The 56494-nt window shown below is 55.7% G+C and carries 56 protein-coding genes and 1 pseudogene; 27 read left to right on the top strand and 30 right to left on the bottom strand.

Annotated elements, in window-relative coordinates; all coding sequences use genetic code 11:
• Positions 1-55: 55 nt before the first annotated feature.
• The gene (slyA, locus tag TH5_RS19865) at positions 56-556 is read left to right on the top strand and encodes a transcriptional regulator SlyA (RefSeq protein ID WP_114123318.1); all 501 of its coding nucleotides are present in this window, start codon (positions 56-58) and stop codon (positions 554-556) included.
• 21 nt (positions 557-577) lie between these two features.
• Here slyA and TH5_RS19860 read toward each other — a convergent pair whose 3' ends face one another.
• The 4 genes from TH5_RS19860 to TH5_RS19845 form a co-directional block, all read right to left on the bottom strand.
• Complete coding sequence (locus TH5_RS19860) at positions 578-832, bottom strand: hypothetical protein (protein WP_114123317.1); 255 nt, start codon at positions 830-832, stop codon at positions 578-580.
• Positions 829-1245: a hypothetical protein gene (locus TH5_RS19855; protein WP_114123316.1), complete on the bottom strand. Its 417-nt coding sequence runs from the start codon at positions 1243-1245 to the stop codon at positions 829-831. The genes TH5_RS19860 and TH5_RS19855 overlap by 4 nt, the downstream gene beginning before the upstream one ends.
• A gap of 106 nt (positions 1246-1351) precedes the next feature.
• The gene (locus TH5_RS19850) at positions 1352-2260 is read right to left on the bottom strand and encodes a DnaJ C-terminal domain-containing protein (RefSeq protein WP_114123315.1); all 909 of its coding nucleotides are present in this window, start codon (positions 2258-2260) and stop codon (positions 1352-1354) included.
• A 170-nt stretch (positions 2261-2430) separates the two neighbouring features.
• The gene (locus TH5_RS19845; protein ID WP_114123314.1) at positions 2431-2907 is read right to left on the bottom strand and encodes an RT0821/Lpp0805 family surface protein; all 477 of its coding nucleotides are present in this window, start codon (positions 2905-2907) and stop codon (positions 2431-2433) included.
• 148 nt (positions 2908-3055) lie between these two features.
• Here TH5_RS19845 and pdxH point away from each other — a divergent pair, with 148 nt between their 5' ends.
• Positions 3056-3676, top strand: a complete 621-nt coding sequence (gene pdxH, locus TH5_RS19840; protein ID WP_114123313.1) for a pyridoxamine 5'-phosphate oxidase — start codon at positions 3056-3058, stop codon at positions 3674-3676.
• 74 nt (positions 3677-3750) lie between these two features.
• On the opposite strand, the gene TH5_RS19835 is transcribed toward pdxH, so the two are convergent.
• Positions 3751-4056 (bottom strand): ArsR/SmtB family transcription factor, encoded by a 306-nt coding sequence (locus tag TH5_RS19835; protein WP_062952459.1) that lies wholly within the window; start codon positions 4054-4056, stop codon positions 3751-3753.
• Between the two features lie 321 nt (positions 4057-4377).
• Between TH5_RS19835 and TH5_RS19830 the strand changes: the two genes are divergently transcribed.
• Positions 4378-5235, top strand: a complete 858-nt coding sequence (locus TH5_RS19830; RefSeq protein ID WP_114123312.1) for a universal stress protein — start codon at positions 4378-4380, stop codon at positions 5233-5235.
• Positions 5236-5450: 215 nt separating this feature from the next.
• Positions 5451-5639, top strand: coding sequence for a hypothetical protein (locus TH5_RS19825; protein WP_114123311.1), 189 nt, complete (start codon positions 5451-5453; stop codon positions 5637-5639).
• A 24-nt stretch (positions 5640-5663) separates the two neighbouring features.
• On the opposite strand, the gene TH5_RS19820 is transcribed toward TH5_RS19825, so the two are convergent.
• The gene (locus tag TH5_RS19820; RefSeq protein WP_114123328.1) at positions 5664-6338 is read right to left on the bottom strand and encodes an SOS response-associated peptidase; all 675 of its coding nucleotides are present in this window, start codon (positions 6336-6338) and stop codon (positions 5664-5666) included.
• A gap of 180 nt (positions 6339-6518) precedes the next feature.
• On the opposite strand from TH5_RS19820, the gene TH5_RS19815 reads away from it, so the two are divergent.
• Positions 6519-7262 carry an SDR family NAD(P)-dependent oxidoreductase gene (locus TH5_RS19815; protein ID WP_062959002.1) on the top strand — a complete coding sequence of 248 codons (744 nt, stop codon included), beginning with the start codon at positions 6519-6521 and terminating at the stop codon, positions 7260-7262.
• A gap of 91 nt (positions 7263-7353) precedes the next feature.
• Here the strand turns inward: TH5_RS19815 and TH5_RS19810 are convergent, their stop codons facing one another.
• The 7 genes from TH5_RS19810 to TH5_RS19775 all read right to left on the bottom strand — a co-directional run bounded on the left by TH5_RS19810 (position 7354) and on the right by TH5_RS19775 (position 14478).
• Positions 7354-7860: a GNAT family N-acetyltransferase gene (locus TH5_RS19810; protein WP_114123310.1), complete on the bottom strand. Its 507-nt coding sequence runs from the start codon at positions 7858-7860 to the stop codon at positions 7354-7356.
• Positions 7861-7936: 76 nt separating this feature from the next.
• Positions 7937-8476: a hypothetical protein gene (locus tag TH5_RS19805; protein WP_114123309.1), complete on the bottom strand. Its 540-nt coding sequence runs from the start codon at positions 8474-8476 to the stop codon at positions 7937-7939.
• A 266-nt stretch (positions 8477-8742) separates the two neighbouring features.
• Positions 8743-9960 carry a 5-aminolevulinate synthase gene (hemA, locus tag TH5_RS19800; RefSeq protein WP_114123308.1) on the bottom strand — a complete coding sequence of 406 codons (1218 nt, stop codon included), beginning with the start codon at positions 9958-9960 and terminating at the stop codon, positions 8743-8745.
• Positions 9961-10487: 527 nt separating this feature from the next.
• Entirely contained in the window at positions 10488-11894 is a 1407-nt protein-coding gene (locus TH5_RS19790; protein WP_114123306.1) for an aspartate aminotransferase family protein, read from the bottom strand.
• A gap of 195 nt (positions 11895-12089) precedes the next feature.
• A complete protein-coding gene (locus tag TH5_RS19785; protein ID WP_114123305.1) occupies positions 12090-12932 on the bottom strand; it encodes a universal stress protein in 843 nt (280 codons plus the stop codon).
• A 177-nt stretch (positions 12933-13109) separates the two neighbouring features.
• Positions 13110-13694 carry a hypothetical protein gene (locus tag TH5_RS19780; RefSeq protein WP_114123304.1) on the bottom strand — a complete coding sequence of 195 codons (585 nt, stop codon included), beginning with the start codon at positions 13692-13694 and terminating at the stop codon, positions 13110-13112.
• Between the two features lie 154 nt (positions 13695-13848).
• A complete protein-coding gene (locus tag TH5_RS19775) occupies positions 13849-14478 on the bottom strand; it encodes a TetR/AcrR family transcriptional regulator (protein WP_114123303.1) in 630 nt (209 codons plus the stop codon).
• Between the two features lie 93 nt (positions 14479-14571).
• Between TH5_RS19775 and TH5_RS19770 the strand changes: the two genes are divergently transcribed.
• Complete coding sequence (locus TH5_RS19770; RefSeq protein WP_114123302.1) at positions 14572-15192, top strand: NAD(P)H-dependent oxidoreductase; 621 nt, start codon at positions 14572-14574, stop codon at positions 15190-15192.
• A gap of 81 nt (positions 15193-15273) precedes the next feature.
• Here the strand turns inward: TH5_RS19770 and TH5_RS19765 are convergent, their stop codons facing one another.
• Complete coding sequence (locus tag TH5_RS19765; protein WP_114123327.1) at positions 15274-15963, bottom strand: orotate phosphoribosyltransferase; 690 nt, start codon at positions 15961-15963, stop codon at positions 15274-15276.
• 259 nt (positions 15964-16222) lie between these two features.
• On the opposite strand from TH5_RS19765, the gene TH5_RS19760 reads away from it, so the two are divergent.
• The 3 genes from TH5_RS19760 to TH5_RS19750 all read left to right on the top strand — a co-directional run bounded on the left by TH5_RS19760 (position 16223) and on the right by TH5_RS19750 (position 19222).
• Positions 16223-16510 (top strand): helix-turn-helix domain-containing protein, encoded by a 288-nt coding sequence (locus tag TH5_RS19760; protein ID WP_062959012.1) that lies wholly within the window; start codon positions 16223-16225, stop codon positions 16508-16510.
• 77 nt (positions 16511-16587) lie between these two features.
• Positions 16588-18321, top strand: coding sequence for a SulP family inorganic anion transporter (locus tag TH5_RS19755; protein ID WP_114123301.1), 1734 nt, complete (start codon positions 16588-16590; stop codon positions 18319-18321).
• A gap of 112 nt (positions 18322-18433) precedes the next feature.
• Positions 18434-19222, top strand: a complete 789-nt coding sequence (locus tag TH5_RS19750) for an enoyl-CoA hydratase/isomerase family protein (protein WP_114123300.1) — start codon at positions 18434-18436, stop codon at positions 19220-19222.
• An 8-nt stretch (positions 19223-19230) separates the two neighbouring features.
• Here the strand turns inward: TH5_RS19750 and TH5_RS19745 are convergent, their stop codons facing one another.
• The 7 genes from TH5_RS19745 to TH5_RS19710 all read right to left on the bottom strand — a co-directional run bounded on the left by TH5_RS19745 (position 19231) and on the right by TH5_RS19710 (position 28298).
• Positions 19231-19740, bottom strand: a complete 510-nt coding sequence (locus tag TH5_RS19745) for a DinB family protein (RefSeq protein ID WP_114123326.1) — start codon at positions 19738-19740, stop codon at positions 19231-19233.
• Positions 19741-19777: 37 nt separating this feature from the next.
• Positions 19778-21034 (bottom strand): multidrug effflux MFS transporter, encoded by a 1257-nt coding sequence (locus tag TH5_RS19740; RefSeq protein ID WP_114123299.1) that lies wholly within the window; start codon positions 21032-21034, stop codon positions 19778-19780.
• Between the two features lie 401 nt (positions 21035-21435).
• The gene (locus tag TH5_RS19730; RefSeq protein WP_114123297.1) at positions 21436-22842 is read right to left on the bottom strand and encodes a TRAP transporter large permease; all 1407 of its coding nucleotides are present in this window, start codon (positions 22840-22842) and stop codon (positions 21436-21438) included.
• Positions 22843-22861: 19 nt separating this feature from the next.
• Complete coding sequence (locus TH5_RS19725) at positions 22862-23437, bottom strand: TRAP transporter small permease (RefSeq protein ID WP_062959017.1); 576 nt, start codon at positions 23435-23437, stop codon at positions 22862-22864.
• Between the two features lie 29 nt (positions 23438-23466).
• The gene (locus TH5_RS19720; RefSeq protein ID WP_114123296.1) at positions 23467-24462 is read right to left on the bottom strand and encodes a TRAP transporter substrate-binding protein; all 996 of its coding nucleotides are present in this window, start codon (positions 24460-24462) and stop codon (positions 23467-23469) included.
• 412 nt (positions 24463-24874) lie between these two features.
• Positions 24875-26230 (bottom strand): sigma-54-dependent transcriptional regulator, encoded by a 1356-nt coding sequence (locus TH5_RS19715; protein WP_114123295.1) that lies wholly within the window; start codon positions 26228-26230, stop codon positions 24875-24877.
• 28 nt (positions 26231-26258) lie between these two features.
• Positions 26259-28298: a sensor histidine kinase gene (locus TH5_RS19710; RefSeq protein ID WP_114123294.1), complete on the bottom strand. Its 2040-nt coding sequence runs from the start codon at positions 28296-28298 to the stop codon at positions 26259-26261.
• A gap of 204 nt (positions 28299-28502) precedes the next feature.
• Here TH5_RS19710 and TH5_RS19705 point away from each other — a divergent pair, with 204 nt between their 5' ends.
• Positions 28503-29498 (top strand): mitochondrial fission ELM1 family protein, encoded by a 996-nt coding sequence (locus TH5_RS19705; protein ID WP_114123293.1) that lies wholly within the window; start codon positions 28503-28505, stop codon positions 29496-29498.
• A gap of 13 nt (positions 29499-29511) precedes the next feature.
• Here TH5_RS19705 and TH5_RS19700 read toward each other — a convergent pair whose 3' ends face one another.
• Positions 29512-30435, bottom strand: a complete 924-nt coding sequence (locus TH5_RS19700) for a LysR family transcriptional regulator (RefSeq protein ID WP_167443605.1) — start codon at positions 30433-30435, stop codon at positions 29512-29514.
• Positions 30436-30595: 160 nt separating this feature from the next.
• On the opposite strand from TH5_RS19700, the gene TH5_RS19695 reads away from it, so the two are divergent.
• The 5 genes from TH5_RS19695 to TH5_RS25365 all read left to right on the top strand — a co-directional run bounded on the left by TH5_RS19695 (position 30596) and on the right by TH5_RS25365 (position 34686).
• On the top strand, positions 30596-31777 hold the full coding sequence (locus tag TH5_RS19695) for an MFS transporter (protein WP_114123324.1): 1182 nt from the start codon (positions 30596-30598) through the stop codon (positions 31775-31777).
• Positions 31778-31894: 117 nt separating this feature from the next.
• A complete protein-coding gene (locus TH5_RS19690) occupies positions 31895-32830 on the top strand; it encodes an EamA family transporter (protein ID WP_114123323.1) in 936 nt (311 codons plus the stop codon).
• A 76-nt stretch (positions 32831-32906) separates the two neighbouring features.
• Positions 32907-33731 (top strand): aldo/keto reductase, encoded by an 825-nt coding sequence (locus tag TH5_RS19685; RefSeq protein ID WP_114123292.1) that lies wholly within the window; start codon positions 32907-32909, stop codon positions 33729-33731.
• A 399-nt stretch (positions 33732-34130) separates the two neighbouring features.
• A complete protein-coding gene (locus TH5_RS25675) occupies positions 34131-34268 on the top strand; it encodes a hypothetical protein (protein ID WP_167443604.1) in 138 nt (45 codons plus the stop codon).
• Positions 34252-34686, top strand: coding sequence for a hypothetical protein (locus TH5_RS25365; RefSeq protein ID WP_147250135.1), 435 nt, complete (start codon positions 34252-34254; stop codon positions 34684-34686). The genes TH5_RS25675 and TH5_RS25365 overlap by 17 nt, the downstream gene beginning before the upstream one ends.
• An 80-nt stretch (positions 34687-34766) precedes the next feature.
• Here TH5_RS25365 and hemN read toward each other — a convergent pair whose 3' ends face one another.
• On the bottom strand, positions 34767-36122 hold the full coding sequence (gene hemN / locus TH5_RS19680; RefSeq protein ID WP_114123322.1) for an oxygen-independent coproporphyrinogen III oxidase: 1356 nt from the start codon (positions 36120-36122) through the stop codon (positions 34767-34769).
• A 92-nt stretch (positions 36123-36214) separates the two neighbouring features.
• Entirely contained in the window at positions 36215-36643 is a 429-nt protein-coding gene (locus TH5_RS19675; protein WP_114123291.1) for an HIT domain-containing protein, read from the bottom strand.
• Positions 36644-36830: 187 nt separating this feature from the next.
• Here TH5_RS19675 and TH5_RS19670 point away from each other — a divergent pair, with 187 nt between their 5' ends.
• Positions 36831-38189, top strand: coding sequence for an NAD(P)/FAD-dependent oxidoreductase (locus TH5_RS19670; protein WP_244204984.1), 1359 nt, complete (start codon positions 36831-36833; stop codon positions 38187-38189).
• Positions 38190-38206: 17 nt separating this feature from the next.
• Here the strand turns inward: TH5_RS19670 and TH5_RS19665 are convergent, their stop codons facing one another.
• The gene (locus tag TH5_RS19665) at positions 38207-38908 is read right to left on the bottom strand and encodes an FMN-dependent NADH-azoreductase (RefSeq protein ID WP_114123321.1); all 702 of its coding nucleotides are present in this window, start codon (positions 38906-38908) and stop codon (positions 38207-38209) included.
• Between the two features lie 141 nt (positions 38909-39049).
• Between TH5_RS19665 and gcvA the strand changes: the two genes are divergently transcribed.
• Positions 39050-39940, top strand: coding sequence for a transcriptional regulator GcvA (gene gcvA, locus TH5_RS19660; protein WP_114123290.1), 891 nt, complete (start codon positions 39050-39052; stop codon positions 39938-39940).
• Positions 39941-40036: 96 nt separating this feature from the next.
• Entirely contained in the window at positions 40037-40822 is a 786-nt protein-coding gene (gene otnI, locus TH5_RS19655) for a 2-oxo-tetronate isomerase (protein ID WP_114123289.1), read from the top strand.
• A 6-nt stretch (positions 40823-40828) separates the two neighbouring features.
• Here otnI and TH5_RS19650 read toward each other — a convergent pair whose 3' ends face one another.
• Positions 40829-42091: a glycerate kinase type-2 family protein gene (locus tag TH5_RS19650; protein ID WP_114123288.1), complete on the bottom strand. Its 1263-nt coding sequence runs from the start codon at positions 42089-42091 to the stop codon at positions 40829-40831.
• Between the two features lie 55 nt (positions 42092-42146).
• A complete protein-coding gene (locus TH5_RS19645) occupies positions 42147-42896 on the bottom strand; it encodes a FadR/GntR family transcriptional regulator (RefSeq protein ID WP_114123287.1) in 750 nt (249 codons plus the stop codon).
• A 242-nt stretch (positions 42897-43138) separates the two neighbouring features.
• On the opposite strand from TH5_RS19645, the gene TH5_RS19640 reads away from it, so the two are divergent.
• The 8 genes from TH5_RS19640 to TH5_RS19605 all read left to right on the top strand — a co-directional run bounded on the left by TH5_RS19640 (position 43139) and on the right by TH5_RS19605 (position 50470).
• Positions 43139-43939: an N-formylglutamate amidohydrolase gene (locus TH5_RS19640; RefSeq protein ID WP_114123286.1), complete on the top strand. Its 801-nt coding sequence runs from the start codon at positions 43139-43141 to the stop codon at positions 43937-43939.
• A gap of 1 nt (position 43940) precedes the next feature.
• Complete coding sequence (locus tag TH5_RS19635) at positions 43941-45110, top strand: carboxylate-amine ligase (protein ID WP_114123285.1); 1170 nt, start codon at positions 43941-43943, stop codon at positions 45108-45110.
• Between the two features lie 125 nt (positions 45111-45235).
• Positions 45236-45481 carry a DUF2312 domain-containing protein gene (locus tag TH5_RS19630; protein ID WP_007090950.1) on the top strand — a complete coding sequence of 82 codons (246 nt, stop codon included), beginning with the start codon at positions 45236-45238 and terminating at the stop codon, positions 45479-45481.
• A gap of 28 nt (positions 45482-45509) precedes the next feature.
• Positions 45510-46010: an MmcB family DNA repair protein gene (locus tag TH5_RS19625; protein WP_244204983.1), complete on the top strand. Its 501-nt coding sequence runs from the start codon at positions 45510-45512 to the stop codon at positions 46008-46010.
• A gap of 256 nt (positions 46011-46266) precedes the next feature.
• Positions 46267-46647: a hypothetical protein gene (locus TH5_RS19620; RefSeq protein ID WP_114123284.1), complete on the top strand. Its 381-nt coding sequence runs from the start codon at positions 46267-46269 to the stop codon at positions 46645-46647.
• Between the two features lie 36 nt (positions 46648-46683).
• Positions 46684-48384 carry a methyl-accepting chemotaxis protein gene (locus TH5_RS19615; RefSeq protein WP_114123283.1) on the top strand — a complete coding sequence of 567 codons (1701 nt, stop codon included), beginning with the start codon at positions 46684-46686 and terminating at the stop codon, positions 48382-48384.
• Positions 48385-48432: 48 nt separating this feature from the next.
• A complete protein-coding gene (locus TH5_RS19610) occupies positions 48433-48897 on the top strand; it encodes a cache domain-containing protein (RefSeq protein ID WP_062952502.1) in 465 nt (154 codons plus the stop codon).
• Between the two features lie 382 nt (positions 48898-49279).
• Positions 49280-50470 carry a patatin-like phospholipase family protein gene (locus tag TH5_RS19605; protein WP_114123282.1) on the top strand — a complete coding sequence of 397 codons (1191 nt, stop codon included), beginning with the start codon at positions 49280-49282 and terminating at the stop codon, positions 50468-50470.
• A gap of 69 nt (positions 50471-50539) precedes the next feature.
• Here the strand turns inward: TH5_RS19605 and TH5_RS19600 are convergent, their stop codons facing one another.
• Positions 50540-54022: an indolepyruvate ferredoxin oxidoreductase family protein gene (locus TH5_RS19600; RefSeq protein ID WP_114123281.1), complete on the bottom strand. Its 3483-nt coding sequence runs from the start codon at positions 54020-54022 to the stop codon at positions 50540-50542.
• Positions 54023-54455: 433 nt separating this feature from the next.
• Between TH5_RS19600 and TH5_RS19595 the strand changes: the two genes are divergently transcribed.
• Positions 54456-54896: a VOC family protein gene (locus tag TH5_RS19595; RefSeq protein ID WP_114123280.1), complete on the top strand. Its 441-nt coding sequence runs from the start codon at positions 54456-54458 to the stop codon at positions 54894-54896.
• Positions 54897-54951: 55 nt separating this feature from the next.
• On the opposite strand, the gene TH5_RS19590 is transcribed toward TH5_RS19595, so the two are convergent.
• On the bottom strand, positions 54952-56241 hold the full coding sequence (locus TH5_RS19590; RefSeq protein WP_385968060.1) for a benzoate/H(+) symporter BenE family transporter: 1290 nt from the start codon (positions 56239-56241) through the stop codon (positions 54952-54954).
• Positions 56242-56290: 49 nt separating this feature from the next.
• Positions 56291-56494 (bottom strand): annotated as a pseudogene (locus TH5_RS25670) (hypothetical protein); the annotation flags it as partial.

Here is a 56494-nt window from a genome sequence, read left to right as displayed (position 1 = left end):
TAGATAGCTATCTATTTAAGTCTGTAATATCAAAAATCCTCCTGCAGGTGTTCCCATGACAAATCCCTCTGATAGCAATGCGTCGCGTGAACAGTTCGGTATATGGCTGGGCATGCTCGCCCGGCAATGGCGCGCCGAAGTTGATCGGCGTTTATCGCCCTTTATCCTGACGGAGGCACGCTGGATAATCCTTTTTCGCCTAAGCACGGCCGATCATGACCTGACCCAAAAGGAACTGGCGCGCGTTGCCGGAGTGCAGGGGCCCACATTGGTGCGGACCTTGGACTGGCTGGAGGAAAAGGGGCTGATCGAACGGCGCGAAGTCCCTGATGACCGGCGGGCAAAAACCGTTCATCTGACGGAACGGGCGGAACCGGCACTGCGTCAGATTCAGGCGGTGATACAGGGTGTGCGCGCCCAGATTTTTGCCGATGTTTCCGACGAAGAACTTGAACAATGCCTCGCCGTGTTCAAAAAGATCGGACGCCAGTTCGATGCCTTTGCCGGAAGCGCAGAGGACAGGGATATGGTCATCGTTGGGCAGGGCAAGAAATAGGCACCTGCTGCCAGTTGCTGTCTAGGACCGGTTTGACGACCTGTTCCGCAGGCTTTCATTTTCCCAGCGTTCTGTCAAAACCGCTGCCCCAAAGCCAAGCCCGCCAAAGATCGCAAGGCTGATCGCGATTGCGGGTAAAAGACTGCCGGCAGGCAGGAGAGTTGGCGATCCGTTCGGCAATGACAGCCAAACCATGGTGGCACTGCCCCACAATACACCAACCGTCACCACTCCGATCCCGGTGAAGGCAAGCCGTAAACGTGAAATGCTCTTCATTGCCGCGCTCTGCTGCGTTCGACGGAACCGTCATAATGGATCGCGACCGTTTCGTCGGTTTGATTGTCACGGGCAAGTGCGATGACATCGGCCGGTTTGCGCCGTAAAAGCGTTACGATATCGCCAGAAGCGACTTCGCCAATCACGCTGTAACCGGCAACCCGCCCGATCTTGCAATCGCGCATCGATGCCGGGGTGGTCATCATCGCTTGCTGTTCCGAAAGCGACAGGTTGCTGACCTGTGCGGGGCGAACATCGAAACCTTCGGCCACAAGACGGCTTTGCCAATCGGCGCTATTTTGGCAATCGGCGGTATAGGAAAGTTCCAGCGTCGGACGTGATGTGCCGACAAATGCTGTGAGTCCAATCAGGGCTATACCGGCCAGAACCGTCGTAAGTGCAATGGGTCGCATGGTTTATGCCTTTGTCAGATGAAACTGCAAAGGCAGAATGCCCGCGAAGTACAGTTCAGGTCTTGAGTCCGGTCAAGCCGCCAGCAGGTCTGACCGGATCGCTGTGTCAGCGCGCCTTGTAGGGATGCTTTTCCGACCATTCGCGAACGAAATCGATCAGTTCATCATCGCGATTTTCCGGCAGCTTGACAGTCAGATGTACATATTGATCGCCGCGTTTGTCACCACGGGCATAGGCCGCACCCTTGCCGCGCAGGCGCAGTTTCGTGCCGCTATTGGCATTGGCAGGCAGTTTCATGCTGACTTTGCCATTGATCGTCGGGACTTCGATGGAGCCACCCAGAACCGCCTCGGCAAGACTGATCGCCAGATCGCAATGCAGGTCATTGCCTTCGCGGCGGAACGTTTTATCAGGGTGGACATGCAGCTTGATCAGCGCATCACCTGCTTCCCCGCCATTCATGCCTGCCATCCCCTGGCCTTTCAGCCGGAGGGTTTGGCCATCCTCGCTTCCAGCGGGAATGCGGACTTCAAGACTTTTGCCACTCGCTAGGTTGATGCGCTTGGTCGTGCCGATGATCGCCTCAGCCAGATCAAGGCTCAGTTCGTAGGAAATATTCGGTCCCTTGACCTTTTCGGCCTGCCTGCGGCCACCAAACCCGCCGCCACGTCCACCTTTGCCGAAAATCTCGTCAAAGATATCCTCGGCATTGGCACCCGAAAACCCGAATGGATCGCCGCCGGCCTGACCGCTGTAACGTGCGCCGCCCCCACGGCCGAACGGTCCGGTTTCGCGGCCATCGGCATCAATCTCGCCCGCGTCATATTTCTTGCGACGTTCGGCATCCCCCAGAAGATGATAGGCGGCCGAAACTTTTTTGAACCGCTCTTCGATCTTGGTGTCGCCGGGATTGACGTCCGGATGAAGCTCGCGCGCAAGTTTGCGATAGGCTTTCTTGATTTCGTCCTGGGTGGCGTTTTTGGCAACGCCCAAAGTCTTGTAGGGATCCTGCATCGCCTGACCGGTTGGATAAAGGGAAACTCTATAGATGTATTATAAGCCTGTATCGGCTATGGCAAGGAAGCCATTTGTTTTAATTGCTGTCCTTGACATGGCTCAGATATGAAAAAGCGGCGCTGTCCGCAAGGAACGCGCCGCTTTTTTTAAATGTCATTCCGTGAAGATCAGTTCACAACTTCCCAGCTGCCATCCGGCTTGCGGCATGCCGTGCCATAAGCCTCTTCCTGCTTGCCGCCGATGGTTACTGTTTGCTGATATTCGCGGCAATATTCCTGGGTCTTCGGTTCCTGATAGGTGCGAACCGGGGTTACCGTCCCCCGCGCACCGGTATCGGGATTGTTCCAGGTTGAAGTCTGGCCCGTGGGGGCACTTTCAAGTGTCCGCTGGGTGTTCTGCGCCATGATGGCACGGTCCGCATTGTCAAGCGACCGGCCTACTTCACTGCCGATAAAGGCTCCGGCAAGCGTACCAAGTGCAACGCCTACGAGCTGCCCCGATCCTTTACCGAACTGGGCACCGGCAACAGCACCACCAACCGCGCCCAGAAGGGTGCCGGCGGTCTGTTTCTGACCCTGATCCTGTGCACAACCGGCAATGAATGCGGTCATCACGACGGGGATAACGATATGACGGAATTTCATATTTATTTGCCTACCTTGTCTTTCCTGTCCCAACCGATATGTTCTGTATCTACGGAACGATCTTGAGTATGTCGTTTCACGTATATCCAAAACCCGTATCTTTCGAATTTGGTGCGGATTTTGAACTATCAAAGGAATCCTGACCCCAATGGACGAAAAAAATACGCCAAAAATTGGGCATGAAGCCCACGCGGTTCCGTTCGATCTTTTTGACGTGTGGTTTAACGAGGCGAAAAACAAGGAGAAACCGTATCCCGATGCGATGACGCTGGCGACAGCTGATGCCAACGGGCGGCCATCGGCACGTATCGTTCTGCTAAAGGGGTTCGACGAGCGCGGCTTTGTTTTTTATACCAATTATGAAAGCCGCAAGGGTGATCAGCTTGCCGAAAACAGCTTTGCTGCATTGTGCTTTCACTGGAAATCGCTTGAAAAATGCGTGCGTATCGAAGGTGCGGTAACGCGCGTTGATGGTGCAGAATCGGATGAATATTTTGCATCGCGTCCGCGCGGCAGCCAGCTTGGTGCCTGGGCTTCGATCCAGTCCCGTCCAATGAGCGGCCGGTTCGATCTGGAAAAACGGGTTGCTGAATTTACCGCCAAATTCGGACTGGGCAAAGTGCCGCGCCCCGAACATTGGGGCGGTTTCCGTCTGATCCCTGATCGTATCGAGTTCTGGTCCGAGGGCAAATTTCGCCTGCATGATCGCCAGCTTTATACCCGGGATGCCGAAGACAAGGGGTGGAACCTGCAGAAGCTGTTCCCCTGAGAGGCTTCGGAAACGTTGCCAGATTCCGGAAAAGCAAACCGCAGGGATCAGTGCGTTTGGGGTAGTTGGAAGTCTTAAGCCTCTTCGGGAGGGCAGAATACTTCCTGCAATACGCCGATGATCTTCATGATATCGGGATTGGCCAGCGAGTAATAAATCGTTTGCGATTCCCTGCGCGTCTTCACCAGCCCGTCACGGCGTAATCTGGCAAGGTGCTGTGATAGAGCCGATTGCTTGATGCCAAGTTCACCTTCCAGAGTGCTGACCGATTTTTCGGTTGTTCCCAGTGAACAAAGAACCATAAGGCGCCATTCATTTCCCAATGTTTTCAGGAACTCCGCAGCATCACGAGCGTTTTTGTGTAAATTGCTATAAGGCATCAGGCGTAGCATCCATTCTCGCAGTCGGTTCGGCTATTTTCTGGCGCATTGAATTCGACAAACCGGTTAATCTATTTAATCTTCGTAGTTCGGCAACGCATTGGTTTGATGTTACACTGGATTTCGTCACCAGCTAAGCAATTCGTAGCGGAAAGGCCGGTTTCGTTGATTAAACGGGTTCTTTTATGAAAGTTTTGATCTTGAACAAGGAAAGATGCGTTTTGCAGTTGCAGAATAGGCCTGCATGACGTTTTGACGCGTTGAACTGACCGCAACAAGGCATATGTGTCGAAAGACACACCAATCTCGGGAGTGAGTGCGATGGCAGTAAGAACGATTCTGGCTCCGGTGGCAGGTTCGAATATAGACCAGCGAGTACTTGATCTGGCGTTTCGGACGGCCAAAAGATTTAATGCACATCTCGAAGCACTGTTTGTCGCGGCCGAACCTCAGGATGCGATTCCGATTGTCGGTGAAGGCATGTCGGGTCTGATCATCGAAGAAATGATGCGGGCTGCAGAAAGCGAAACCCAGCGACGTGAAACCCGCGGGCGTGCAGCATATGACGCGGCACGCGATGCCGCTGCCGTTGCCGAGGCTGCGGTTCCGATGCCTGACCTTCAGGCGACCTGCGCATGGCGGCGGGATAACGGTCGGGAGGACGAAACGGTCGCACGACGTGGTCGTTTGTTTGATCTTGTCGTGATTGGACGCGATCCGCGCGAAGCAGCAGCGTCGCTAACCTTTGATGCCGCCCTGATGGAAACCGGTCGCCCGTTACTGGTTGCGCCGGAAAAAACACCCGAAACCGTTGGTGAAAAAGTCGTGATTGCCTGGAATGGCGGTGTCGAAGCCGCGCGCGCCGTGACATCGGCCATGCCACTTCTGCGCACGGCCAAGGAAGTCACCATCGTCAGTGTTGGTGAAGTCCCCCATGGTCGTGCGTGTGCCAAGGCACTGGCCGAACAGTTCCTTTGGCACGGAGTCGAGGCACGGGTGTCGGAATTGTCCGAACAGTCGCATGTTGCTAGTGCCTTGATATCCGAGGCGGAAAAGGTCGGTGCCGATAGCATTGTTCTGGGTGCGTACAGCCATTCACGTTTCAAGGAAATGATCCTTGGCGGGGTGACGCAGGATATACTGGCAAAATGCACTTTGCCGCTTTGGATAATGCATTGACCCATAGGTCACGTAACATCCTGAAATCCGGATGATTATTTGTATGATCATTGGTATATGACACTAAAGGCGCAGTCTTCTGCGCCTTTTTTTGTTGCGTCTGCGAAGAAAACCCGCCACCGTTACCAAAATCTTACAAAGACGGAACCCCATGGGCGCAAACCCGGAACGAGGTGTTCCGCACGGTGGAAGAAACGTCTGGCAGGGGAATTCCCATGTTATCACTTCGCGATGTCATTGATTTCGCTTCCATGTCCGAAGATCTGGCCCGGGAACTTGCCCGCCGGAATGTCGGTTTGCCCGATCTTGGTGCGGTTGTCGCCGGGTATGATGGTGCTGCTGCCAAACCTGTTAGCACTTGCAATGCAGCGCCCTGCGCGGCGAACGACGTGGATAGCGAATAACCCGTCAAATCCGTGCCTGATTGATCAGAACAGATTGATCTGGCCGTCATCCTGCTTGGCGGTTTTAGGGCCGTCTTGCAAATCTTCGGACCATTTCAGAACATGATCGGGCACCGGACTCAGCATGTGACGCACAGTGTCAAACCGATTGGCGGGATCAAGCCATCCGGCGATATGGTTCGGCCCGATTAAGGCGGGCATTCTGTCGTGGATATGCGCGATCGAGGGCGCGGGGACGCAGGTGATAATCACCGCCTCGGTTCCGTTTTCAAGCCCGGCAAACAGCACCGGCTGATGATCGGGTAGGGTGATGCGGGTTTTGTGTTTGACTGCGCCGTCCTTGCGCCATTCAAACCAGCTTGTGGCCGGGATCAAACATCGCCGTTCGAGCAACGGTCGAAAGGTCGGCTTTTGATCAAGGGTTTCGGCACGGGCATTGATCAGTGGTGCATTCAGGTTCGAAACGCTTAAACCCCAGCGCCGCAGGGCTGGTTTCTGACCGGGCAGGACGACAATGACCGGATCTGTCGGGCGACGAATGCCCGAGAGGTTTTCAAACGCCGAGTCATCACTCTGGCTTTCGTCATCCTGCTGCTCGGTAAAATCGGACACCTGCCTACGAATAACATCCCCAAGATCGATGGCCAGTTGTGTCTGAAACGCGTTCATGTCGCTGATAAGCTGATATTGGCTGCACATTGGATTGTCCGTTCCTGAATTGACAATGATCATAGCCGTTTGACTGGTTTTGACACAACCTTCGTCCTATATAGGAGCGCGTGTTGCGATGCGTGCTTGCGACGGACCGTAATGCTATAAGAACATGACGATAAAATATAACGCGCCACTTCGGCGCGCGGGATTTGAAAGAGCGGCCCAATGAATGCCAATGCCCCGAAAACCGTTGTCCTGACCGGTGCAAGCCGTGGAATTGGCCATGTTACGGTCGGTTATTTTGCCGCGCGTGGCTGGCGGGTGATTTGCTGTTCACGTGAAGCCCCGCCGCCCAGTTGCCCGCGTGATCCGGCACAGGGTATTCATATCGCCGCCGATCTTTCCAAACCCGAAGATGTCGAACTTTTCATCAAACAAGCCAACGAAGTGCTGGGCGATGATCCGCTGCATGCGCTGGTGAACAATGCAGGTGTATCGCCCAAAACGCCTTACAAGGAACGGCTGGGCTGCCTGAATGGCGATATCGAGGCATGGCGTGATGTGTTCGAACTGAACTTCTTTACTCCGCTGACTTTGTCGCGTGGCTTTGCCGCCGCCCTGCACCGGGGCAAGGGGGCGATTTGCAACATCACCTCGATCGCAGGTCATTATGTCCATCCCTTTGCCGGATCGGCCTATTCGACGTCAAAGGCGGCATTGTCCGGTCTGACCCGCGAAATGGCGGTGGAATTTGCCGAACTTGGCGTGAGGGTTAATGCTGTTGCCCCCGGCGAAATCAAAACCGCAATGATTTCCCCGGAATACGAGGCACTGGTCCCGCGTATTCCCATGAACCGTATGGGCACCCCCGAAGACGTGGCGGCCGCGGTGCACTATCTGGTCGGCGAAGACAGCAGCTATGTCACCGGCACGGAAATTTTTGTAACCGGCGGGCAGCATTTGTACTGAGCCGAAATCCGGATCAACGGGGCAGCAACAGCTGTTGATGATAAGCGATCAAACGACTGACAGCTTGGAAGTTCCGGCTGTTTTCTATTGGTCAGTTCTGAGGGGCGATATAAAAGGCCGGGTCATAATCAACATTTCCCACTGGAACAATATCAATCAGCGGTCGGGCCATGAAATACTGTTCGGGAACGCCTTCCAGTTTCAGATCGGGCAGGGGGGCAAAGCCAAAGCGGCTGTAATAGCCTGGTTCACCAAGAACCACGCAGCCAGCTGCATCATTGACGCGCAGTCTGGCGATCCCAGCCTGGATCAACTCCGATCCGATGCCCAAGCCCTGTCGGTCGGGGTTGACCGCAACCGGGCCAAGACCGAACCAGTCGCTTTCTCGGCCATCGATTTTTACCGGTGAAAAGGCAACGCAACCGACAAGTTCATCATCTTCGATTGCCACGAGTGACAGGCTCAACCGGCCCTTGTCGCGCAATGCATCAACGATCAGGTGTTCGGTTTGCTGGCTATGTGGCGCGGTTGCAAACGCACTCGCCAGCAACGCGTGGATGGCCGGAATATCGGCCTCTGTCTCATCGCGGATAAGCATGATCGGACCCGTCCCATCCTGTGACTTGGCACCCGCTACCTGCAGGTCTGTCTCTCGACTATAACGGGAATTGGAATTAGGCCAACAGACTTTTCAGCCAATCGCGCTTTTGTTCCAGTCGACGCGCTTCCATGTCAAGCCATCCGGTGAACGGAGCGGCCTCTTTCGCATGTTCTTCACGCAGTGCCAGAACGCGATCAAGTTCCAGTTCACAAACATCATGTAGGATTTCGATCTGGTCGCGGCGTGTCTCATCATCCAGTAAATGCAGGAAACGCATTTTAAGCGCCATCACAAGTCGCGAAAGCTCGCCTGATGTATCGCGAAGTGTTCCCCGCATCAGTTCCTTGAACTTGTCGTGCCCGGCTTTGGTCAGTGACAATTGCGCATCCGAATATGACCCGCTGTTGCAATCTTCGCGTACCAACCCTTCAAGCTTAAGAAGCTGAAGGGAACTCCCCATCATATCAAGCGACGGTCCCATGATATGGGCGGTAAAATGGCGCACTGAATTGGCCAGATCGGCATAGCTGATCGGTTTATCGGAAAGGGCAAGGGTGCCAAGTGCGCACAGGCGCAGACATTCTTTGGGCAGCAAGGTTCTATCCGAATACATAAACGATCCCTGTCATGTTGCAGGCATCGAAGTTAACGCGAACGGTTCTTAATTGCAAGGTGGCAAATGGTTTCTGTTCCAACACCGTGTGATGGCAACCGCTTCAATATAGGATGGGAAGTTTCGAAAGCAAACAACCGCATCACGAGAACAACCATTCCCCGATATGCAGACAGGTGCTCCAGCAATGGGTGGCAGACAAAAAAAGAAGGCCGTCGATAATCCACGGCCTTCGGTTTCTGTCATATGCAGAGGGATTTCAAGCCTCAGGCTGCTTTGGCAATACCAAGCTGCCCCCAAACCACCAGAAGCGAGTCGATCAGATGATTGATCAATTCATCATTATGAAGCGGGCCCGGCGTAAAACGCAGGCGCTCAGTGCCCCGTGGTACGGTAGGATAGTTGATCGGCTGGACATAAATGTCGTGATCAAACAGCAGGCGGTCGCTGGCTTCCTTGCACATTGCGGCATCGCCCACCATCAGCGGTACGATATGGCTTGGCGCATCCATCACCGGAAGACCGGCGGTCCGCATGCGTTCGCGCAGCGTTTCCGCACGTTCTTTCTGGGCTTCGCGTTCGATATTGCTGTCTTTGAGGTGGCGGACCGAGGCCAGTGCTCCGGCCGCAATACTGGGTGGATGGGAGCTGGTGAAGATAAAGCCATTACCGAAACTGCGTACGAAATCGACAATTTCATGTTTGGCCGCGATATAGCCACCGATCACGCCAAATGCCTTGGCAAGCGTGCCCTGGACGATGTCAACGCGGTCCATTACGCCATCGCGTTCGGCAACGCCGCCGCCGCGCGGGCCATACATGCCAACCGCATGGACTTCGTCGAGATATGAAATCGCGTTGTATTTTTCGCAAAGATCAAGGATTTCGCCAATCGGGGCGATATCGCCATCCATTGAATAAACGGACTCGAACGCGACGATCTTGGCCCGGTTCGGCCCCAGGTTGCGCAGGATTTCTTCAAGATGTTCGACATCGTTATGCTTCCAGATCCGGCGTTCCGCCTTGGAATGGCGCATGCCTTCGATCATGGAGTTGTGGTTAAACGAGTCGGAAATGATCACGCAATCAGGCAGTTTCGAGCCAAGGGTCGATAACGTCGTCCAGTTGGCAACATAGCCCGATGTCATCAGAAGGGCGGCTTCCTTGCCATGCAGATCGGCGAGCTCCTGCTCGAGCGCGACATGCAGATGGTTGGAACCGGAAATATTGCGTGTGCCTCCTGCACCGCCGCCCTGACCGGTGACGGCGTTTTGCATGGCTTCAAGAACCGTGGGATGCTGGCCCATTCCGAGATAGTCGTTTGAACACCAGACAGTAATTTTGCGCGGTGCATCACCATTTCCCGGATGATACATGGCTTTGGGGAATTCACCGACGATGCGTTCAAGATTGGCGAATACGCGGTAACGGCCTTCAGCCTTGAGGCCGGACAACGCGTCTTTAAAGAAGGTGTTATAATTCATCTTTTGTGTCTTTCGCCTGTCTCTTTACCGCAGGTACGGGCTGTCTTTCATCCCGTTCTCTCACCCTTGGCAAAGCTCTGGTCCTGGCCGGATATGCGTACATTTCCGGATCAGCATGGTCCCGTTTGACCGGGTCTTGATAACTTCCTTATCGGACATGGCTGCCGACTTGGCATTGACCCTTGTCAAAAATTTTAAAGCGATTCCAGTTTCACTTCGATTGTCGTTTTCAGTGTTGCTGCGAACCAAGCTGTCAAAGAAGGCGTCCATTCATTGTTTGTCGATCTTGCCATCACTCGAGGCGTTGGGCAGTTCCCCGTTCAATTCCTGTTCCCAATTTGGCGCTATTGATCGCATTTGGCAAGGTTTTGAAAGGACTTCCGACCCACAATTAAATCAATTCAAACAAGCAATAAAATCTATCAATTGCCATTAATTGAACGTTTATCGCTATAATAATGCCGCTATATCTTTTTTGATGTAGCGGCATCTGATTGTTTTTTAAAGGTTTTATGCTTTGGGCTGGTTCAGCCGAGGCTGTGATGCCAATCCCCAAGAGCCGCTTCGACCTTATCGAACATATCGTGGACCTGCTGTTCGGTAATGATCAGTGGCGGGCAGAAGGCGACACTATCGCCAAGTGCACGCAGGATCACGCCATGCTCCAGGCATTTTGCGACAACGGCCTTTCCGGCGAAGCCCGTTGGCTGCATCCCGGTTTTCAGGCATTTGTCATCGACCAGTTCAAACGCCCCGATCAGGCCACGCCCACGGGTTTCGCCGACATGTTCGAATTTATTGAGATCCTTGAGGCGTTTCTGGAATGGCGACATGACATTGCGGACATGGTCGATAATGCCGTCATCCTCATAGATTCTAAGAGTTTCAAGCGCAACGGCCGCCGCGACCGGATGGCCGGAATAAGTAAAGCCGTGGCCAAATGTGCCGATCTCGTCGGATGCCTTTTTCGCTGCCTGATAAATCTTGTCATTGATGAACAGGGCCGAAATCGGCTGATAGGCCGATGAAAGCTGCTTGGCGACCGTGATCATGTCGGGTTTAAGCCGGAAGGTTTCGGTGGCAAACATCCGTCCGGTCCGGCCAAATCCGCATATGACTTCGTCGGCGATAAACAGGATGTCGTACCGGTCCAAAACTTCCTGCACCTTTTCGAAATAGGTGCGCGGCGGCACGATCACGCCACCGGCTCCCATGATCGGTTCGGCGATAAACGCCCCGATGGTTTCCGGACCTTCTGCCTGAATCAGGTCTTCAAGCTGTTCGGCAAGACGGGTTGCGAAATCCTCTTCTTCCTCGCCGGGCTGGGCCTCGCGCCAGTAATGCGGGGTTTCGGTATGGATGATGCGGTCAATCGGCAGATCAAACATTTTGTGGTTGCCCGGAAGCCCCGTCATCGAGGCCGCAGCCACTGTCACCCCGTGATAGCCCTTCTTGCGCGAAATGATCTTCTTCTTTTCCGGTTGGCCAATCGCATTGTGATAATACCAGACCATCTTGACCGCGGAATCAGTTGCTTCTGATCCGCTATTGGCAAAGAAAACCTTGGACATCGGGACAGGTACAAGTTCCAAAAGCTTTTCGGCCAGGTCAATCGCCGGGTTGGTGCTGCGCGATGCGAAGGTGTGGTAATAGGGCAGGGTTTCAAGCTGCTTTGTCGCGGCTTTCACGAGGCGATTTTCGCCAAATCCCAGCGACGCACACCAAAGACCGGCCATGCCTTCGATAAAATCGCGGCCATTGTCATCGGTCACATAAATCCCGTGACCCTTTGAAATGATATGCGGCCCGGTTTTTTCGTGAGTGGCAAGGTTGGTATAGGGATGAAGATAGCTTGCGATATCGCGGCTGGCTGCGGAATTGCCTTTGGCGGTCGGGGCAGTATCGATTGTCGTGGTGGTGGCGTTGGTGGTCATGGCGAACCTCTGTTTCGTGCAGGAAATATCCTGATGCTCTCAGGCACTTTAGTCAGCTATTTCCGGCATGGGAATCATTAGTTGGACCATGCTTTGGCGAAGATCTTTGGCGCGATCGGCAAAAACGAAACCGACAAACAAAACCGGCCGGGCAAGGGCACCGGCCGGCTTGGTAACGATGTCGTTGGTCGCAGCCTAGTGCGACATCAGAACCGGCACCGTCATGTGACGCAGAAGATGCTGTGTCACACCCCCCATCATCAATTCACGCAGGCGCGGGCGGCCATAGGCACCGCAAACGATCAGGTCGATGCTTTCATCGGCCGCACGCGACAGCAGAAGATCGCCAACGCTGATGCCGCTGGCATTCATGTTTTCCTTGCGGACATTCACCCCGTGGCGTTCAAGCCGCGAACCGATATCGACACCGGGAACAGGAATGGAGTCACGGGCGCCCTTGTTTGGATCTGCACAAAGAACGAGGGCCGATTTGGCATTTTCAAGAAACGCCATGCCGTCATTTACCGCACGGACAGCTTCGCGATACGGTTTCCATGCAACCATAACGCGTTCGCCAATCGTTTCGAACCGACCGGCATAAGGCACAACCAGAACCGGGGTGCCTGCGGTAAGAATGGCCTTGTCAGGCATTTCAGAGGTCGAGGACGGATCAGCGCTGTCCGGGTCATACTGGCCCAGAACCGTCAGGTCATGATGGCGGGCATACATGGCAACCGTGTCGGCAATCTCGGCTGCCGAGCATGGCGTTTCCTGCCAACTGAAGGTAACACCGGCGTCTTCGCAGGCTTTGGCGAAGTCGCGCTTGGCGTCCTTGGCGGTTTCGGCCATGGCCGCGCGCTGCTGATTGACGATTTCCTGGGAAATCTGAACTTCCATGAAACGTGGAATTTCGGCATAGGGCAGAAGAAACAGCCCGGTCAGATGGGCTTTTTGCGCCTTGGCAACTTTCAGGGCAACTGAAAGGCGCTGTACGCAAGGGGCTGAATTGTCGATATGAACAAGGATATCCCGATACATCTGCCAGTCTCCTTTTCCGGGCAGCACCGCCTTCGATCAAGGCGGCTAGCGTGGTTATGAGAAGCAGTCTAATGCGATCAGTGGTGGCGTTCTTTGTTCTATCTCAAATTGCACTTATCGCGTGTATTTGAGTATCACGTGACCCTGTGGCGAGAAAATGACCTTGGGTAAACGGCATCAGCCATCAACGGGGTTGGACATCATCGGAATGGTCTTTTCCATGGTAGGTGCACCGTTCTGCGGCATCGTTGTCGGAGCAGGGGCAGGGGATGTCACCAGGCCGGGTATTGCTCCCGCGGTGGTCGGGTTGCTCATTATTGGCGCACCGGCGGATGGCATGCGCCCCATGCTGTCACCCGAAATGATCGAGAGGCTTTTGCGCAATTGCTGTGACAGGGTTGGCCAGTTGGTCTGAAGTGTATTGCAGGCCGCCGGATCGTTGTCCTGAACACAGCGTTGTGCCATGCGATCAAGGATGCCAAGGGCGACGCGCGCCTCGTCGATCTGCTGGCGCTGCATTTCGGTGATGGTGGTCATTTTCGGATCGGAGGCCACAACGAATTTGCCATTGGCTGCATTTGCGCCAGCGGCAGACATGGAGCCGGGTGAAGAGGATGCCGCAACCGTGGTTCCCCACGGGGTGACAATTTCCGTCGTCATATCGGCGGTGGGATTGTTTTGTGCGGTGGGTTGCACGCATCCCGACAGTATCAAAGCGGAAACAACAAGACCGGACAGGGGGCCGGCTCTTCGGATGTTCATGAGTTGCTCCTTTGGCCGCAAAGCGAGGATGCGCCCGGGCCGTTCCCATAACCTGACAGTGCCATTTATCGTACGGCCTTGCTTTTGCTTTGGAATATATTGGACCCTGTTAAACCCGATGTCCAGAAAAGGGCGTGTGATAGCAATGACGTCATCAGTCTCTGGAGTCATGCGTATCACGCGAAACCATCGCTATGATGGTCTCAAACAGTTCCTGTTTTGCCTGATCTGCAGTGATTTCGCCGGTTGCCGCTGCGTAAGAAAGGGATTCTGCAGCGCCTAGAAAGCCCCAAAGACGCGGCATAGGTATTTTACCGGTCGGGCTGAAAGGCGACAGGGTATCGCGGCATTTATCGATGAACAGAATATGATAGTCACGTTTGACCTGTTCCAGTTCCGGCGATCCGGCAAGTGATGCAATGACACCCGAAATTTCGCGCCCCTGTGACAGCACGCAATCAACATAGGCCGATGCGATCACCGATGCCTTGTCGTGCAGGGTATGGCTGCTTTGTGCAAGGGTAGAGTCCATCAATGCAGTCTGACGTCGATCGTAATCCTGATACAGCGCAATCAGCAAACCCGATCGTGTTCCGAAATGGTCATAGACCACGGGCTTGGTGACCCCGGCCTGTTCGGCAAGATTGCCAAGGCTTAGTGCCTCGGTCCCATCGTCATGGATCATCTTCCATGCAACGTCGAGAAGTTGACGGTTGCGATCTTCGCGCGCCATCCGTTTGCGTGGAGTATGTGAGGGGGACTTTTTTGCGACGCTGCTTGACATCTTTATATACCAAACGTAACTTACAGAAAGTAACTTACTTATAGTATATAGTGATTGCCGTTGAGTGGCAATTGCTTAGCAAGGAGGTATGTCATGCACGCGCTTGTTGTTGTCGCCCATCCAAATTCCGGTTCGTTCAGTCATGCGGTTGCCAATCATATCGGCCAGGGTATTGAGGATGCCGGTCCCGAACACAGTTTCGAGCTTGCCGATCTGTCGGAGGAAGGGTTTGATCCGCGTTTCAATCAGGACGATATCGCGGCCTTCGAGATGAGGGCACCGTTTCCAGACGATGTGCTTGCCGAACAAAGGCGGATTGATGCCGCCGATACGCTGGTGCTGGTTTTTCCGATCTACTGGTGGTCGATGCCCGCAATCCTGAAAGGCTGGATCGACCGGGTGTTTTCAAATGGCTGGGCCTATGAGGATATTGACGGTGAAAAGGTGATCAAAAAGCTGAACCATCTGAAGGTTCATCTTGTCGCGATTGGTGGTGCAGGGCTTGGCACCTTTGCCCGGCATGGATATTTCGGGGCGATGAATCTGCAAATCCATCAGGGTATTTTTGATTATTGCGGCATAGAGGTCGCGACATCGGAATTGATGTTGCTGGCCGATGGGAATGATCCGGCGGAACACCTTAAAAAGGCACGCAATATCGGGGCCGCAATCCCGGCAAAGGTAACAAGGCCCGAACTGGAAATGGCGGGGTAAATACCGACAGACCGACCATCACAAGTAAAACGCCCGCAGGGAAAATCTGCGGGCGTTTGTATTTGGCAATGTGCTGCTGGCTTAGTCGTGCTTGCCGCCATTGGCTTTGGACCAGCCGATCGGATCGGCAAGAAAGGCCCGAACGCCTTCGATGGCTTCTTTGGGGAAATATTCGCCTTCTTCGGCAACGGCCAGAACATCGGCCCAGGTCGCCAGATAATGCAGTTCGATGTCGTCCTTTTTAAGTTCCTCAAGCGCGTTGGGGAACACACCATAGAAGAACACGACAAAGGCGTGCTTGCATTCGGCACCGGCTTCACGGATGGCATTAACGAAATTGACCTTCGATGCGCCGTCGGTGGCAAGGTCTTCGACCAGAAGAACGCGCTGGCCTTCGTGGATGTCACCCTCGATCCGTGCCTTGCGGCCAAAGCCCTTCGGCTTTTTGCGGACATACTGCATCGGCAGGTCAAGAATATCGGCCAGCCATGCGGAATAGGGGATACCTGCTGTCTCGCCACCGGCAACGGCATCGAATGCTTCGTATCCGGCCTTGTCGGAAACCTGACGGGCGGCTAGTTCGATAACCTTGCGGCGCGCACGCGGGAAGGAAATCAGTTTGCGGCAGTCGATATAGACCGGGCTTGCCCAGCCTGATGTCAGGATATAGGCCTCTTCCGGGCGGAAATTCACAGCCCCGATATCAAGCAAAATCTTTGCGACGGTTTTGGCGGCATACGAGCAATGCGCGGTCGAAGTTTCGTTGGTCATGGCGACTATACCCTTTTCCGGATCGAATATTTGCGCACCTCTTAACGTTTTTGGACGCAAAGCGCAAAGAAAAGCCGCTGTCCAGCTGGTCAGGATCAGGTGCCCTGTTATGTCGGAGGCAAATTTGCGGGCAACCGGACCGGATGCGAATAACACAGTGCTGACCTGAAATATCACTATTGATGTCTGAGATATCATAATTGTAGTTTTAAATGCGTTTTGTTAGGCTTTGTTCATGTGTGAATGAAGGATACGCCTTATGATTACCGCGGGGCAAATGCGTGCGGCGCGTGCGTTGCTGGGCATTGATCAGAAAACACTGGCTGAGATGGCCGGGATTTCTGTGCCAACCATCCAGCGAATGGAGTCCAGCAAGGGCAATGTGCGCGGTGTGGTCGATACGCTGGCCAAGGTGGTTGATGCACTAGACCGGGCCGGGATCGAGTTGATTGGTGATCAGGCACCGAGCATTGCGACCGGGCGCGGTGTGCGCCTGAAGGAACCCGAAACACGATCTGCCCGGGATAACGGGCAGGGCGAGGAATAAAACGCAACGAATTTTGCGACGGCGACCGCCGACTTATGCCGACGATCCCGCCGCCTTTTGCAAGGCTGCCGGAGACTATGGAAACCAGAGCCTCGAAGATCAATCCGGCATCCGAACCCGGATATGCCGAACTGTTTACACCGAAACTTGTTACTGTCCTGCGTGAAGGTTACGGATTTAGCGAGCTTCGCTGTGACGCCATTGCCGGTTTGACAGTGGCGATTGTCGCCCTGCCGCTATCGATGGCTATTGCAATTGCGTCAGGCGTTTCCCCCGCACAAGGGCTTTATACGGCGATTGTTGGTGGCATTCTGGTGTCGCTTCTGGGCGGCAGCCGTTTTCAGATTGGTGGACCGGCGGGGGCGTTTATCGTTCTGGTTGCGGGCACGGTGCAGGCGCACGGACTGGACGGGTTGCTTATTGCAACCATCCTGTCAGGCGTGATGTTGCTGGCCATCGGGGCACTGAAGCTTGGCACCTATATCAAATTCATTCCCTATCCGGTGACGGTTGGCTTTACCGCCGGGATTGCGGTGATCATTTTCGCAAGCCAGATCAAGGATTTGTTGGGGCTGACCCTGTCGGGGGCGGAGCCGGGGCCGCTTTTGGAAAAACTTCCGGCGATCTGGGACGCTTTGCCGGGGATCGATCCGGTAACGGTTGCTCTTTCGGGGGCGACGATCCTTGTGATCATCGGCACCAAACGGGTGCGCCCGCACTGGCCGGGCATGCTGATTGCGGTCGCCTGTGCAGCCGTGGCAACGGCATTTTTCAATTTGCCAGTATCAACAATCGGCAGCGTCTTTGGTGGCATTCCGGGCGATTTTCCGGCACCGGCGCTTCCGGAATTCACCCTTGAGAAAGTGCAGGCCGTTTTGCCCAATGCGATTGCCTTTGCGCTTCTGGGTGCAATTGAGTCGCTTTTGTCGGCCGTTGTGGCAGATGGCATGACTGGGCGGCATCACCGGTCAAACTGCGAACTGGTGGCCCAAGGGGTGGCCAATATGGCATCGGGCCTGTTTGGCGGCATTTGCGTGACCGGCACGATCGCGCGTACCGCAACCAATATCCGTGCGGGTGCGCATGGTCCGGTTGCCGGGGTTCTGCATGCGCTGTTTTTGCTGCTGTTCATTCTGGTGGCGGCCCCGCTGGCAAGTTTCATTCCGTTGGCAAGTCTGGCCGGGGTACTGGCGATTGTCGCGTGGAACATGATCGAAAAGCATGCCTTTGCCACTTTGTTGCGTGCATCGCGAGGCGATGCTGCCGTGTTGCTGGCGACGTTCCTGTTGACGATTTTCCGTGACCTGCTGGAGGCCATTGTGGTCGGCTTTGCCCTGGGATCGGTTTTGTTTATTCAGCGCATGTCGAAAACAACCGCGATTGCCACCCACAGCCCGTTCGTGTCCGAAGACCGGGCGGACGGTACGACTGGCGGTGCCGGGGCATCCGATATTTCATCGACAACCGATCCCGACATCATGATTTACCGGATTACCGGCGTGTTCTTTTTCGGGGCAGCGGCATCCATCGGATCGGTTCTGGACCGGATTGGCGATACGCACAAGGCACTGATCATTGATTTTGCCGCCGTGCCGTTTCTCGATTCAACTGCGGCCAATACGATTGCTGGACTTGCCCGCAAAACACGCGGGCGCGGGATAGAGGTGATTCTGACCGGCACATCGCATGATCTTCGGCGGGAACTGTTTGCACATGGCATCAAGCCGCCGCTGGTTCATTATGAAACCGATATCGAGAAGGCAGTCGGGCGCCTTCGCGCGCATGGATTGCGTAACGTTACGGCATCCTGAGTTGCGATCGCAAAGACAGTGACAATGACCCAAGCCTTTGTCAGGCATTGGCAAAATCCGGTTTTGGGTTTATCTGGTATAGCTTTACCGAATTAAGCTGAAAGGCACTGCCATGTCGCAGGAAACCGGACTTGTCGTCGATATCAATGACGGCGGGATTGCAACCATCACCATTTCACAGCCGGAGCGCAAAAATGCGCTGACCAAGCCGATGTGGGGGGAGCTTGCCCGGATTGCTGACGATCTTGGTGGGGACAGCAACCTGCGTTGTATCGTTATTCGCGGGGGCAGCGGCGCCGGTTTTGGTGCCGGGGCGGATATTCATGAATTTGTCCGCGAGCGCGACGGGTTTGAAAAGGCGCGCGATTACGGAATGCTCCATGCCGAAGCATTACAGGCACTTCGGGTTTGCCAGCATCCGGTGATTGCCGCGATTGATGGGCCATGCATCGGGGCGTCTTTTGTCTTGGCTGCGGCCTGCGATTTACGGATTGCAGCCGATAATGCAAAATTCGCGGTGCCGCCGATGAAGCTTGGCGCGACGCTGGGCTATCCGGAATTGCAGATCATGCTCGATCTGCTAGGCGAGGCTGCTCTGTTTGAAATCCTGCTGGAAGGGCAGGTGTTTGATGTCGAACGTGCGCGTGAAATCGGCTTTATCGCCCGCCATGTCCCGCTTGACGCGTTTGATGCGGAAATAACCGCGACAGCAGCCCGGATTGCCGCGGGCGCACCTATCACCCAGCGCCTGCACAAGAAAATGATCAACCGCCTGAAAGAAGGCGGTTCGATTGACGCAAGGGAGTTTGACGAAGGATACCGGGCTTTTGACAGTGCGGATTTCAAGGAAGGCTACACCGCCTTTCTTGAAAAACGAAAAGCGGTGTTTGAAGGCAGGTAACGGTCAGATCACAACGGCAAGTCCGGTGTCAGCGGCACGTCGGTAATGCCGTAATCCAGACCCATCTTGTGCAGCTCGCTTGTGATTTGTGATCTGTGATGGGTTTGGTGGTTGAAAAGCTGCATCAGGAAAAGCTGGCGCGGCAATTTGCGGGTTACGCCATCCAGCCCCATCAATTCGCGAATATCATCCTGCCAGCCATGATCGCTGGAATCGACAAATTCAGCGATTGCCGCGTCGGTTTCGATCCGCATTTTGCCGAGCATTTCGAAATCATCGGCCATGATGGTGCGAGCATCAAATGGCTCGGCCTGTCCGGTTTTCAGGATGCCGAGGATGCGGTGATCGATATATAGCAGATGATTAAGCGTTGCATGGATGGAGCCTAAAAATATGCCACGATCACGGCGGCGTTCCTCGTCACCGATCTGATCACAAAGATCGTACAGAACGCTATTTTGCCAGCTGTTATATTTGGCCATGGCGCGGCCGTAATCGTTGAAATTCATCTTTGCCATCTGGTGGGGCTCCTTGTTGGCATTAACCGGTCTGTACTTAATCTGCGGCAACCGCGACGGCATCGTCGGTTTGGGCCGGGGCAGGCTGTTCGATCTGTTTTGCCTCGGCCACAAAATGAACCATGACATTGGCGAAAATGCCAAAGGCCAGCATCGATGCGGTCACGGGCAGGAGGCTGCCGTCATGAACCTGCCCGATGATGGTGCCTGCCAATGCGCCGGTGGCAAACTGTATGGTCCCCATCAAGGCGGTGGCCGTCCCGCCGATATGTGGGAAATACTGCATGAAGGCCGCGGTTGCGTTTGGCGCTGTCAACCCAATCATGCCGACAGCGACCATAATCAGCGGTACCACGGCATAAAGAGATGGTTCAAACACATTCACCGCAATGAACAATCCGATTACCGCCGCCAGTTGAAGGGAGGTGCCAATCGCCAGTATCTGATGGCATTCAAGCCGTTTCAGCAACGGATTGTTCAGCCGGTTGCAGATCACGATGACAATGACATTCGCCCCGAACAGATATGGGAACTGGCTTGGTGATACGCCGAAATAATCAATATACATGAACGGGCTGTCGGTCAGGAAACTGAACATGACCGCACTTGCCCCGGTGTGGGCCAGCATGAAACCAACTGCCTTGCGGGTGCGCAGGACTTCCAGATAGGTCCACCACACCCGCCGTGCCGGTCCGGCATAGCGTGGGCGCAGTTTGGTGGTTTCGGGTAACTTGAACCAAACAATCACCAGCATGACGCTGCCATATATGACCAGCAGGACGAAAATCGCCTGCCACTGGAAATAGACCAGCAGGGCCGAACCAACCGTTGGAGCGACCAACGGGGCAATCATCATGATCACCGCGATCAGGGCAAACATGCGCGCGGCATCCTTGCCATCGAACAGGTCGCGCACCGATGCTCCGACAATCACAAGGGCAAAGCCGCCGCCAATCGCCTGGATAAAGCGCATGACATTCAGCGACAGGGAACTGTCGACAAAGATGATGATTGCACTGGTGATGATGTAAATCACAAGCCCGATTAACGCGACCGGACGACGACCGACACGATCCGAAAGCGGCCCGCCAATCAACTGCCCCAGGGCAAAACCGATCAGGAACATGCTGATTGATACTTCGACATTATGCGTCGGCGCGCCAAAATCGGCTGCCATCGCCGGAATGGCAGGCAGGTAGGTATCAATCGCAAATGGCGCGGTCGCGATCAGGGCGGCAAGCAGGATCGCAAGGCGCTGCGTATTGATCGGGGGGCTGGCATCTGTATTCGCCATGACTTCCGTATCCGTTTCTTCTGGTGGCAGGTGGGGCGTGATCCGTCCGGTTTCCAGTATCGGTCTTTAACGGGTTCCCTTAAGGCCGGCCGTAACGACAGGGAATGGTGGCAAGCCGCCGAGACCCGGATAACGGGCTGGGCAAAATTCCGGTCAGATATGGCAGTGGCATCAGGAAGGCCGTACCGTTGCGGGTGGCGGGGCCGGGTGGATCGCAGCCTGAAACGATTCAATTTGTGCCATTATCCACGGAAATTCTGTTTTTTCCAGCCCGGCGATTTTGACAGCCTGAATATCAGCTATGCATATAACCGTCTGACGCGGCAAAAGAATACAGGCCGCAAAAGAAAACGGCACCCGCGATGGGGTGCCGTTTGCAAGGTTTTCGGTTCTCGCCTGACCTAGTAGTTCATGACCTTTTCCGGGCCCATCAGCATGGTCGGAAGCCATGTCGAAATTGCCGGTATGTATGTCACGATAATCAGGAAGACCAGCAGGATCATCAGCCAAGGCAGGGCAGCACGAACCACCTGAACCAGCGACATGCCGGTGATACCCGATGTCACGAACAGGTTAAGCCCGACCGGCGGCGTGATCAGGCCGATTTCCATGTTCACGACCATGATGATGCCCAGATGGATCGGATCGATTCCAAGCTTCATCGCAATCGGGAACAGGATCGGTGCCATGATCAGAAGGATGGCCGACGGTTCCATGAAGTTGCCCGCAATCAACAGGATGATGTTGACCACGATCAGGAAAGCCCAAGGCTCCAGACCCCAGTTGATGATGGTTTCAGCAATGGTGTGCGGAATGCGTTCGGATGTCAGCACATGGGCAAACAGCATGGCGTTGGCAATGATGAACATCAGCATGATGGTCACTTTGCCGGACTCCAGCAGCACGTGGCGGATATCCTTGTCGAACGGGATCAGCGCGATGGCCTTGCCGATTTTAGGCAGGTTGTAGCCAACGATAGCGCCCACACCCATGCCTTTTTCCGGAACCCATGCAACACCCTTGATCGGGCCCATATCGCGATAAAACACGATAGCAACCAGTAGGGCATAGACGGATGCGACGGCCGCGGCTTCGGTCGGGGTAAAGATCCCGCCATAGATACCGCCCATGATCACAACCACCAGAAGCAGGCCACCGGATGCGGAAAACAGGCCTTCAAACCACTCCGAAGCACTCGGACGATCCTGTTTGGGCAGCTTTTTGATCCGGGCGACGATATAGATCACTGCCATCAGCATCAGACCGGCGATCAGGCCGGGAATAACGCCGGCAAGGAACATGCGACCGACCGACACCTGGGTTGCGGCGGCATAGACCACCATCACGATGGATGGCGGGATCAGAATGCCAAGCGTACCGGCGTTACAGATCACCCCTGCGGCAAAGTTGCGCGGATAACCCGATTTGATCATGCCGGCGATGACCACCGAACCAATGGCAACAACCGTGGCCGGGCTGGAGCCCGAAACTGCGGCAAACAGCATACAGGCCAGAACGGACGCCATGGCAAGGCCGCCATGGAACCAGCCAACCGTATCAACAGCAAAGCGGATCAGACGACGCGCCACCCCACCGGTCGAGAGGAAGGTCGAGGCAAGGATAAAGAACGGAATGGCCAGAAGGGTGTAATGTTCCATCCCGTTGAACAGTTTTTCGATCAGGGTCGCAAGCGAGTCCGATCCGAAGAACAGGATGGTGGTGATGGATGACAGGCCCAGCGCCACGCCGATCGGGGTGCCAAGCGCCATCAACGCAAACAGCGTGATGAACAGATATGCGATTGTCATTTAAGGCGTTCCCCCGCGATCATTTATCGTTGTCGCGACGGACCATGCCGTCGGCCATGGCTTCGGCTTCATCGCCTTCACCAATGGTTTCGATCGCCTCGCGTGCCTCGTCGGCAAGCGAGAATCCGTTTTGCTGACCCGAAAGAATACGCCACAGGACCTGTCCGAGACGGAACAGCAGCAACGCACCGCCAAGCGGCAGGATCAGATAGACCACCCACATCGGGATCGGGGAATCTTCGGCCTCGATACCGATCATGTGATAGAAGGTCATGCTTTCCCATCCGCCATAAAGAATGAGCGCGGCATAGGTCATGCAGACGAGGGCAACAAAGATACCGGTGATGCGCTGGGCAGGTTTTGCAAACAGCTGCACAAGGGCATCGACCCCAATATGGGATCCGACCTTGACGCCATAAGACATGCCGAAAAGCACAAGCCAGGCAAACAGAAATTCGGTGATTTCCATCGACCAGGTCATACCGGAATTGAAGCCGTAACGAAGAACGACATTGACGAAAGTCAGTACCGTCATAGCGGCGAGAAGGAGGGCTATAATGCCCTCCTCCAGCCGGTCAACGACCGTTTTAATCATAGCGGTAACGGTCCTCTAGGTTCGAGGAATTACTTGTTGCAGGCGGCGGCGGCTTCGATCAGATCGGCACCGATATCACCTTCGAACTGAGCCCAGACAGGCTTCATGGCTTCGCGCCATGCTTTGACATCGTCAGCAGACGGTTTGACGATTTCGGTTTCGCCCGAATCAACGATCAGCTGGCGCTGTTCGTCGGCCAGTTTGCCCGACAGACCGTTTGAGTATTCGGTTGCTTCGTCCATGGCCTGTTTCAGGCCAGCCTGGATTTCCGGATCAAGACCGTCCCACCATTTGGTCGAGGTCACGACGAGATAGTCGAGAAGACCGTGGTTGGATTCAGTGATGTAATCCTGAACTTCAAAGAACTTCTGGGAATAGATGTTCGACCAGGTATTTTCCTGACCGTCAACAACGCCCGTCTGCAGTGCCGAATAGGTTTCGGCGAATGCCATTTTCTGCGGGACGGCATCAACAGCTTCGAACTGGGCAGCAAGAACGTCCGAGCTCTGAATACGGAATTTCAGACCAGCGGCATCAGCCGGGGTCAAAAGCGGCTTGTTGGCCGAAAGCTGTTTCAGGCCGTTGTGCCAGTAACCAAGACCGGTGAGACCCTTGTCAGCCATCGAAAGCAGAAGCTCCTGGCCTTTTTCACCTTTCTGGAAGCATTCAACAGCTTCCATGTCGTTGAACAGGAACGGAAGATCGAACAGGCCGAGCTTCGAGGTCCACTTACCGAATTTCGCAAGCGACGGAGCAGCAAGCTGAACGTCACCGCGCAGCATTGCCGGCAGAACCTTGTCGTCGTCGAACAGCTGCGAGTTCGGGTAAATTTCGACTTTAACCTTGTCGCCAAGGATTTCCTCGGCACGTTTTTTGAAGTACTCAGCGCCCTGACCCTTCGGGGTGTTCGGGGCAACCACGTGGGCATATTTGACAACAACCTGTGCGGATGCTGCGCTGGTCATGCCAAGAACAGCTGCCATTGCAACACTGGTTGCGAGAAGTTTTTTGGTAATCGGACGCATCAATAGTCTCCCTATAAGCTTTGTGCGTTTTCCCAGTAGCGCGCCAGTTATCGGCGTCGTTCAGGTCGCCGTTTGGCGCTGGGATGCAACACTGCAATTGCCGGGCCAGTTCTGCATATCTGCCATTACGATAAGTAATATCAGCGGTTTGCAGTGTATTTCGTGATGGTGCGGTGCAGCGTAAGTTCTTCTTTTTGTTGTCTTTCCCGCACATCCTTCTTTCGCAATGTGCGGTCTTCCGCACAATATCTCAAGTTGAAAATGCAAATTTTTTATCGATTAGGGGATTTTGCGCACAATCACGGCGCGCCATTGGTAGGACCAATACCAAAGCCGGTCGGAAAATCGGTTCCCGACCAGTGATATTGGAAACCCATAATCGATGCCTACGGGCAGATTGGCAAAGTGGGTATCAGTCGTCCGACTTGTTGCGGAATTCAGCCGGAACGATGCCGTATTTGGCAAGTTTGTCATAGAAGGTTTTGCGCGGAACGCCCAGTGCATTGACCGTTGCCGTTACATGGCCGCCATGCTGGCGCAGTGCCTCGCAAATCACGCCTTTTTCAAATGCTTCGACCTGCCGGGGCAGGGACAGGACATTTTCAATTGCCTGCGCGCTGTCGCCGGCAAACGGATCAAGGCCCAGAACCCGGCGTTCGGCTGCATTGCGCAATTCGCGGACATTTCCCGGCCAGTCATGCCCGGTCAGACGTGCGATTTCGGTGCCGTTTAGTGGCGCGAATTCGCGCCCGAACCTTCCTTGCGCTTCTTTCATGAAATGCTGGAACAGAAGAGGGATGTCATCCTTGCGATCACGTAGCGGCGGGATGTGAAGTTGCACGACATTCAGGCGGTAATACAAATCTTCGCGGAATGCCCCGCGTGACGATGCCTCGCGCAGATCAATCTTGGTTGCGGCCACGACGCGCAAATCAATAGGTTGCAATTTGTTCGAGCCCAGCCGTTCCAGCGCGCGTTCCTGCAAAACCCGCAGCAGTTTGACCTGAAGCGATAGCGGCATGCTTTCGATTTCATCCAGGAACATGGTGCCCTTGTCGGCAAATTCGAATTTGCCGATACGCTTGTTCTCTGCCCCGGTGAAGGCACCCGCTTCGTGGCCGAAAAGTTCGGATTCAATCAGGTTTTCTGGCATTGCGCCGCAATTGACTGCCACAAACTGGCCGGGGCGACCGGATGCCTCGTGCAGGGTGCGCGCAACCACTTCCTTGCCAGCCCCGGTTTCCCCATTGATCAGGACATGGGCATCGGTCGCGGCGATGTTGCCAATCAGCGTGCGCAGCTTTTCCATGGCAGGCGTGCGACCGATCAGGCCCGATACTTCCTTGCTGTGGCGGGCCAGTTCGGCCTTGAGCGTCCTGTTTTCAAGAACCAACTGCCGATGGGCCATGGCGCGGCGTGCGACATCGATGAAATGATCCGGGTCGAACGGTTTTTCGATGAAATCAAACGCGCCTTCGCGCATCGCACGCACCGCGGTGGCAACGTCACCATGCCCGGTGACTAGGATCACTGGCATTTCCGGTTCGATTTTACGGATCTGGGATAGCAATTCCATGCCATCCATGCGCGGCATGCGGATATCGGTAATCAGGATTCCGGGCCAGCCGCGGCGAATGCGTTCCAGCGCCGAACCGGCGTCGCTGTGGCATTCGACAGGGATGTCGGCAAGTTCCAGCGTTTGCTGTGCGGCTTCCCGCACATCTTCGTCGTCATCGACAAATAGAACGCAATGGGCCGAGTTGTTCAAATGCCTTCCCCTTTTAATCCGTTCCGGATCACGGGGCGATCATACGATGTACCAGCAGATCCGTTTCCACGCCTTCTGTTTCGGCAGTTTGGGCGGATGTTGTATCAGGCATCGGCGATGACGTCGAGGTTGATGTGCCTTCATGCCCGGGCACCTGTTCTATGCATCGCAATTCAATCGTGAAACAGGCCCCGCCTGTCGGGCGGTTTTCCGCACGTATCGTGCCGCCAAAGCTGCGCATGATGCCATAACAGATCGAAAGCCCAAGCCCCAAACCGTCGCCAAACGGTTTGGTTGTAAAGAACGGATCAAAAAGTTTGGGCAGGTTTTCGGGCAGGATACCGGGGCCGTTATCGGTAATCGCGACCAGAACACGGCCATCCTTTTCTTCGAGCATAATCCCGATCTGCGGGAATTCCTCATCGCGGCAGGCATCGGCGGCGTTGCTCAGGATATTGAGGAAAACCTGTTCAAGCTGGTTTTCCTCGGCCGTGACCAGTGGTAGGTTTTCAAGTGTCTGATAACGGATATCGGCCAGTCCGGCCCGCCCGGTTTCGCGCAAAAGGTCAATCGCCTTTTCAAGTGGACCGGCAAGGGCAACGGGGTGTGTATCGTGTTTGGGGCGGCGGGCAAAGGTTTTCAGATGGTTGGTGATCCGGCCCATGCGTTCGGTCAGTTCGGAAATCCGGCCCAGATTGCGGCTGGCAGTTTCGTCATTGCCGCGCGCAATGAATTTCAACGCATTTTCGGCATAGCTTCGAATGGCGGTCAGCGGCTGATTGATTTCATGCGCTATGCCTGCCGACATCTGGCCAAGGGCGGCAAGTTTGCCTGCCTGTACCAGTTCGGCCTGTGCCGTGCGCAGGGCATCTTCGGTGCGGCGGCGTTCGCTGATTTCCTCGGCAAGGCGCAGGTTGGTGCTCATGAGGTCGGCGGTACGAAGCCGCACCTGACGTTCCAGTTCGCGTTGCGACCAGTCACGAATTTCGATTTGTTCAAGCATCGCGCGGCGGCGTTGCAGCAGAACAAATATCGTTCCCATGATGATGATATGCATCGCCCCGCCAATGAAACCGGCGGTCAGGATCGACTGATCCAGAACCGCCTTGTCGGTCAGCAGGTAAATGTTCCAGCCCTGTTTGGGCAGGGGGCTTCGGATTACCAGATAGGGTTTGGCATCTTTTGGGGTTTTTTCCGCGGCTTCCGCTCCTGCATTTGTGGTGGCGGGCTGGCCTGACTGCAGGGCTTCGGGGGGTATGACCTGTGCCGGGGCAAGGGACAGGATGCCGATTCCGTCATTGCCGGGCCATTCGCCCTGGTGAACCGGCATTGGATCTAGCGGATATTCGCCGTATTTGCGCGACAGCATTAATTCCGGGCGGTCTTCGGGGGAGATGCCAATCAGATCGCGGAACCGCCATTCGGGTCGGGATGTAATGATGACAATGCCGTTTTCATCGGTCACCAGAACGTTTTCATTCCCACGTGCCCAGCGTTGCACCAGTGTTTCCAGATGGGTTTTCACCACCATCACACCTTCGAATTCCGTGCCGTTCGGGCGCACCGGATGCGATATGTAGTAGCCCGGCACATTCGATGTGATGCCAAATGCAAAGTAATGGCCGGTCAGTCCGGCTTCGGCCTGTTTGAAATAGGGGCGAAATGCGAAATTGCGCCCGACAAAGGATGCGTCGCTGTTCCAGTTGCTGGCCGCAATTGTCGTCCCGTTGCGATCCATGAAATAGATGTCGGAGGCACCACTGTCGGCGGCGAGTTTTTCCAGATAGACATTGACCTCGGCCGCGTCTGACGGGCTGGAATGCAGGGCAAGGTCGATGATGCGCTTGTCACTGGCAAGCGTGATCGGTAGATATTCGTGTTCCTTGATCGCGCCTTGCAGGTTGGAACGGTAAAGTTCCAGCTTGTTGCGGCCGTCCTCGGTGATTTCGACAAGACGGGTTTCGCGCCACAGTTCCGTGGTCAGCCAGACGGTAACGGGTAGCAATATCAGCATGCCGGCCAAAACCAGCCGGGCACTTCGCTTTGCGGATATTGATGTCTTGAGCATTTCCCGTCGGACCGTCTTTCAGATTATGCCAATGTATTATGATGACATATTGGTAACAAAGCATAGCCGAAAAAGGCTGCGCGCGTCAGGTGCTTGATAAAAGTGCGGACTGTCTGTACCAATCAGAAAGTGACCGGTGCCCGCGTTGGCCCAGCACTTCCTGCCTGCACGGGAAACAATAGTCCGACAAGGATGCGACCCTGAATGACCGATGATGATGCACACCTGATCTGGGTTCTGGCCGATGATCGCGCCGGAAACGTCAATCAGGCCGTCGGCGTGGCAGAAGCACTGGCGCAGCCCTTCAAGCGGATCGATATCGGTTATACCAATCTGGCGCGCCTGCCCAATGTTATCCGCCGCGCGAGCCTTTTGGGGGTGGATATCGCGTCGCGCGCGCGTCTTGTCGCGCCCTGGCCCGATCTGGTGATTGCCGCAGGGCGGCGGACCGCACCGATTGCGCGCTGGATCAAAAAGCAAAGCAACGGTCATACACGGATTTGCCAGATCATGCGTCCGGACGGGGGCGAGGGGGCGTTTGACCTGATTGCCGTTCCCGCCCATGACCGGATGGCGGCACGTGACAATGTTCTGGAAATTCCCGGTGCCCCGCACCGCGTGACCGAAACGCGCCTTTTGATCGAAGCCGATACCTGGCGCCCGCATTTCAAGGGGCTGCCAAAACCACGCATTGCCTTGATCATCGGCGGCAGCACAAAGGCCACGGTTTTTACCGCCGACATGGCGCGTGAACTGGCCGGGCGGGCGATCGAGGCCACAAAGGCGATTGATGGCAGCCTGCTTGTGACGACCAGCCGCCGCACCGGGCAGGAAAACGAGGCGATCATTGCGGAAATGCTGAGAGCATCTGGTGTGCCCTATCACCTGCATGACTGGAACGCGAAGGCGGAAAATCCGTATTTCGGCTATCTGGCGCTGGCGGATATCCTGATTGTTACGGGTGACTCGGTTTCAATGTGTTGCGAGGCCTCAGCCGCACCGGGCGGGGTTTATATCTATGCCCCTGACGGTATCGCAAACCCGCGTCATCAGCTTTTGCATCAGGCATTGTATGATGGTGATTATGCCCGACCGTTGTTGCCAAATACCGAAATCGTACCGTTCAAACATCCATCCCTGCAACCGGCCCGCATGGTGGCACAGCGTTGCCTTGAATTGCTGAGCGCGCCGGTTTCCTAAGCCGCTTTAATCGTTACGGAATTCGGATGCCGTTTCCGTACGGGTCGATATGATTAACCAGAAAATCGATGAAGGCCCGGATGCGCGCGGCAAGATGTTCATGCCCGGCAAAGATCGCATGGATCAGCTGTTCTTCATTCGGGTTCCAGTCCGGCAGGATTTCAACCAGCGTTCCGGCCTTGAGATCGCCCTGGACATGGAACCGGCCAAGCCGCGCCATGCCCAGCCCCGAAAGGCAAAGGCGGCGCATGGCCGCACCGCTGTCGCACTGGAAGTTTCCGGTGATCGTCCGGCCAATCCGTTCCCCGGTTTCGGGATTGATGAACGGCCATTCACTCATCGGGATCGGAAAGTTAAATCGCAGGCAGTTATGATCCACGAGATCATCCGGGTGGCGGGGCAGGCCGCGTTTGGCAATATATTCCGGTGATGCGACGATGGTGCGGCTGCTTTCGACCAGTTTGCGGGCCTTTAGTGATGAGTCGGGCAATGATCCGGACCGGATGGCGATATCGGCCCGTTCCTCAAGCAAATCAATGATCCCGTCGGTCAGGGAAAAATCCAGTTCGACCTCGGGATAGCGTTCGAGAAACGCCGGGATCAGTGGCTGAACATACATCACGCCAAACGCGATGGAGGCATTGACGCGCAACCGGCCACGCGGGGCGGCCTTGCCACCGCTGGCGACCGCACGTTCGGCATCGTCAATTTCATCGAGAACACGCTGGGCGCGGACCAGATACATTTCGCCTTCGGGTGTCAGTTGCAATCCGCGTGTGGATCGGACCAGAAGCCGGGTTGCCAGCCGGTCTTCGATCCGTGTCACCAGCTTGCTGACAGCCGATGGTGACAGATGCAGCTTGCGCCCGGCTTCGGAAAAGCTTCTGAGTTCCGCGACCCGGATGAAGACTTCCATTTCCCCTGCGCGATTATCCAACTGATCCTCCGGCTTTGAATTCAATTCAAAAGCATTTGTCGCGCAATCCGGATTATCGTGCAAGCATTCCATCGGCATAGTGGGCGGCAATGAACGGGGCGGGATGCCCTACCAACCATTTGTGCCCGCAGACGCATGGCGCGCGGGACGGAGAATTGAAATGCCGCTTGCTTTATTTGCGTTGACGATCGCGGCCTATGCGATCGGCACGACGGAGTTTGTCGTCGTCGGCCTTTTGCCGACCGTGGCAAACGATCTTTCGGTGACCCTGCCAATGGCCGGGTTGATTGTCAGTGTTTATGCCCTTGGCGTCACATTCGGTGCGCCGGTTTTAACCGCCCTGACCGGGCGGATGCATCGCAAGACCCTGATGCTGGGTCTGATGGGGGTGTTTGTGGTTGGCAACAGTGCCGCCGCACTTAGCCCCACCTATGAGATGCTTCTGGTTGCGCGGGTGATTTCGGCCTTTGCGCATGGTGTGTTTTTCTCGATCGGGGCGACGATTGCCGCCGATCTGGTGCCGGAAAACCGCCGGGCGTCCGCGATTGCCATGATGTTCATGGGGTTGACGGTTGCGATTGTGACCGGTGTGCCGCTTGGCACCTATATCGGTCAGATGTTTGGCTGGCGGGCGACTTTTTGGGGTGTTTCGCTTCTTGGCGTGATTGCCTTTGTCGGGATTGCGGCTTTGCTGCCCTCGAACCTCAGCCGGGCAGAACCCGCACGCCTGATTGATCAGGTCCGTGTGCTCGGCAGTGGGCGGTTGTTGATCGTGTTTGGCATGACCGCGTTTGGTTATGGCGGCACGTTCGTCACCTTTACCTATCTGTCCGCCGTGCTTCAGGATATTACGGGGTTCAGTGAATCCAGTGTCAGTCTGATCCTTGTGTTCTATGGGCTTGCGATTGCGGTTGGCAACCTTGCCGGTGGGCGTGTTGCGGACCGGAACCCGGTTCGGGCACTGACCATCCTGTTTGCCTTGCAGGCCGTCACACTTGTGATCTTTACCTTTACCGCCGTTTCGCCGATCCTTGCCATTGTTACACTGGCGGCGCTTGGTTTCCTACAATTTGCCAATGTGCCGGGGCTTCAGCTTTATGTCGTGCAACTGGCAAAGCTGCACCGTCCGGGCGGGGTGGATGTTGCATCGGCGCTGAACATTGCGGCCTTTAACCTTGGCATTGCGATTGGGGCGTGGGTTGGCGGAATTGTGGTGTCCTCGTCGCTTGGCCTGTCGGCCACGCCGTGGGTTGCGGCCCTTCTGGTCGCGTTTGCGGTTGGTCTGACCATGATCAGCGGTGCGCTGGATCGCCGGTCCGATAACGTCCTTCAGACCGCATAACCGATATCGGGGTTGCCACGTCCTGTGCACCGGATGTGGCACCCTTTGCCGGAAAGGCTTGTTTTAATGGTCTTTCTGGCGTTTTCTGATTGTTCGCCCCACAAAACCGGTTTTGATATGTCCTTATCGACTGCGCTGCCTGCTGCCGTTCCCGCACATTTCCCCCGCCAGATTGCGGTTCTGATCCTTGTTGTTGTTGCCTGTTCCTTTGCCGGGAACCATGTGGCGGCAAGGCTGGCGTTTGAAAACGGGACGGGGTTGCTTCTGGCGATCCTGTGCCGGTCGGGTGTGGCATTGGCGATCCTGATTACGCTTGTGATCTGGCAACGCCAGACGATCCGGCTTCCGGCCGGGACGCGCAGATGGCAATTGCTGCTGGGGCTTCTGGTCACGATCCAAAGCCTGTGCCTGTATTCGGCGGTGGCGCGCATTCCGGTCGCACTTGCCCTTCTGACGGCCAACAGTTTCCCGATCATTCTGGCGTTGCTGACCTGGGCGTTGGGCGGGGCACGACCGACTTTGAAATCGGCGGCCCTGATGCTGTTCATCCTGTCGGGGCTTGTCCTGGCGCTTGATGTGCCGGGGGTTCTGGCGATGGAGGGTGATGTCGGTGCGAACTGGTGGCAGGGAATCGTTTTTGCGCTCGGTGCGGCAACGGCCTTCGCCGTCGCCCTTTGGGTGACCGATCACAAATTGTCGGCTTTGCGCGGATCGGTGCGCAGCATGTTCACCATGCTGATTGTGTTTGCATCGATGATCATTGCCGGTTTCGCCGAACTGGTGCCGGGCGGGATGAATTTGCCCGCGGCAACGCCTGGCTGGCTTGGTCTTGGTGCATTGGTGCTGCTGTATGGCGGTGCCTTTTCCGTCCTGTTTATCTCGGTGCCGCGGCTGAATATGGCGCGCAATGCGCCGGTGATGAATATGGAACCGATTGCCACCCTGCTGTTTGGCTGGGTGGTGCTGGAACAGATGATCAGCCCGGCCCAGATGTTGGGCGGGTTGGTCGTGATTACCGGGATTGTCATCCTGACGCTGCGCAAATCGGCCTGAGTGCCGTGATGATCGGAACCTTCGGGTTCGGCAGCCGTTGCGAAGACAGTCGCGACATTTCCAATGAGGAATTCAGATGTTTGATGTATCTGCAAATGGTGCGGTAATTCCCGCCCTTGGTTTTGGCACGTTTCGCATGCCCGAAGCCGACGTTCTGCGTATCGTGCCCAAGGCGATCCAGACCGGCTTTCGCCATATCGATACCGCCCAGATTTACGACAACGAAGCCGCCGTCGGGCAGGCGATCCTTGATAGCGGCGTCCCGCGCAAGGACATCTTCCTGACCACCAAGGTCTGGGTCAGTAATTACAAGCATGATGCCTTTATCAAATCGGTGGATGAAAGCCTTGAAAAGCTTAAAACCGATGATGTCGATCTGCTGCTTTTGCATTGGCCGAACAAGGATGTGTCGCTTGCCGATCAGATTGGTGCGCTTAACGAGGTCAGGCAGGCCGGCAAGGTGCGCCATATCGGGGTGAGCAATTTCAACATTGCCCTGATGGATGAAGCCGTTGCCCTGTCGGATGCGCCGCTTGTGACCAATCAGGTCGAATATCATCCCTTCATTGATCAGACCAAGGTCATGGATGGGGCGCGCAAGCATGGCATGGCCCTGACCGCCTATTACGCGATGGCCGATGGCAAGGTGCTGAAGAATGAGCAGCTTGGCGAGATTGCCAAATCGCATGACAGGTCAGTTGCACAGGTGGTTCTGCGCTGGCTGTTGCAGCAGAATGACGTCATCGCCCTTTCGAAAACCGCAACCGAAAGCCGGGTCGCGGAAAACTTCGATATCTTTGATTTCGAACTGAGCGGCGAGGAAATGCAGGCCATTCATGGTCTGGCCGATAAAAACGGCCGGATTGTCAGCCCCGACGGGCTGGCACCTGACTGGGACTGATCCTGCTTTCAGCAAACAACAGGGCCGGTGAACAGATTTCCCCGACTAAGATATTGAGAAATATGAATTTTCTGTCGTGGTGAATTTTCGCTGGTAACTTTTTCCGGTTTTCTGGAAAATTGTTCTTGATTTGTTCTTTTTGTTGTGGCATAAAGATAAAGTCAACAGGACAAATGGGTCCGGAGACAAAACCCGCAAAGCGTGATTCGCTTTTGCGGGTTTTTTGCGTTTCGGGCGACAAAAACAGGAATGAGACGATGACAGGGCAGCGATCTGACGGGATGAAATGGCGGGGTTGGTATCGCCGAAGGGACGTCACCGGCGCATGGAAAAGTCATTACGGGGGTGGTGTGTTCGTGCCGTAAGGCCGCGCGAAATTTACGAAAACGGGTGTTTATCATGACGGGAGAGATGTGCCCTTGGGGCAAGGGTGTTGGTTTGGGGCAGCGGGAACCGGGGCGAGGCGAAGTTGGTCCGGTCCAGTTCAGTCCGGGGCCAGTCCGGTCGGTGAAGCGCGACAATGCCGAGGATCAGTAGGCCCGAATTGCGTCTGCATCGGATCGGCTGGCTTGGTCTGGCGATGGTGCCGATGGTGCATTCGGAGATGCCGAGAGGCCGGTCATCGATGGCGGGAGGTGTGCCTGCCCTGCGACAACGCCTTCGTCCTTGGGGCGAGGTGCGCTTGCGGTGTCCATCGAAAGCCGGAGGCGTTTGTTCGGGGCAGCGGGGACTGGGCGAGGTCGGTCTGGTGCAATCCGGTTCAGTTCCGTTCCGTCCTGTCCTGTCCGTCCAGCCCACCCGGTCGGTGGCGTTTGGTGATGTTGAGGGGCAGCAGGGCTGGTTGGCTGGATTGGCTTGGCGATGGATCAAAATCGTCATTCCGGGCAGAGCAGAGCGCAGAGCCGGAATCCATGCCCCATTGAAAGAGACTGGATTCCCGCCTTCGCGGGAATGACGATGAGGTTGGGAATGACGATCGGATTGGGAGTGCTTTGTCAGTGGTCTGAGGGCCGGGTTATCCGGCCCTTTTGTGGCTTAGACCGCCTGTGAATGCCGTCCGTGGGCGTGATCCAGATAGGTGTCAAACGCCGCACACACCGCACGGACGAGCGGTCGGCCGCTTTCGGTAAGGGTGATGTGTGTGCCGTTAACTTCGACAATGCCATCCTGTGTCATGGCGCGGACCCGCTCGATCTCCCAGGTGAAGCGGTCGGCGGAAATGCCGTGATCGGCGCAGATGGCGGCGACATTGACCGTCAGGTTGCACATCAGTTCATTGATGATATCGCGCCGGATGCGGTCCTCGTTGCTGACCGCAATGCCCTTTTCAATGCCGCATTCGCCGGCCTCGACCGCGCGTTGCCAACGGGCAAGGGCCGGGTCGTTCTGGGCATAGCCCTGTGGCAGGGATGAAATGGCCGAGGGGCCAAAGCCGATCAATGCTTCGGCGCGGTCGGTGGTGTAACCCTGAAAGTTCCGGTGCAAAAGGCCGCTTTTCTGCGCGATGGCCATCGCATCGTCATCGCGGGCGAAATGATCAAGGCCGATGGCGCTGTAACCATGCGAGGTCAGCCGGGTCTGGATGGCTTCGTATTGGGCCCAGCGTGCTGCGGTGTCGGGCAGGGCTTCTGTCGGGATCAGGTTCTGGTGTTTTTTCATCCATGGCACATGGGCATAGCCGAATACCGACAGGCGGTCGGGGTTCAGCGTGACCGTCTGATCAACGGTTTCGATGATGCTATCCACCGTCTGGAATGGCAGGCCATACATCAGATCGACATTGATGCCCGAAATCCTGTGCGCACGCAGGCGGGCAATGACATCTTCGACCAGTTCAAACGATTGCACGCGGTTGACCGCACGTTGCACAAACGGATTGAAATCCTGAATGCCGATGCTGGCGCGGGTAAAGCCGCAATCGGCCATGGCATCGATAAATTCCGGGGTGGCCGTGCGCGGATCCATTTCAAGGGCGACTTCGGCATCGTCAAGAATATCGATGCGATCCGTCAGATCGGCCATGATTGCGCGCAGGTCTTCGGGTTTAAGTGCCGTCGGGCTGCCGCCGCCATAATGAATGTGCGAAACCTTGAAACGATGGGCGGGGTCAAGCTTGGACAGCAGGCTTGCGATTTCAGCCCGAAGCGCGACAACAAAATTGCCAACCGGGTCATATTGCTTGGTGATTTTGGTATTGCACCCGCAGAACCAGCACATTTCCCGGCACCACGGAATATGCAGATAAAGCGATAAGGGTTGTGCAGGGTCAAGGTCACCCAGCCAGCTTTCGAAAACCTTGCCATTCACCGACGCACTGAAATGCGGTGCGGTCGGATAGCTGGTATAGCGCGGCAGACGCAGGTCGTATTTTTCGTAAAGGGCGAGTTGCATGACGGACATCCCGAAAATTCGTTCTGTCCGTCTTTTGCATTATTCCAAATTCATCTTCCTTGATATGCGTCAAGGAGCGGCAAAGCGGGAAATTACAAATGCTTGAAAGCTGAAATCAGATCAGCCCGCAGGATCGCCAGACGTTCATTGCCGGTTTCCTCGTCATACGGTTCGGCCTTGCCGACACCCCAGATCGGGCCGGGCCATGCGGCATCATTTTTGAACCGGGCGACGACGTGGCAATGCAGTTGCGGGACCATGTTGCCCAGCATCGCGACATTGGTTTTATCGGCGTTAAAACGGCGTTTCAGCGTTGCAGAAACAATCGCGCATTCATCACCCAGCAATTTGCGTTCATCCGCGCTCAGGTCGTCATAATCGACCAGATTGGCGCGTTTGGGGACCAAAATCAGCCAGGGATAGCGGGCGTCATTCATCAGCAGGATATGGGATAGCGGCCCGTCGGTGACGAGATCGGTATCGGCGGCAAGTTGCGGATGAAGGGTGAATTCGTCGATCATGGCGGGCCTCTTTTGGGGCTTGGTGAACTATGTGATCCTTGTAATCGGAACGCATCAGCTTGTCGCGCGTTCCGGTAAGGGACAAAATTGTCCATCCGATTGTTCTTTTTGAATAACTTGCAAATAACCCCGTTCCTGACTAGCTAGAACCGGGGTCGGACAAATGCGATAAAGGAGCATGACCGGCATGACGGACAGAAAGCGGGTGGTAATTGTTGGCGCGGGTTTCGGGGGCATGAGTGCCGCCAAGAAACTTGCGGGCAAGGATGATGTCGATGTCGTCCTGATCGACAAGCGCAATCATCATCTGTTCCAGCCACTGCTGTATCAGGTGGCGACCGCCGATCTGTCACCGGCCGAAATCGCCTGGCCGATCCGCAGTATTTTCAGCCGTTATCCCAATGTTTCCGTCTTCATGGGCGAGGTCACAGGCCTTGATTTGCCGGGGCGGCGGATCATCGCGGGGGATCGCGACCTTTCATACGATTATCTGGTGATCGCGACCGGGGCGGTGACATCCTATTTCGGCAATGATCATTGGGCGATGGTCGCACCGGGCCTTAAAAACATTACCGAGGCGACCGATATCCGCAAAAGCCTGCTTTTGGCGTTTGAGCGCGCGGAAAACAGCGAAGATCCTGAAGAACGTCGGCGGTTACTGAACTTTGTCGTGGTTGGCGGCGGGCCAACCGGGGTCGAGATGGCCGGGGCGATTGCCGAACTTGCCAAGCAGGCATTATCCCATGATTTCCGCCGGATCGATCCGCGCGATGCACGCATCATCCTTGCCGAAGGGGGCCCCAGATTGCTGGGCGCATTCCCGGAGGATTTATCGGAATATACCCGTAAATCGCTTGAAAAAATCGGGGTCGAGGTCCGCACCAATCAACAGGTTTCCGACATTACCGCGATGGGTGCGCAGATTGGCGATGAGTTTATTCCCAGTGCCAATGTGATCTGGGGGGCGGGTGTCCGGGTTGATCACCTGGCCGACTGGACCGGACGGGAATGTGATCGGGGTGGCCGGGTGATGGTCAATACCGATCTGTCGGTGCCGGGCTATGAGGATGTTTTTGTCATTGGTGATGCGGCGCATGTGCCGTGGCGCGATGGCATGACGGTGCCGGGGATTGCCCCGGCGGCCAAGCAGCAGGGCAAATATGTTGGCGGGCGTATTATCGATCATATGAGAAGCCGTGAAACACCGCCATTTGCCTATCGCCACGCCGGAAATCTGGCGACGATTGGCCGCCATCGGGCGGTGATTGATCTGAATGGGTTCAAGCTGCGCGGCTGGCTGGCGTGGTGGTTCTGGGGGCTTGCGCATATCTATTTCCTGATCGGTTTGCGTGCGCCGGCGCTTGTGATGGTGCAGTGGGTGTGGAGTTATCTGTTTCGTAAAAAAGGCGCGCGCCTGATCACCGGGCAGATGGCGGGCGAGGTGTCGGATCAAGCAAGCCCCGCCCAAAGCGCAGCATCAAGCCCGGGGCAGAAAAACGACAAGAACACCACCGGGGGAATGAGGGGGCGATCCATTCCCCGGTGATGGTGCCATCAGGCTTTTCATGCCGTCATGGCGATATCGGACACCTGCGCATGACGTGCCTGCAATTGCATGACGATATCGGTGACCTTTGCCTCGGCATCGGCGATGGATTTTTGGGTGCGTTCATCGCCGAATTCGTCATATTCGATGGCGGCGCTGTGCTGATCGGTGATGCCGATATATTCCAGCGGGGCAAAGACGCCGCCTTCGACATGGTTAAGATGGGCCACACGTCCACCCGGATCATATCCGAAATCGCCGCGCGAGGATAAAACCACCACCGATTTGCCACCGGTCAGCATCGGCCAGTACGGTTCGCCATCACGCGACCGGTCAAAGCCGAAGGTGACGCCGACGCGGACGATGTTTTCGATCCATGCCTTCATCTGGGCGGGCATGCCGAAATTATACATCGGCACCCCGGCAACAATCACATCGGCACGCAGCAATTCGGAAAGCAGTTCGTCGCTTTCGGCCAGTGCCTGATGCATCCAGTCTTCGCGCTGGGCCGGTTTGGTGAAGGCCGCATGGACCCAGTCACCGGTTACCGGATTGGGGGGATTGGCACCGACATCGCGATAGATGATTTCATCATCCGGGCGGGTGGCGCGCCATTGTTCGATGAATTTGGCGGTAAGGCGGCGGGAGTGGGAGCCATGGGCGCGGGTGTCGGATCGGCCGGGGCGGGCGCTGCTGTCGATATGAAGGAGGGTTGTCATGGGGCACCTTTGATCTTTAATGATGATCTGTGATAATCTGTGTTCATCTGTTTTTGATTTGCGTTGCCCCATATTTGACTTGGATATAGGCTTTGATCAAAATCGAATATCTCAGCCAATAGATGAATTAGGTTCATCCATATGTCCTTGCCCCCGCTTGCGACCCTGCGTGCTTTTGAGGCCGCCGCCCGACACCTTAGTTTCAAGCGGGCGGCGTCCGAACTTGCCGTGACGCCAACCGCGATCAGCCATCAGGTGCGATTGCTTGAAGAAACCCTTGGCGTGCGGCTGTTTGATCGTAAACCAAGGCAGGTGACACTGACGGCCGCCGGGCAGGAGCTTTATCCGACGCTGCGCGATGGCTTTGCCGGTTTTGCCATTGCCATTGATCGGGTCAAGGCGCGCAAGCAACAGCGCAGCCTGACAGTATCGGTGCTGGCGTCCTTTGCGGCCAAATGGCTGTTGCCGCGCCTTGGCGGGTTTCAGGCAGCACATCCCGATATTCATTTGCGTCTGCATACATCGGCGGAGGTGGTTGACCTTAATTCGGGAATAGCCGATGCCGCCGTTCGATATGGAAGGGGGCCTTTTGCGGGGATGGTGGTGCAGACCCTGTTTGCCGATCGGTTCGCGCCGGTTTGCAGCCCGATGTTGAATATCCAACAGCCCAACGACCTGCGCGGGCAGACCTTTTTGCATCTGGAATGGCTGCGCCCGGACGAGGCGACGCCGACCTGGGCGCGGTGGTGCAAGCGGGCCGGGTTGGATGATGTCGATTTATCAAGCGGGCTTAGTTTCAGTGACGATACCCATGCCATTCAGGCCGCGATTGCAGGCCAGGGTGTTGTTCTTGCCAGTTCGGAAATGGTGCGTTCGGAAATTGCCGCAAAGCTTCTGGTGCAGCCATTCGGCCCGGTGATGGAAGGGCATCATTATCATCTGATCCATACCGGCAGGAGTGCGAACATCAAGGAAGTCGAGGCATTCGGTGCGTGGCTTGCGGACGAAATTGCCAAAGATGGTGGCGTGTGATGAAGGTGTCCGGGATGCCGTCCTGCTTTGGCATTGACGCGGCGGCGGTGATGCGAAACCATGACATCCCGAAACCAATAGACTGTCAGGTCATTCATGCCGCGCTTTAGTGCCAATCTTTCATTCCTGTTTGCCGACCTGCCGTTTGAAAAACGTTTCGCAGCGGCGGCGGCGGCAGGGTTTGGCGGGGTCGAATATATCGGCGCCTATGACATGCCGATGGCCAGCGTCAAATCGCTGCTGAGCGACAATGGCCTTGAGCAGGTTTTGTTCAATATGCCGACCGGGGATTGGGAAAAAGGTGAACGCGGGCTTGCCTGCCGACCGGGGCGCGAGGATGCGTTTCGCGATTCCGTGGTCAAGGCGCTTGATTACGCCGGGGCAACGGGATGCAGGATGCTACATTGCATGGCCGGATTGATGGGCAAGGGCGAGGACGCCGGCGAACTGGCGCGGCTTTATTGCGACAATCTGCTTTATGCCGCCGATCTGGCCGAACAGGCCGGTGTCAAAATCCTGATCGAGCCGATCAATCCGCTTGATATGCCGGGTTATCTGCTTAATTCCGTCGAGCAGGCCGCCGTGATCCTTGATCAGCTTGACCATCCCAATCTGGCGCTGCAATTCGATATTTACCATGCGCAGATTGTCGGCGGGAATATTGCCGCGCGTCTGGACAGGCATCTGGACAAAACCGCCCATATCCAGATTGCCGGTGTGCCGGGCCGCCGTGAACCCGATAGTGGCGAGCTTAATTACCCGTTCCTGTTTTATATGCTGGACCGGGTCGGTTATGACGGCTGGATCGGTTGCGAATACAAGCCGCATGGCGATACTGTTGCGGGCCTGGAGTGGATCCGCCCGTGGATGCCGAAATCCTGACCCTGTTTATTCGATCAGGATGGCGCGGAAGTCGTTTACGTTGGTAAGCGTCGGGCCGGTGATCAGGAGATCGTCGATTTTGGCGAATGCGCTATAGGCGTCATTGTTGGCCAGATATTCCCGCAGGTCGATCCCGGCTGAAATCGCCTTTTGCCAGCTTGTCGGGTCGATGATGGCACCGGCGTTATCTTCGCTGCCATCAATCCCGTCGGTATCAATCGCAAGCGCGCTGAACCCTTCGTGATCGCGGAACTGGATCAGGAGGGAGAGCAGAAATTCGCTGTTGCGGCCTCCGCGTCCGCCCTTGGCGCGGACCGTGACGGTTGTTTCACCGCCCGATAGCAGCACGCAGGGTCTGGCGGCGGGTTGGCCGTGATGGGCGACCTGATGGGCGATCCCGGCATGGACGATGGCGACCTCGCGGGCTTCGCCTTCGATGGCGTCCCCCAGAATGACCGGATTGATGCCAAGGTCGCGGGCGACCTTTGCTGCGGCCTCCAGACTGTCCTGCGGGCGTGACAGCATGATCACTTCATGCCCGTCAAAGCACTTGTCGCCCGGTTTGACGGTTTCATGGATGTCGTTATTTAAAAGTTCGGTCGCGGCCAGCGGGATTTCGATGCGGTAACGACGGATGATATCAAGCGCGTCCTGTCCGGTTGTCGGATCGGCAACCGTCGGGCCGGATGCAATGATTGCCGGATCGTCGCCCGGCACATCGGATACCAGATAGGTGACCATGCGCGCAGGGGCGCAGGCGGCGGCCAGCCTGCCGCCCTTGATCGCGGACAGGTGTTTGCGGACACAGTTCATTTCGGAAATGGTCGCACCGCTATGGAGCAATGCCTTGCTGATCGCCTGTTTGTCTTCGAGTGTCAGGCCCGGACCGGGCAGGGCCAGCAGGGCCGATCCGCCGCCCGAAATCATGCAGACCACCAGATCATCGGGACCAGCCGATTTGACGATATCAAGAATACGCTGGGCGGCCTTTTGTCCGGCGGCATCGGGGACCGGGTGGGAGGCTTCGACAATTTCGATTTTCTCGCACGGGACCGCATGACCATAGCGGGTGACCACCAGACCGGAAATGTCACCATCCCATGCCTGCTCAAAGGCGCGCGCCATATTGGCAGATGCCTTGCCCGCACCGATGACAATTGTTTTGCCCTTGGGCTTTGTCGGCAGGTTGCGCGGAATCTGGACCGCAGGATCGGCGGCCTTAAGGGCGGCATCCATCAACTGCAAAAGTTTTTCGCGCGAGGGTGTCATGTCTGGTTTCCCTGATTGGTCGTATTTTTATCGTTCTTGTAATTGTCTTTGCGGCTCAGTTCGGTTTGTTCACGGCGGCCAGTTTGAAATATTCAATCACCGCCTGCAAATGTTCGGACATGGCTTTTTCCGAGGCGTCCGGATCGCGGGCGGCGATGGCTTCGACAATCGCATAGTGATGTTCCTGCACCATCCGGTCAAAGGATGGGCCTGACAGATTGTTAAAGCGGATTTCGGTCAGGGCCGCCTGCAGGACATCGTGAAGCATTTTCATGATGTGATAATAGATGATCGATCCGCTGGCGCGCCCGATCATCATATGCAGGCGATGATCGTCATCGGCACGGTATTTTGGCGCGCGACGCGGATCGTGGGCCTGCCGGTAGGCGATGCGCAGAAGTTCGATATCCTCGTCACTGGCATTGATGGCAGCGCGCCTTGCGGCCCATGTTTCGAGCGTGCAGCGGATTTCCTGAAGGTCGCGCAGATTGTTAAGCGAGTCCCGGACAAGGTCGGTCATCGCGGTATCCATTTCGACCCCGGTCGAAGACAGGACTTCGGTGCCGCCGCCCTGAACCGCGCGCAGGTAGCCACGGGTTTTGAGCTTTTGCAGGGCTGCGCGGACTGAAACGCGGCTGACTTTCATGTCCTCGGCCAACTGTCGTTCGCCCGGCAGGCGATCACCGGGCAGGAATATGCCCGCGGTGATCATGTCGAGAAGCTTGTCGGCAACCTGATCGGCAATCCTTTTGGGCCGGTTGGCATCAACCGTGTCCGAAGACGGTACAGGTTTGACAGGCGGCATGTTCTGAACACTCCAGCAGCGACTGTACTCCAGCCGACAAACGCGTTTGGTTTTATTGGTCATACCACTTTACGGGATGTTTGGCGTTGCTGCAAAGTGTCCGTTGAACTGTTGTAAAAGGGACGTGCGGGCGACCTTGTCAGTCCTGCAATAAATTGATAGTTCAACAGGGTCCGATATGCCGGTCTGTGCCGGTTTTGGACCCGAAAATTTCAAGCTGCCCCAATTTCAGGAGAATTCGCGTGAGCCACCATACCGGGTCGCTGCTGGGCCATGATGATCCAGCACCGTTTGAGGTTTTGAACGAGAACGGCAAGGGGCATTCGCTTTTTGTCTGTGACCATGCTTCACGCGAAATCCCCAAAAGCCTTGGTACGCTGGGCCTGCCGGAAGAAGAACGCAAACGCCATATCGGTTGGGATATCGGGGCGCGCAAGGTGACCGAAATTCTGGTGAAGCGGTTTGATTGTCCTGCGGTTCTGGGCGGTTATTCGCGGCTGGTGATTGATTGTAATCGGCAGCTTTGGGACCCGACCGGGATGCCCGAAATTGCCGATCAGACGGTCGTGCCGGGCAATAAAAACGTTTCGCCGACGGAGCATATGAAACGCATCCGCGAGATTTTCCTGCCTTATCACGGGGCCATTGAAGAACGCATTGCCAATTTCCATGCCCATAAAATCGTCCCGGCCCTGATCGCCATTCATAGCTTTACCCCTGTTTTCCAAGGGTTTGAACGCCCGTGGGAGATCGGCGTGCTTTGGGATCAGGATGACCGTATTCCGGTGCCGTTGCTGGCGAAGCTTCGCGAACAGAATCCCGATCTGACGATTGGTGATAACGAACCCTATTCCGGGCAGCATATGGCCGATTACACCATTGATCATCATGGTGAAGCCGGTGGGTTGCCCTGTGTGTCGATTGAAATCCGGCAGGATCTGATTGATACTGATGCGGGATGTGAAAAATGGGCCAAAATCCTTGGCGATGCCTTTGTCGACATCCTGGCCGACCCGAACCTTTATAAAATCAGGAGAGACTGATTTGGCGGTGTCCCATTCGCGCGAACCGGGCTTTTCCATCGGGATCGAGGAAGAATTCTGGCTGGTGGACCGCGAAAGTCGCGATCTGGCGACGGACCCGGCAGCGGATTTTCTGAAAGACTGCAAGGATGAACTGGGCGATCAGGTATCAAGCGAGTTCATGCGATGCCAGGTCGAAACCGGCACCAAGGTTTGCAACAGTGCGGCCGAGGCGCGTGACCAGTTAACGCATATGCGCAGCACGGTTGCCGATATTGCCGCACGTTATGACATGGCGTTGCTGGCGGCATCGACCCATCCGTTTGCGCAATGGGACAGCCAGAAACACACCGAGGGTGAGCGTTACAGCACGATTGCGCGTGACCTTCGCACGGTTGTTGATCGGCTTCTGATTTGCGGCATGCATGTGCATGTCGGGATTGAGGATGACGATCTGCGGATCGAGCTGATGGCGCAGGCGAGTTATTTTTTGCCGCATCTTCTGGCCCTGACGACCAGTTCGCCATTCTGGCGGGGGCGCGATACCGGGCTTCAGACCTTCCGGCTTTCGGTGTTTGACAATTTGCCACGTACCGGGTTGCCCGAAGTGTTTGGATCGTGGGCGGAATATCGTCGCCATGTCGATATGCTGATCCAGGCCGGGGTGATCGAGGATGGCACCAAGCTTTGGTGGGATTTGAGGCCCAGCGACCGTTGGCCGACGCTTGAAATGCGGATTGCCGATGTTTGCACCGATCTGGAAGATGCGATCTGTGTTGCATCGATCACGCGATGCCTGATGCGGATGCTGTATCGCCTGCGGCGTAATAACCAGCGGTGGCGGATTTATTCGAACATGCTGGTGCGTGAAAACCGCTGGCGGGCGTGCCGGTATGGCAGTGACGTCGGGGATAAAACCGGGCTGATCGATTTTGGCCGGGCGGAGATTGTGCCCTATGCCGATCTGCTTGAAGAAATCATCGAGCTGATCCGCCCGGATGCCGAGCATTTTGGCTGTGTCGCGGAAGTCGAACATGCGCGCACCATTATCAAACGCGGCACAAGCGCACGCCGCCAGCGCGAGATTTATACCGATGCGGTGGAAAAGGGTGCCAGCCCGCGCGATGCGTTGCTTGCGGTGGCCGATCACCTGATTGCGCATACGGTGCCCGGCGAAAAATCGGCAGTTTGAAAGCCGTCTGAAATTTGCCGGGCGAACGGGTCTTGTCATGGCAAAGCGCATTGAGTATCGTCGCGCCGCATTGAAATTCAGCGCACCGGTTTCCGCTGCGCAAACATGATCGGAGAATATCAGGAATGACCGAAGTCGGTGGAATCGCAGCCGATCAGCTTGCGAGCTATGTCGAACGCATCGAACGCCTTGAAGAAGAAAAAGCCAACCTGATGGCTGATATCAAGGAAGTTTACGGTGAAGCCAAGGCGCTTGGTTACGACGTGAAAATCCTGCGCCAGATTATCCGTCTGCGCAAAATGGAAGACCACGAACGCACCGAACAGGAAGAAATCCTTGAGGTTTACAAACGTGCGCTTGGCATGAGCTAAGCCCGTTTGTCAGGAGTGTCGCGCCAAGATGCAAAGCCCGCTTTCGAGCGGGCTTTTGTTTTTGTATCCTGTGGCGATGAATGACCGCAATCGCCCCCAAATCACAAGCGAAGTCACAGAAGGCGTTTGCCGTCTTTTGTATCATCACCGCATGGCGTGCCTGACCGAGCTTAGGCTTGGCAACGGGCGGAGGCTTGATGTGCTGGCCCTTGGGGAAAAGGGTGATCTTTGGGCCATTGAGGTCAAATCATCGGTCGAGGATTTTCGCGTTGATCAGAAGTGGGAAAGCTATCTTGATTATTGCGACCGGTTTTTCTTTGCCGTGCCGATGGAATTTCCGCGCGACCTGATCCCGGTTGATGTCGGATTGATCGTTGCCGACCGGTTTGAGGCGGCCATTGTGCGCCCCGCGCCGGAGCCGGATCAGAAACTGTCAGCAGCGCGCAGAAAGAAATTACTGATTTCATTCGGAAGGACGGCAGCAGGCCGGATGACTCCGGAAGCGGACAGTGAAATCTTCGTTCTGTAAAGTATGAAAAACTAAATTAGAAAACAGTATAAATCTGTGAATGTATAAGTCTTTGTTATGTAATACTTATACGATACCCCGATAGGGAATGGATACCTTAGGGTAGTATTTCTTGTCTCATTTTTGAACTAATATCCTAACAAACATGTCACTTGGTTGCGCTAGTGGTCGCTGACTACACTCTGCCGCGCGGTCAGGTGATAGAAGAAAATATCCCTGGAAACGATCAAGATCGGTTTATGCCGCGGAAACCTGTATGACGGGGTGCATTTTTGCGCGCCTGTCGGATCGTGGGGGTACGATGGCGGGGATGGGACGTGCTGCGAGAGCGGCTGCAAGCCTTGGGCTTGTATCGGGGGATGGCATCGGGGCGCGGGGGCGTTGCATCCGGTATGCCGATCCGAACTTTATCCGGTGCGGGGCTGCACACCTGTCTGTGGCTATCCACGCCCGGCATGTCTTCAGATTTTCAATAAAAACAAACAATCGGCATTTGCCGCGCACGCATTTCGCATCTGGCGGAATGGGGCCGGAGGATGATCGTTGTGTTGCCAATGACGTGGTTAAGGGACATCGCAAAAACAAGGGTGACGCCATAGTCACCACCTTCCGGGAAACTGTTGGGGCAGTTGCCTGATATCCTTGTAGTTACAATTGGTTAGAACGTTACAGAATGAAAACTTTCGTCAATCTGAATATTGGTACCAAATTGGCGGTCCTGCCGCTGATCGGGGTTATCGCCATTGCCATTGTGGGCGTCATCGGGGGACGCGCGATTGTATCACTTAGCAACGGTCTGGAATTTGCCGTTTCGGAGGCCTATCCGGAGGTTCGCGATATCGGCAATATCGACCGTAATGTCACCAAGGTTCATCAGACGGTTTATCGCCTGCTGTCGTGGTCGGCGGCAGGCGTTGACGAAGACCGCATGAGCAGCGTGAATGCGGAATTGCAGTCGCAGATTACGGCGGCGCGCGATGCCTTTACCCAGATGCTGGGTGATCAGAATCTGCCGGGGCCGGAACGCGAGATTGCGGAAGGCGCGGCCAAGCTTTACGAAGATTACCTTGCCAAAATCGATCAGGTTCTGGGGATGCTTGATATCGAGTATACCGGGGCGCTGAGTTTTTCGTGGTCGGCACAGTCGGATTACGAAAGCCTGATGACGACATTGGCGGAGCTTCGTGAAACGGCGGAAAACCGCATGGATGTTGCCAGTTCGGATGCGATGGCAGCCGGCATGGCAGCCCAGAACCAGACAATCATTGCATCGGTTGTCGCCGTGCTTGCGATGGTGTTGATCAGTTTTGCCATCACACGGGTGATTGGTGTGCCGGTCAAGCGGTTGACGGCGACCATGCGGGAACTTGCCGATGGGAGGGCCGATATCGACGTGCCCTTTACCGGACGGACCGATGAAATGGGCAGCATGGCAGGCGCGGTTGAAATCTTCCGCCAGAATGCAGAAAGTTTGCAGGAAGCCGAGCGCAAACGCATAGAAGACGAAGCCAAGGCGGCCGAGGAAAAACGCCATATTATGCAGGAACTTGCCGCCGAGATCGAAACATCGGTGCAGGGAACGGCAACTGCGGTCAGTGCTGCAATCGAGGAAATCGGTGCATCGGCCAGTGCGATGTTGACCAATGCCGAACGCACCGATCAGCAAAGCGAGAATGCCTATGATGCATCGGGTAAATCAAGCCGCAATATGGGCGAGATTTCAGAGGCTGCCAACAGCCTTGCGGCCGCCATTTCCCAGATCAGCAATGAAATCCAGGAAAGTAGCCGACGCGCACAGGCCGCAAGCGAGCAGGCACTGGATGCGGATGCCAAAATCCGCAAGCTTGAAGAAGCCAGTGTCCGGATCGAGGATGTGGCGGCATTGATTGGCAATATTGCCGAACAGACCAATCTTTTAGCACTTAACGCGACGATTGAATCGGCCCGTGCCGGGGATGCCGGAAAGGGCTTTGCCGTTGTAGCCAACGAGGTCAAGAACCTTGCCAGCCAGACGGCACGGTCGACCGAGGAAATCGCATCCGAAATCGCCAATGTCCGCACCGAAACCGTTCTTGCGGTCGAGGCGATCCAGACGATTGTTGCCAGCGTCAATGACGTCAACGGTATCCTTAAAGCCATTGCCGACGCGGTGCTGGAGCAGGGGACGGCCACCGGCCAGATCAGCAACAGCATTTCGGAAGCCGCCGGTTACGCCGAAACCGTTTCAGGCGGGATTGGCGATGTGCGTGAAATCGCCCGTGCCACACGCGAGTCAGCCGATTCCGTCGGGCAGGCAACCGGTGAACTTGGCCGTCAGATGACCGGTCTGAGTTCATCCGTGGACGGGCTTGTCGCCCGTTTGCGGGCGGTCTGATCCATTTTCCATTTTTCTTCCAACAGGTTCATCAAAGGGGATTACCTGATGAAAACACTTATGCGTCTTTTTGTATCTGCCATGACCGCACTTTGCCTGACCACCGGCCTTGCACAGGCCCAGGACAAGGCGGCAACCGCACAGGGGCTGGTTGATAAGGCCATCGCACTTTATGACGAAGTTGGCCAGGATCAGTCCTTTGCCACCTTCAACGACAAGGACGGCGAATATGTTTTTGACGAGTATTATGTGATTGTTGCCGACGGCGAAAAGGGCACGTTCCTGACCCATGCGATCAATCCGAAGCTGATCAACAATCCGAAAATCTGGGACCTTCAGGATGTGAACAGCAATTTCATCATTCGTGACATGGTGGAAACCGGCAAGACGAACCCGGATGGTGGTTGGTCCAACTATACCTGGACCCACCCGGAAACCAAGAAACTTGCCGAAAAGAAAACCTGGGTAAAGCCGCATGACGGCAAAATCTTCATGGTCGGTTATTACGAATAACGGATCGTCGAATCCCGTGATTACAGAAGGTCGCCAAATTGGCGGCCTTCTTCGTTTTGTAATGTGGCAATCACGGAAGTATACTTTTTCCTGTGACGGTCATCACACAAATAGTGAAATAAAAGTTACGAAGCATTTTACTGGTATAGATATTTGGGTTTTCACACTATTCGATGGTCTATATTTGTTCCAAACTTTCATAAGTTTGATGTCGAATGGTAAATTATCTTAAATATTGAATAGGTTATAATGCTTCTCAGCTTCAGAGGCTCGCGCAAGACGGGCTGATATCTCCTGGGTGGAAGCGCTGGCAACTGCGGCGTTATTCCAACGCAGCGTTCGGGTGTTCAGTCGTTTAACGACAAATGAGTGGGAGATAGCTGTGAGAAAAATCAAGCGGGCAATCTTTTTGTCCGGCGGTGGACCTGCCGTCGGATTAAGTATCGGGGTTCTGAAACGACTTCAGCAGGAACCTGATATCACGTTCGATATCTGGTCATCTGCCTGCATCGGTGCGTGGCTTTCGGTGGCCTGGCATCAGGCGGACGAGGGACAGGAACTTGATCAAACCATCGGGTTCTTCCGCAAGATATTCCGCCCGGCAAGCGTTTATGAACGCTTTCCGATTGCATCGGCCTTTGCGCCGGATTTCTTTTCCGATTTCGCCAACCGGCTTTCCTATTTCTTTAATCCGGGCAGCTATCAGGGGCTGATCGTCCCCGAAGCCATCGGTGAGGCCGCCGAGCATGTCCGCCATTTCATGGGCAATCCGAAATACTGGACACCCCATAACCTTAACGATGTGCTGTTGAACGGTATTCTGGCGGTCAATCCGCTGTCGCGCTTTATGGTCGGTGCGATGTACCAGACCAAGACCAAGGGATTGGCGAAAATCTATTCGCCAGACAGCATGTTTCTGGATCGGCTTGATTTCGACCGGTTGTATCAGCCTGATAAACCGGCTCTGTTCCATAACGCCTATAACCTGACACAGCAGCGGTTAGAGCTGTTTACCAACAAGCCCGATCATTACAATCTGCCGCAGATGAATGCGCAGACGCTGTGTGCCTGTTCGGCCCTGCCGTTTATCGAGGAACCGGTTGAAATAAACGGCGATACCTATTGCGAGGGGGCGACGGTTGATACGGTCAATTTCTTTGATTTCCTGCGCCATCATCCCGATGTCGAGGAAGTCTGGGTCAGCCGTATTCTGGACCTTAAGCAGGTGCGTCAGCCGGAAAATCTTTATGACGCGCTTAACAACCTGATCATGCTGTTTGCCGCATCGGCAAGCGAGGATGCCGTCAAGGCCTTCAAACGTGAAGTCGCCGAAAGCGGGCGGAAGATCGACATCATCGAAATCCCGGTTTCGCCGCATATCAATTACGACTGGACGTGGGAGAACCTTGATCGCGGGATTGACGATGGCTATCAGGCGACCGATGACATGATTGCCAGTTACCGCAGTCGGCAGATTCGCGAACATCCGGTGCGTGATCTGCGCCGTCGGGCGGCACGGGTTCTGCCCGATCTGCATTTCCCGCTGGGCGGGCCACGGCCGCGACTGGCGTAACATCAACATAAAAAAAGGGGCCGCTGATCATGCGGCCCCTTTGTTTTCTGGCAGATTTTGCCAAGCGGATTATTCCGCGGCTTTCAGATGTTCCGGCGGGTTGCGGAACTGTTCAAGCAGTTCGGCCTCGCGGGTTTTGACCTTGTCGATATTGCCATCCTTGATATGGCCATAACCCCGGATCTGTTCGGGCAGGGCCAGAAGGGCGTTGGCAATCCGGGCATTGTCATGGTTAAGGCCAGTGATGACCTCGTCCACCAGTGCCTCGTAATCGGCAATCAATTGACGTTCCATTTTGCGTTCATGGGTACGACCGAACGGATCGAGTGCCGTGCCGCGCAGGAATTTGAATTTCGCAAGAATGCCAAAGGCATTCATCATCCAGGGGCCAAAGGCCTGCTTTTTCAGGTGGCCGGTTTCCGGGTCCCTGTCGGCAAGGGCCGGTGGGGCCAGATGGAACCGGATTTTGTAATCGCCGGTGAAGTTCTTGGCGAGTTTGGCCCTGAAGGCCGGATCGGTATAAAGACGGGCGACTTCATACTCGTCCTTGTAGGCGAGCAGTTTGAAGTAATATTTCGCCACCGTCCGGGCCAGATCATCACCCCCATCAAGGCGTTTTTCCGCCGCCGCAACCCTGTCGACCAGTGCGGCAAACCGGTTGGCGTAGGCCGCGTTCTGATAATCGGTCAGGAAGGCTTTGCGTTTGGCGATGATATCCGAAAGCGTGGTGGCAATCGGGTGTGCCTCGGTCTCGTTCGGACCGATGACATCAAGCACGCGTTTCGGATCATGGGCAAACAGGCGGCCCCAATAGAAGGACTGCTTGTTCATATCAATCGCGACACCGTTCAGATCAATCGCCTGCATCAGGGCTTCTTCGGTGATCGGGATCAGGCCGCGCTGCCATGCGACACCAAGCATGAACAGGTTGGTGGCAATCGAATTGCCCATCAGGCGGGTGGCGATATCGCTGCCTTCGACAAAGTTCACCGCATCAGCACCGCATGCATCGGAAATGACCTTCATATGTTCGTTCGATTTCAACTGGAAATCGGGGTTGCGGGTGAAGGCACCGGTGACGGTTTCGTGGGTGTTGATGACCGCCTGGGTAAAGTTGCGGCGCATCTTGGCAAGGCCTTCGAAGCTTGCCGCGACCAGAAGATCACAGCCCAGCACCACATTGGCTTCGCCCGCCGGAATGCGTGCGGCATGGAGTTTTTCCTGCGTATCGGCAAAGCGGATATGACTTACAACCGCACCGCCCTTTTGCGCCAACCCCGCCATATCAAGACCGACAATGCCCTTGCCCTCGATATGGGCGGCCATTCCAAGCAGGGCACCGATGGTAACGACACCCGTGCCACCAACACCCGTGATCAGAACTGACCACGGATCGGTGATATCGGGCAGGGTCGGACGCGGCAGGCTGGCAAAGATGGCATCGCCCGCATTACCGCTTTTGGCGGCGGCTTCGGGTTTGCGCAGCGATCCGCCTTCGATGGTGACAAAGCTTGGGCAGAAGCCATTCAGGCAGGAAAAATCCTTGTTACAGGCCGACTGGTCAATGGCGCGTTTGCGGCCAAATTCGGTTTCGACCGGCACGACGGCCAAGCAGTTGGATTTTTCACCACAATCGCCACAACCCTCGCAGACCAGATCATTGATGAAGACGCGTTTGGGTGGATCGACCATCAGTTTGCGTTTGCGGCGGCGGCGTTTTTCAGCCGCACAGGTCTGATCAAAGATCAGGATGGTCACACCTTCGATTTCGCGCAGTTCTTTCTGGGTATTGTCCAGTTCGTCGCGGTGGCGGATATCGACACCGTCGGCGAAATGCGATGCGACCGGATATTTATAGGGTTCATCGGACAGAACGATGATGCGTTTAACGCCTTCATCGGCCATCTGGCGGGTGATCTGCGGTACGGTCAGCGGACCGTCAACCGGTTGGCCCCCAGTCATGGCAACCGCATCGTTAAACAGGATTTTATAGGTGATGTTGACACCGGCCGCGACGGCGGCGCGCACCGCAAGCGACCCGGAGTGGTAATAGGTGCCGTCACCGAGATTCTGGAAAACGTGCTTTGTGTTGGTAAAGGGGGCCTGCCCGATCCAGGTGACACCTTCGCCGCCCATATGGGTAAAGGTTTCGGTTGAACGGTCCATCCAGTTGACCATGTAATGGCACCCGATCCCGGCCATGGCACGGCTGCCTTCGGGGACCTTGGTGGAGCTGTTATGCGGGCAACCCGGGCAGAACCACGGAATGCGGGCAACATCCGGGCGCGGTTCGGCGATTTCGCGTTCTTTCTGTTCCAGCCAGTCGATGCGTTCGTGGATTTTCGGGCTGTCATAGAAACGTTTGATGCGTTCTGCCAGGACAACGGCGATGCGCGCCGGGGTCAGTTCATCCATCGAGGGCAGAATCCATTCGCCCTTTTCATCGAATTTGCCGATCACGGTCGGGCGGACATCTTCGCGCCAGTTATAAAGCTGTTCCTTGACCTGGTTTTCCATCACCGCGCGTTTTTCCTCAACGACGATGATTTCCTCAAGGCCCATGGCAAATTCGCGCACATCGTCGCGATTGAGCGGCCAGCTCATGCCGACTTTCAGCACGCGAATGCCGATTTTTGCGGCATCGGCTTCGGATATGCCAAGGTCATCGAATGCCTGCATGACATCGAGATAGGCCTTGCCGGTGGTGATGATGCCAAGCCGTGCATTCGGGCTGTCGATCACGGTTTTGTTCAGCTTGTTGGCGCGCGCATAGGCAAGGGCGGCATAGAGTTTGTATTTCATCAGGCGGTGTTCCTGATCCTTTGGCGTGTCGGGCCAACGGATATGGAGCCCGCCTTCGGGCATGGCAAAATTATCGGGGATGATCGGCGTGATGCGATCCGGTGCGACATCGACGGCAGCCGAACTTTCAACCGTTTCGGCGATGGTTTTCATCGCAACCCAGCAACCGGAATAGCGGCTCATGGCCCAGCCATGAATCCCGAAATCAAGGATATCCTGAACCCCGGACGGGTTCAGAACCGGGATTTGCGCATCGATAAAGGCATATTCGGTCTGATGGGGCAGGGTGGATGATTTGCAGGAATGGTCATCGCCGGCCAGAACCAGAACGCCGCCATGTTTTGACGTGCCGGCATAGTTGGCGTGTTTGAAAACATCACCTGAGCGGTCAACACCCGGCCCCTTGCCGTACCACATGCCAAAGACGCCATCATATTTGGCGTCCTTGTACATATTGACCTGCTGGCTGCCCCAGACGACGGTGGCGGCAAGGTCTTCGTTCACACCGGCCTGAAATTCGATCTGCTGTCTGGTCAGGAATTTTTTGGCGCGCCAAAGCTGCTGATCAAGGCCGCCCAGTGGTGACCCGCGATAACCGGAAATACATCCGGCAGTGTTCAGGCCTGCGCGCGCGTCAAGCTGGCGCTGCATCAGGGGCAATCGAACCAACGCCTGAATACCGGTCAAATAGACCCGGCCTTCTTCAAGCGTATATTTGTCATCAAGGCTAATTGCCGCCAATTGTGCCATGACCAGTCTCCCTCGGGATCTCTCTCTGATTGCGGGGTCGTGTGGGCCAGTTGCGCTGCTTTTATTGATATAAGTTTACGCGCAGCTTTTTGGTATGGCCCGTAAAATTCTCTTTGCTGTCATTGGCGTTCCGGCTTTGGCGTTTGGTCGGGACGGATCGCTGTCTGACGGAATAATGGTAATGAATGCTGACCTTTTTTCAAATCAACTCGCATTGCAATGTGCAAAACGCCTGATTGCACTGGTTGACGTTGGGTCAACTTGATATTTACTTATTCCGGTACCGATTTGCGCGCAATTTTATTGCGGGCGTGCTGCGGTGCGAAATTGCCGATGTGATCGAGTCTATCCTCGGCAACATCAAAGTCGGGTGTTAAGGTCGGCGCGGGTTTTGGGTGCTTTAGGGTCAAGGCCCTGAGAGTTGGAGCATGAAATGGATCAACGTGTATCGCTGATTACACTTGGCGTGGCCGACCTTGACCGGTCGCGGCGTTTTTACGAGGACGGGCTTGGCTGGAAAGTCACCCAGATGGTCGAGGGACAGGTGGTTTTCTATCAGTTGTCCAACGGGCTGGCGCTTGGCCTGTTTGGCCGGGCGGACCTGATCAAGGACGGGCAGTTTGATGATGATACCGGTGCCCGTTTTGCTGGTCTGACGATTGCCTATAACGCACGTGACGAGGCCGAAGTCGATGCAGTGATGGCAGAGGCAAAGAAAGCCGGTGCCGCCATCCAGAAACCGGCGGAAAAGGTGTTCTGGGGCGGGTATTCGGGATATTTCCGCGATCCGGACGGGCATGCCTGGGAAGTGGCGTATAACCCGTTCTGGGAACTGGATGCCAATGGCAACCTGACGATCCCGCAGCCGGAATGATTTTTGACTGCGCCACTAAAAAAGGCCCTGCTGATAATCGGCAGGGCCTTTTGTTTTAGCCGGTTTTATCTTTGCGCAGATGGGTCAGGAAATAGATCAGCCCACCGGCCAGCAATCCCCAGAAGGCCCCAGCAACCCCGAAAAAGGATAGACCGGCGGCGGTGACAAGGAAGGTTACGGCGGCGGCTTCGCGCGCGTCATCATCCTTGAAGGCGGCAACCACCGATCCGGAAAATGCCCCGATCAGGGCGAGGCCCGCGACCGCTTCGATCAGGATCGAGGGAGCCAGACTGACAAAGGCGGTGACAAGCCCGGCCAGCAATCCGAACAGGATGTAAAACACCCCGCCAAAGGCCGCGGCCCAATACCGTTTTTTCGGATCGGGATGGGCATCCTCGCCTGCACACAGGGCGGCAATGATCGCGGCAAGGTTGACGGCGTGTCCGCCAAAGGGGGCGGCAAGTAACGAGAAAAAGCCGGTCACGGCAAAAAGCGGGCCGGGCGGGGTATCATAGTTATTGGCGCGCAAAACTGCCGTGCCGGGAATGTTTTGTGATGCCATGGTGACGATAAACAAAGGCAGGGCAATACCCACCAGACCGGCCAGTGTGAATTCCGGCATGACGAATTCGACCGGCGGCACGATGGCCCCGCCAAGACTGCCAAGCGTGTTTTCGGGGAAGTCCACGCCGACCACCATGACAATGATGAAGGCCAGCAAGGCGGCAGGCACGGCAAACAGGCGATTAATCCGCCCGACCACCAGCCAGGCAATGACAATCGGCAGGCCCAGAAGTGGATTGAACGCAACCGCCTTGATCGGTGCCAGACACAGACCCAGCAACACACCAGCCAGCATGGCATTGGCAAGCGGGGCGGGAATGGCGGCAACCGCACGGCCCAACGGCTTCCAGATGCCGCAGATGATGATCAGGATCGCGCAAATGATAAACGCCCCGACGGCCACGGCAAAACCGCCGTCAATTGCACCGGACGTTGCCAGCAATGCCGCACCGGGGGTGGACCATGCGATGCTGATCGGCATGCGGGTACGCAATGACAGATAGATCGAGCACAGCCCCATGGCGACCGATAGCGCCATCAGGCCCGATGCCGCCTGATCGGGCGTTGCGCCAACGGCACCAAGCCCCTGAAGAACGACAGCAAAGGAACTGGCCGATCCGACAAAGGCAGCAAGAATGCCCATGAACAGATTTTGGGGCGAGATATCGCGCAGCATGGTGGCTCCGTCAAACAGGTAAAACGGATGGATGGGAAATGCGGTGGCAGAGCGGGTGAATTTAGTGGGATCGTGCGATACAGACCAGAAAAAAGAAAGCCCCACAGGCATTTGCCGGGGGCTTCTTTTGTCGACGGTTATTCAGGGCAGGTGGTCACAGCATATCGCGCTTGGTGTGCGGGTTTGCCACCTCGTGGGTGCCGATCAGTTTGGCCTGATGCCGGGCAAGGATGTCTTTGGCGCGGGTTTCCTTTGTTTCGTCGGGTGTCTGTACCCAAAGCAGCAACCCGCCATGATCCAGTTCGTCCTGCAATTCACCGGAATATCGTTTGCCGATCATGGCCGCGACCACACCGCC

The organism is Thalassospira xianhensis MCCC 1A02616, assembly GCF_003326475.1.
GTDB classification, from domain to species: domain Bacteria; phylum Pseudomonadota; class Alphaproteobacteria; order Rhodospirillales; family Thalassospiraceae; genus Thalassospira; species Thalassospira xianhensis.
This window is presented reverse-complemented; position numbering and strand designations above follow the sequence as displayed.

What these genes read in the sequence shown, in the direction of transcription:
- slyA (WP_114123318.1), top strand. Translation starts at nt 56, where the DNA reads ATGACAAATCCCTCTGATAGCAATGCGTCGCGTGAACAGTTCGGTATA.
- TH5_RS19860 (WP_114123317.1), bottom strand. Translation starts at nt 832, where the DNA reads ATGAAGAGCATTTCACGTTTACGGCTTGCCTTCACCGGGATCGGAGTG.
- TH5_RS19855 (WP_114123316.1), bottom strand. Translation starts at nt 1,245, where the DNA reads ATGCGACCCATTGCACTTACGACGGTTCTGGCCGGTATAGCCCTGATT.
- TH5_RS19850 (WP_114123315.1), bottom strand. Translation starts at nt 2,260, where the DNA reads ATGCAGGATCCCTACAAGACTTTGGGCGTTGCCAAAAACGCCACCCAG.
- TH5_RS19845 (WP_114123314.1), bottom strand. Translation starts at nt 2,907, where the DNA reads ATGAAATTCCGTCATATCGTTATCCCCGTCGTGATGACCGCATTCATT.
- pdxH (WP_114123313.1), top strand. Translation starts at nt 3,056, where the DNA reads ATGGACGAAAAAAATACGCCAAAAATTGGGCATGAAGCCCACGCGGTT.
- TH5_RS19835 (WP_062952459.1), bottom strand. Translation starts at nt 4,056, where the DNA reads ATGCCTTATAGCAATTTACACAAAAACGCTCGTGATGCTGCGGAGTTC.
- TH5_RS19830 (WP_114123312.1), top strand. Translation starts at nt 4,378, where the DNA reads ATGGCAGTAAGAACGATTCTGGCTCCGGTGGCAGGTTCGAATATAGAC.
- TH5_RS19825 (WP_114123311.1), top strand. Translation starts at nt 5,451, where the DNA reads ATGTTATCACTTCGCGATGTCATTGATTTCGCTTCCATGTCCGAAGAT.
- TH5_RS19820 (WP_114123328.1), bottom strand. Translation starts at nt 6,338, where the DNA reads ATGTGCAGCCAATATCAGCTTATCAGCGACATGAACGCGTTTCAGACA.
- TH5_RS19815 (WP_062959002.1), top strand. Translation starts at nt 6,519, where the DNA reads ATGAATGCCAATGCCCCGAAAACCGTTGTCCTGACCGGTGCAAGCCGT.
- TH5_RS19810 (WP_114123310.1), bottom strand. Translation starts at nt 7,860, where the DNA reads ATGCTTATCCGCGATGAGACAGAGGCCGATATTCCGGCCATCCACGCG.
- TH5_RS19805 (WP_114123309.1), bottom strand. Translation starts at nt 8,476, where the DNA reads ATGTATTCGGATAGAACCTTGCTGCCCAAAGAATGTCTGCGCCTGTGC.
- hemA (WP_114123308.1), bottom strand. Translation starts at nt 9,960, where the DNA reads ATGAATTATAACACCTTCTTTAAAGACGCGTTGTCCGGCCTCAAGGCT.
- TH5_RS19790 (WP_114123306.1), bottom strand. Translation starts at nt 11,894, where the DNA reads ATGACCACCAACGCCACCACCACGACAATCGATACTGCCCCGACCGCC.
- TH5_RS19785 (WP_114123305.1), bottom strand. Translation starts at nt 12,932, where the DNA reads ATGTATCGGGATATCCTTGTTCATATCGACAATTCAGCCCCTTGCGTA.
- TH5_RS19780 (WP_114123304.1), bottom strand. Translation starts at nt 13,694, where the DNA reads ATGAACATCCGAAGAGCCGGCCCCCTGTCCGGTCTTGTTGTTTCCGCT.
- TH5_RS19775 (WP_114123303.1), bottom strand. Translation starts at nt 14,478, where the DNA reads ATGTCAAGCAGCGTCGCAAAAAAGTCCCCCTCACATACTCCACGCAAA.
- TH5_RS19770 (WP_114123302.1), top strand. Translation starts at nt 14,572, where the DNA reads ATGCACGCGCTTGTTGTTGTCGCCCATCCAAATTCCGGTTCGTTCAGT.
- TH5_RS19765 (WP_114123327.1), bottom strand. Translation starts at nt 15,963, where the DNA reads ATGACCAACGAAACTTCGACCGCGCATTGCTCGTATGCCGCCAAAACC.
- TH5_RS19760 (WP_062959012.1), top strand. Translation starts at nt 16,223, where the DNA reads ATGATTACCGCGGGGCAAATGCGTGCGGCGCGTGCGTTGCTGGGCATT.
- TH5_RS19755 (WP_114123301.1), top strand. Translation starts at nt 16,588, where the DNA reads ATGGAAACCAGAGCCTCGAAGATCAATCCGGCATCCGAACCCGGATAT.
- TH5_RS19750 (WP_114123300.1), top strand. Translation starts at nt 18,434, where the DNA reads ATGTCGCAGGAAACCGGACTTGTCGTCGATATCAATGACGGCGGGATT.
- TH5_RS19745 (WP_114123326.1), bottom strand. Translation starts at nt 19,740, where the DNA reads ATGGCAAAGATGAATTTCAACGATTACGGCCGCGCCATGGCCAAATAT.
- TH5_RS19740 (WP_114123299.1), bottom strand. Translation starts at nt 21,034, where the DNA reads ATGGCGAATACAGATGCCAGCCCCCCGATCAATACGCAGCGCCTTGCG.
- TH5_RS19730 (WP_114123297.1), bottom strand. Translation starts at nt 22,842, where the DNA reads ATGACAATCGCATATCTGTTCATCACGCTGTTTGCGTTGATGGCGCTT.
- TH5_RS19725 (WP_062959017.1), bottom strand. Translation starts at nt 23,437, where the DNA reads ATGATTAAAACGGTCGTTGACCGGCTGGAGGAGGGCATTATAGCCCTC.
- TH5_RS19720 (WP_114123296.1), bottom strand. Translation starts at nt 24,462, where the DNA reads ATGCGTCCGATTACCAAAAAACTTCTCGCAACCAGTGTTGCAATGGCA.
- TH5_RS19710 (WP_114123294.1), bottom strand. Translation starts at nt 28,298, where the DNA reads ATGCTCAAGACATCAATATCCGCAAAGCGAAGTGCCCGGCTGGTTTTG.
- TH5_RS19705 (WP_114123293.1), top strand. Translation starts at nt 28,503, where the DNA reads ATGACCGATGATGATGCACACCTGATCTGGGTTCTGGCCGATGATCGC.
- TH5_RS19695 (WP_114123324.1), top strand. Translation starts at nt 30,596, where the DNA reads ATGCCGCTTGCTTTATTTGCGTTGACGATCGCGGCCTATGCGATCGGC.
- TH5_RS19690 (WP_114123323.1), top strand. Translation starts at nt 31,895, where the DNA reads ATGTCCTTATCGACTGCGCTGCCTGCTGCCGTTCCCGCACATTTCCCC.
- TH5_RS19685 (WP_114123292.1), top strand. Translation starts at nt 32,907, where the DNA reads ATGTTTGATGTATCTGCAAATGGTGCGGTAATTCCCGCCCTTGGTTTT.
- TH5_RS25675 (WP_167443604.1), top strand. Translation starts at nt 34,131, where the DNA reads ATGACGGGAGAGATGTGCCCTTGGGGCAAGGGTGTTGGTTTGGGGCAG.
- TH5_RS25365 (WP_147250135.1), top strand. Translation starts at nt 34,252, where the DNA reads ATGCCGAGGATCAGTAGGCCCGAATTGCGTCTGCATCGGATCGGCTGG.
- hemN (WP_114123322.1), bottom strand. Translation starts at nt 36,122, where the DNA reads ATGCAACTCGCCCTTTACGAAAAATACGACCTGCGTCTGCCGCGCTAT.
- TH5_RS19675 (WP_114123291.1), bottom strand. Translation starts at nt 36,643, where the DNA reads ATGATCGACGAATTCACCCTTCATCCGCAACTTGCCGCCGATACCGAT.
- TH5_RS19670 (WP_244204984.1), top strand. Translation starts at nt 36,831, where the DNA reads ATGACGGACAGAAAGCGGGTGGTAATTGTTGGCGCGGGTTTCGGGGGC.
- TH5_RS19665 (WP_114123321.1), bottom strand. Translation starts at nt 38,908, where the DNA reads ATGACAACCCTCCTTCATATCGACAGCAGCGCCCGCCCCGGCCGATCC.
- gcvA (WP_114123290.1), top strand. Translation starts at nt 39,050, where the DNA reads ATGTCCTTGCCCCCGCTTGCGACCCTGCGTGCTTTTGAGGCCGCCGCC.
- otnI (WP_114123289.1), top strand. Translation starts at nt 40,037, where the DNA reads ATGCCGCGCTTTAGTGCCAATCTTTCATTCCTGTTTGCCGACCTGCCG.
- TH5_RS19650 (WP_114123288.1), bottom strand. Translation starts at nt 42,091, where the DNA reads ATGACACCCTCGCGCGAAAAACTTTTGCAGTTGATGGATGCCGCCCTT.
- TH5_RS19645 (WP_114123287.1), bottom strand. Translation starts at nt 42,896, where the DNA reads ATGCCGCCTGTCAAACCTGTACCGTCTTCGGACACGGTTGATGCCAAC.
- TH5_RS19630 (WP_007090950.1), top strand. Translation starts at nt 45,236, where the DNA reads ATGACCGAAGTCGGTGGAATCGCAGCCGATCAGCTTGCGAGCTATGTC.
- TH5_RS19625 (WP_244204983.1), top strand. Translation starts at nt 45,510, where the DNA reads ATGCAAAGCCCGCTTTCGAGCGGGCTTTTGTTTTTGTATCCTGTGGCG.
- TH5_RS19620 (WP_114123284.1), top strand. Translation starts at nt 46,267, where the DNA reads ATGACGGGGTGCATTTTTGCGCGCCTGTCGGATCGTGGGGGTACGATG.
- TH5_RS19615 (WP_114123283.1), top strand. Translation starts at nt 46,684, where the DNA reads ATGAAAACTTTCGTCAATCTGAATATTGGTACCAAATTGGCGGTCCTG.
- TH5_RS19610 (WP_062952502.1), top strand. Translation starts at nt 48,433, where the DNA reads ATGAAAACACTTATGCGTCTTTTTGTATCTGCCATGACCGCACTTTGC.
- TH5_RS19600 (WP_114123281.1), bottom strand. Translation starts at nt 54,022, where the DNA reads ATGGCACAATTGGCGGCAATTAGCCTTGATGACAAATATACGCTTGAA.
- TH5_RS19595 (WP_114123280.1), top strand. Translation starts at nt 54,456, where the DNA reads ATGGATCAACGTGTATCGCTGATTACACTTGGCGTGGCCGACCTTGAC.